The sequence below is a fragment of the Brevundimonas sp. P2_A6 genome (assembly GCF_056404975.1).
The window spans coordinates 342,615-396,735 of the sequence record NZ_JBFUCZ010000003.1 but is presented as its reverse complement, the minus strand read 5'-3'; the positions used below and the strand labels follow the sequence as shown (position 1 = coordinate 396,735).

The following is a 54,121-nucleotide window of genomic DNA, read 5'->3' as shown; positions in this document are numbered from 1 at the left end:
CATCAATGGCGGCGCCGGCCTGTTCTCGGGCGGCATTCCCGACGTTCTGCTGTCGAACAGCTTCTCGAACACCGGCGTCCTGACCTCGGGCATCCAGATCGAGCGCAACGCCGACGGCACCTTCCGTGAAACCACGGGCGTGGCCGGCTTCACCCAGGCGATCGGCGCTGCGGCGTTGAACGTCAACCTGGCGGACCCCCGCACCTTCTACTCCATCCCCACGGCCGTTCAGGGCCTGCAGGGTGGCGCGGTCGCCTCTCCGGTGGCCGAGGTCAATGCGCTGAGCCCCTCGTTCGAACTGCCGTCCGACTGGCGCTACTTCCTGAACGCCACGGTCGAGGCCCCCGAAGGCTGGGCATCGGGCTTCCTGCCGGAATTCGCGTCCCGTTCGGTCGATAACTGGCGCCTGAGCTTCGACGGCGTGTTCACGCAGGCCGACAAGTCGGTCGTCTTCCGCGACACCCGCTCGCAGATCCTGCGCGTCAACGGCGTGGCCCAGTTCACCCCGGACGGCCGCCTGCGTTACGACGGTCTGGGCGGCACCGCAGTCCAGCGCGCGGGCTTCGGCATCACCTCGACCAACCCGGGTTCGAACCGCGACATCGTGGCCTTCAACGGTAACGACGGCGAGTCCTACACCCTGGGCGTCAGCGCCTCGCGCAGCTTCGACAACGGCCTGGATGTCCTGGTCGGCTACGCCTATCAGCGCAGCAAGGATCAGGCGGCCAGCCTGCGGAACGGCACGACCGCCAGCGGCCTGTACGGCAACGGCGTCTCGCGTCTGGACCCGAACATCGAAGACTACGGCACGTCCTCGGAAGAGATCCAGAACCGCTGGAAGACGGAGATCAACTACCGCCACAACTTCTTCGGCGACTACGAGACCCGCTTCAATCTGTTCGGCGAAATCCGCGACGGTCGCCCGCTCAGCTTTACCATGTCGGACGCCACCTCGCCGCGCAGCCCGACCTTCGGTGTGAACCGTGGCGGTCAGCTGTTCTATGTGCCGGACTTCGCCAACGACGCGAACCCGAACGACCTGCAGGTCGGCAACATCTTCTTCGACAGCGCCACGACGCGCGATCGGGTCCGGTCGCTGGTCGACACCTTCGGCCTGCCGAACGGTCGCGTGCTGGAGAAGGGTGAGGGCTCCGACGACCAGCCGGAAGTCTATCAACTGGACCTGCAGTTCAGCCAGGAGCTGCCGGTCTACTTCCTGCCGGGTCGCCTGCGCTTCACCGCCGACATCCAGAACCTGGCCAACCTGCTCAACGACGAGTGGGGCATCATCGAGGAGTACGGCAGCCTGGAATCCCAGAACCTGGTCACCGCACAGTGCGCCGATGCGGCCGGTGTGGCGGCGACCGCGGGCAACCCGGTCTGCACCACCTACCGCTACTCGAACGCCAGCCCGACCGCGGACGTCATCAACCGTGACACCGCCGGCCGGTCGCTGTGGACCATCCAACTGGGTCTGCGCTACTCGTTCTAAGGCCGGTCGCCTGACGGCGATCACGACGACAGGAGGGCGGTCCGGCGACGGGCCGCCCTCTTTCGTTTTGGAGACCGGCTGTTGAACGAGGGGGCAGGGGTGTCTATCTGGCCCCCCTGCCCATCGTCTTCGGGTTCGCCGTCTGAAAGGGCTTCCACCTCCATGTCCAGGTCCCCGATCCCCGCCGAATGGTCGCCTCACCGGGCGATGTGGGTCGGCTGGCCCAGCCATGCGGACCTGTGGGAAGACAACCTCGAGCCGGCTCAGACCGAGGTCGAGGCGCTTGTGCGCGCACTCGCCGGGCCGGGTCGCGAGCAGGTCCGGCTCATGGTCGGCACGGACGAGGCGCTGGCGGGCGCCCAGGCGCGGTTCGACGGCGTGCAGAATGTCGAGGTCGTGCCCGGTCGGTTCGGCGACATCTGGCTGAGGGATACCGGACCGATCTTCGGTGCGGGCTCCACGCACGCGGCCGCCTTTCGCTTCAACGGCTGGGGCGGGAAATACGACCTGCCCTTTGACGACACGGTGGCGACCCAGATCGGCCAGGCCAGCGGCGTCGCCCTGGACCGCAACGCTTTCATCCTGGAGGGCGGGGCCCTGGATCACGACGGTGCGGGCACGATCCTGACCACGCGCCAGTGCCTGTTGAACCCCAACCGCAACCCGGATTGGTCTGAGGCGGCGGCCGAGGCGGCCCTGACCGAGGCCCTGGGCGCACGCAAGGTCGTCTGGCTGGACGACGGCCTGCTGAACGACCACACCGACGGTCACGTCGACAACCTGGCCCGGTTCGTCGCGCCGGGCGTCGTTGCCCTGCCCATGGCCTATGGCCGCAACGATCCGAACGACGACGTCTTCGATGCAGCAGCCGCCGCGATCGCGGCCGCTACTGATGCCGACGGCCGCCCGCTGAAGCTGCTGCGCCTCCCGTCCCCCGGCTTTGTCGGCGACGAGGATGAAAAGCCCGTCCCCGCCAGCCACATGAACTTCCTGATCGCCAACGGCGCGGTCATCGTCCCGACCTACGGCAACGACGCCGCCGCGCGCCTGGCCTGCGAAGGGCTCGCCACTGTCTTCCCCGACCGCGAGATCATCGCGCTGTCGTCCACCGCCATCCTGTCGGGCGGCGGATCCTTCCACTGCATCACCCAGCAGGAGCCCGCCTGATGGCCCGCACGATCAGCGTCGCCGCGCTCCAGTCCTCCTACGGCGAAGACATGGCCGCCAACATCGCCCGCACCGGCGATCTGGTGCGCGAGGCGGCGGGGAAGGGGGCTCAAGTCATCCTGCCCAGCGAGCTGTTCCAGGGACCGTATTTCTGCGTCTCACAGGAAGAGAAATGGTTCGGCACCGCCTATGCCTGGCGCGAGCACCCGGCCGTCATCGCGATGGCCGACGTCGCCAAGGACCTCGGCGTCGCCATCCCGGTCTCGATCTTCGAGCGCGAGGGGCCGCACTATTTCAACTCCATCGTCATGCTGGATGCCGATGGCTCGGCCTTGGGCGTCTATCGCAAAAGCCACATCCCCGACGGCCCCGGCTATCAGGAAAAATACTATTTCCGGCCCGGCGACACGGGTTTCAAGGTCTGGGACACGCGGTTCGGCCGTATCGGCGTCGGCATCTGCTGGGACCAGTGGTACCCCGAAACCGCCCGCGCCATGATGCTGATGGGGGCTGAAATCCTGATGTATCCGACCGCCATCGGGTCGGAGCCGCACGACAAGGAACTGGACACCGCCGATCCCTGGCGCCGCGCGATGCAGGGTCATGCCGTCTCCAATGTCGTGCCGGTCGTCGGATCGAACCGCACGGGCCGCGAGCATGTGACCGAGGCGGGCCAGCTGTTCTACGGCTCATCCTTCATCGCCGATCACAGGGGTGATCTGGTCGAGAGCTTCGGCCGGGACGACCAGGGCGTGCTGGTCCACACCTTCGACCTGGACTACATCGACCGCCACCGGGCGGCCTGGGGCTTCTTCCGCGACCGCCGGACCGACCTGTACGGCGCGCTGGCCGCGCCGCGTCCGGCCTAGAAGGGTCGCCAGCCGAACCGGATGACATTGTCCGCGACGACGTTCCGCTCGGCGTGGTCGCCGTCGTCCGCGCTCGATCCGAAGGACCAGCCGGTGTCCGCCCCGCAATAGCGCCGTCGCCCTTCGCGGGACCCCACCACCACGGCATTGGGCCACAGCCAGCGCACGCCGGTGAAGATGTTGCCGGTGATCACATTGTCCGACGGCGTTTGATGCCGGATGACGCCGTCCTCGCCACAGTTGCGATACAGGAAGACGCCACCCCGTCCGCCGAGCGCGAAGCTGTTCCCCTCGATCCGATTGCGCGCCGAGCCGTCGATCGCGATCTGCTCGCGAGCCGTGCGGATGCTGAAAGCGACGTTCGTGATGCTGGTCTCGGCGCTCTCTGCATCCAGATAGATGGCCGTCGACGCCGACCGGCCGATGAACTGGCCGCCACGCACACCCAGGCGGGTCACGCCCGGACCGACATAGAGTGGGATCGAGCCTGTCGCCGCGAAGGTCACATTGTCGAAGCCGATCCGCGACGGTGCTGCCGCCTGGGCCTCTGCGGTGTGGCCCTGCGTCCGCGACGACAGGCGCAGGTCATCGATGCGCCCGTTCGCACCCATGCCCCAGATGCGGACGTTGCCATTGATGGTGCAGTTGACGAAATGGACGCCCAGCGGTTGGCTCCAGGCCGTCGCTTCACGTCGTGACTGGATGGCGATCGTCGGCTGCAACGTCGTGGACGGCCGGTCTGGATCACCGATCGAGCCGCCGCGACAATCCATGCCAGTTCCGGACGCCTCTGCCCCTTCGATCAGCAAGGGGCGTTCCACCTTTGTGCCGGGCGGCAGAATGGCGAAACAGGTCAGGCGCAAGGGTGTGGCGTCCGAAGAAGCCGGCTGCAACAACGCCTGCATCTGGGCGCTCGTGCATGGCGGCGCGATCGGCGGCAGGTCGAGCAGGGCTGTCAGCAACTCGAGCATGGAAACCGCGAAGGCTTATGGAAGGGGCGCAGCCAGGGCCAGCCGCTCGGCCGCGCATGCGGGGCTGGTCAGGCCAGCGGCGCGCGCCCGGTCCAGATCGGCTCGGGCCGCGTCGAGGGCGGGCGCGAACCCTGGGTCGGCCGCCTCGGCCGCCACGACCGCGACACCCAGCGCCCGACCCGCCTCGACGTCGGACGGATAATGCATGGCGCAGACCAGTCGGCTGATTCCGATCTGGCGACCCATCTCGCGCGCCTCGACGGCCCGGTCCGGGGCCAGGGCGGCGATCACCTCGCCATAGGCGGCACCCACCGAGGCGCTGCCAGAGGGATAGGAGGCGCTGGCGCGTCCCGCCGCGGACACCACCTGACAGGACCGTCGATCGGGATCGACGCCGACGGGCCGGGGCCGGAAGGCGCGGGCCTTGCCGAGCTCCGCCGCTGCATTGGCGTCGATCAGCACGCGGTCCAGCAACGCGACCAGCGAAGGAGCCGCCTCGGCCGTCAGTCGTGCGCCGACGACGCAGTCGAAGTGGGAGGCGGCGATCACAGGGCGCAGTTCCGCGTGGCGCGTCGCCAGGGTCCAGCGGTCTGTATCCTCCAGCACGATCATTCGTTCGGAGGTGGCGGCGTCGGCCAGGGCTTCGGGCGATCCCTCGACGGGCGGGGGCGGCACGGCATCGACCAGGGCCTGTAGTGCGCTCGAACTCAGAAAACCGGCCGGCGCGGCGGCCGCCGTTCGCATCGCCGACGGGGCCTGGGCCGCGCAGGCGCTGGCCATCCCGCCGAACGCGACGGCAGCGGCGACGGCGAGCCGCTTCAACCGCCGGCGCTCCAGCTCAGCTGCACCGATGTCTGGCCGCCTTCCACAGGCGAGGCGACGACCTGAAGGTTTGCGCCCGCATCGGCCTTGGCCGCGCCATAGGACCGCGCCTCGCCCATGTTCATCGCCATCACCGACGACAGGCCCGCCGCCTCCGCGCGCGCGCGATAGAATTCGACGACCGCCGCCGGGTCCGCGTCGGTTCGGAAGGCGACCAGTCCACCGGGACCGGCCGGGCTGGTTGCGACGGTAGGGGGCGCTTCGATCTCGCCCCCGGGATAGAGAACGGCGAAGGTCGGTGCTCCTTCCACGATCGGCTGCGGTGCGGACGCATCGGGGGCGACCGACGGTGTCGATGGGCTCTCCGAAGCCACGGTCGTCGTCGGCACCGTCGCAGGCGTCGTCTCCGAAGAGGGGGGCGGATCTGCCGTCGTCCTGTCGCAGGCTGCCAGTCCGGCCGCGCCCGCCATCAGTGCGGCCGCTACAATACGCTTCATCCCGGATCGTCCTGCTCAGACTTTTTCGTTGGCCTTACCGTGGCCTATCGGTGCGGCGACAGCAAGGCGATCAGCCCTTGGCGGCGTCGGCCTGTTCGCCGCGTTTGCGCTCGGCCCGCCCTTCGCCGGCCATGGTCCGATCCACGGACGCCTGATCGGGGTCGTCGTCCGATCCGCTGGCCGCGCCGCCCTGCAAAGAGCCCGCGCGTGTGTCCGAGCCCACGCCGCTGCCGGACAGGGCCTCGACCAGGGCATCGGGCGTACGGCCCAGATCGGGCTGTTCGCCGACGTCCTCGGCCTCGATGCCTTCGGGCGTGGTGGGTTTCTGGTCGGTCATGGGCTCGTCTCCTTCGACCGTGACGGAAAGCCTCGCGCACGGCGGGGTTCCAAGTTGAGAAAAGATATATCTCAAGACCCTTGCTTTTTGATCATTAAGATATATCTTTGCCTCATGAAAATGAGAAAAGGACATCACATGTTTGGATTCAATGAAGACAGAGACGCCCGTCCCGGCCGCCATCGCTGCGGCCCGTCGGGTGAAGGGCGGGGCCGCCGTGGCCCCTGGGCGGCCATGGGCCGTGGGCCGGGCTCCGGCCGTGACGGCGAGGGACGGGGACCCGGTCAGGGGCGACGCATGTTCGGCCCCGGCGACCTGCGCCTGGTGCTGCTCGCCCTGATCGAGCAGGAGCCACGCCACGGCTACGACCTGATCAAGGCCATCGAGACGGCCTTCGGCGGCGGTTATGCTCCGTCCCCCGGCGTCGTCTATCCGACCCTGTCGCTGCTGGCCGACGAAGGCCTGATCGTGGGCGCCGAGGATGCGACCGGAAAGCGGGTCTTTTCGGTCACCGAGGCCGGCAAGACCTGGCTGGACGAAAACCGCACCGCCGTCGACGGTGTCATGCAGCGCATGGCCCTGGCGGCGAAATTGGTCTCGGGCGAACAGACGCCCGAGGTCGTGCGCGAAGCCTTCCACACCCTGCGCCACGCCGTGCAGATGAAGCCCGGCGGCTGGTCGGAGGTCGAGACGGCCAAGGTCGTCGAGGCCCTGATGAAGGCCGTGCGCGACATCAGCGAGGGGTAAAATCCTCCACCGCGCAGCGGGGGAGGGGGACCATCCGAAGGATGGTGGAGGGGGCGGAACCACGCACCGTGTCTGGGTCGCCCCTTCCACCGCTCCGCGGTCCCCCTCCCCCGTTTCGCTGCGCTACACGGGGGAGGATTGGGTGCCTACTTCCCGAACAGCTTGGCCCAGCGACGCTTGTCGCGGTTCTTCCAGGCCCCGCGGTGATAGGCGTCCGAGCCGATCAGCGGCACGACGGTCGTGGCCTCGGCGAACACCATCTGTTCGTGTGTGGTCTGGACCTTGCCCCACGACGCCGCCTCTTTCAGCGTCGAGGACGAACAGGCCCCGTCGCGGACGTCGGCGACCGTGATCTGGACCGCATAGCGGTGCATCTCGGCCTCGATGCCCAGGATCTCGGCGCAGACGACGGTGTCCTGGGCGAAGTTCTTGGGCACGCCGCCGCCGACCATGAACAGGCCGGTGACGCCCGCCGCGATCTTGATGTCGGTCAGTTCGCGGAAGTCCGCGACCGCGTCGATCATCAGATAGGGCTGGCCCGCCGCGATCCGCTCCTTCTGGTGCTTGACCAGCCCGAACCCGGCCGAGGAATCGACGAAGGCCGGGCAGAAGATCGGCACGCCTTCTTCATAGGCGGTCTGGATCAGGCTGCCGGGTTTCTTGGCGTTGCCCTCGCTCAGCCACTTGCCCATCTCCCAGATGAACTCGCGGCTGGAATAGGCGCGGGGCTCCAGGGCGTTGCAGATCTCCAGGATGGTGTGATCGCAGTTCTGGAGCTCCTCCTCGTCGATATAGGTGTCGTAGATCCGGTCGATGTAGTTGTCGCGCAGGACGTTGTCGTCCACCTCGCCGGCGGCCTGATAGTGCTTGAACCCCAGGGCTTCGAAGAAATCCATGTCGACGATCGAGGCGCCGGTGGCCACGATCGCGTCGATCATGCCGAACTTCACCATGTCGCGATACACATGCATGCAGCCGCCGGCCGAGGTCGAACCGGCCAGGATCAGCCACGGCGAGCAGTCCTTGTCCTCGATGGCCATCGAGAAGATGTCGGCGGCGCGGGCGGTGTCGCGCGAGCTGAAGCTCATCTTGCGCATGGCGTCGACGATGGGCCGCGCATCGAAGCTGGTGATGTCGATGTGCTCGACGACGTTCTGCAGCAGTTCGGCCTTGGTGTTGGTCTGAACGGGAGCGTTCATTGCAAGGGTTTCCCTTTGGTTTGAGCGCCCGTCGTCAATAGAAGCAGCGGCCCGGACGGAGCGACGGGCCGCTGCTGATTAGAACGTCTAGATGACGATTTTAACGCCGCGCCTTCTTGCGCTGACCGGCCTTGCCCTTGGGCCGCGACAGGCGAACGACCTTCCTGGCCTGCTCTTCCGCCGTGGTGCGCACGGTCGGGATGGAGCGGGGGGCCAAACCGTACAGCGACGCCATCGGGGCATCCTCGACCGCGGCGAGATCGTGCTCGCCATAGCCGTTGAAGCCCGTGGACATGGCCACGCCATAGGCACCCAGCATGCCGATCTCGATGAAGTCGCCCTCACGGATGTCGGCCGGCAGATAGAAGGGCCCCGGCATGTGGTCGATGGAATCGCAGGTCGGTCCATAGAACTGGAACGGCTTCAGATCGGCCGAGCTCTGACCATCCCGGACCAGCTTGGTCGGGAAGGGCCAGCGCGAGTGGGTCGCGTCGAACAGCGAGCCATAGGACCCGTCGTTCAGATAAAGGGCGTCGCCCTTCCTCAGATCGACGCGGGCAAGGATCGAGGACGACTCGGCGACCAGCGCCCGGCCCGGCTCGCACCACAGCTCGGTCGTTTCCGACACGGGCATCTCGGCGAAGCCGCGATGGATGGCCTCGGCGTATTCGCTCATGTCCGGCGGGACCATGCCCGGATAGACCGAGGGGAAGCCGCCGCCGATGTCGACGATGTCCACGATCACGCCCGCGCGCAGGATGGCGCGACCGACCTGGGCCATGGCGGCCTGATAGGCGGTCGGACGCATGCACTGCGACCCGACGTGGAAGCAGACGCCCATCAGCCCGTCTTTCACCGCCCGGCGCGTGGCCAGCAGCAGGGACGGGGCCTGATCGGTGGAGACGCCGAACTTGCCCGACAGCGAATAGGCCGCGCCGTCGGCCGAGACCGCCATGCGGACCAGCAGGTTCAGATCGTCCGCGCCGCCGGTGGCGTCGAGGATCTTCTGCAGCTCGTCCTCGCAGTCGAGCGAGAAGGTGCGGACGCCGTGGTCGAAGTACGCCTTGGTGATCGCCGACCGGCTTTTCACCGGGTGCATGAAGGCCAGGCGCGCGTCGGCGCTGACCGAGCGGACCAGCTCGATCTCGGCGAGGGATGCGACGTCGAATCCGGTCACGCCCGCGTCGACGAGGGTCTGGATGACCCACGCGGACGGATTGGCCTTCACGGCATAGAAGACGTCGGCCTTGAGATTATCCTGGAACCAGCGCGCCGCTACGGAAACCGAACGCGGCCGCACGAGTGCGACTGGACGTTCAGGGGACCGCTCGCGGACCAGGTCCAGGGGAAATGGATACGTGCGCAATTCACGTAAACCCCTGTAATTGTTAAACCCAGACCGGCGTTAGCAGCGCAACGTTAGACCTACGGGGTCCGCCGGAAGCGGCCATATGGGGTCACGCGACTGTCATGTAAAGCGGTTTTTTCATGTCCGGGCTCGCCGCGCTTCGGCGATGGTCCGGCCTCTGACGGTATCGTCCACGCCATGGCGGTGAACCTCCGGTCCCCTCTGCCGTTATGGCCAAGGTAGGACGGGGGCCACATCGATGAATCGCTGGTTGTTCTGGTGGCGACGGCTGAGGCGACAGCTGTGGGTCCGCGCCGGCCTGTACGCCGCGACCGCCGTGGCCGCCGCCCTGGTCGCGGGCGTCGCCGCGCCCTGGGTGCCCGCCCAGGTCGCCGACCGGCTGGGGGGCAACTCCATCGATGCCATCCTGACCATCCTCGCCTCCAGCCTGCTGGGCGTGGCGACCTTCTCGGTGGGGGCGATGGTCACGGCCTATACCGCCGTATCCCAGACCACGACGCCGCGCGCCGCCGCCCTGGTCACCAGCGACGTGGCCGTTCAGAAGGCGCTGGCGACCTTCGTGGGGGCGTTCCTGTACGCCATCGTCGCCGTCACCGCCGTCAACGCGCACTACTATGGCCAGCAGGGACGGGCGATCCTGTTCCTGTTCAGCCTGGGCGTGGTGTGTCTGGTGGCCTTTCGGCTGCTGGCCTGGATCAACCGGCTTTCGACCCTGGCGCGCGTCGGCCACATGATCGACCTGGCCGAGGATCAGGCCCGGGCGGCGCTGACGGGCGAGCGGGACGCCCCCTTCCTGGGCGGGCGTCCGGGACAGATCGAGGCCGCCTTCCTCGTCCTGGCTCCCAGGACGGGCTATGTCCAGAACGTCGATCCCGCCCTGCTTCAGGACGCGGCCGAACGACAGGACTGTCAGGTCCGGGTGATGGCCATGCCGGGCACCTTCGTGCGGACCGGCGACCCCCTGTTGGCGATCAGCCGACCGGACCGGGACGACACCGATCAGGGCGACTTCCGCTCCGCCTTCAGCATCGGCCGCCAGCGCTCTTTCGATCAGGATCCGCGCTTCGGGCTGATCGTCCTGGGCGAGATCGCGGCCCGCGCGCTGTCGCCGGGCGTCAACGATCCCGGCACGGCGATCCAGGTCATGGGCGCGGCGGTGCGGGCGCTGGACGAATGGGCGATGCTGACCCCGACAGAGATCCAGCCGGTTCGCCGCTCGCGCGTCTGGGCCCCGACCCTGGAGGCCGACGATCTGGTCGAGGACGTGTTCGGTCCCATCGCGCGGCATGGGTCCGACAACGCCGCGGTGGCCGAACGCCTGCAAAAAATGCTGGGCAAGCTGGCGACCGGCGACAGCCCGCTGGCCCACGCCGCGCGCCGCCAGTCGGCCGAAGCTCTGGCGCGGGCCCGGCAGGCCCTGACCCTGCCGGTCGATCTGGAGCGCGTGGAAGCGGCCGCCTTCAAAGGCTGATGCCTGCGGTGTTCCGGTCTCCCGCACCCGACCTGCGCCGGTCGTCGCGCTGGACGGCGGCGCAATGGCCGTGGCATTAAGACTTGCCGGACCGCGCCACTCGCGGCATTCGGCGCCTGTTCCACAGCCGCCGTCAGCGAGTTCATGAGTTCAGCCGCCGTAAGCCCCGCGCCCGGCCCCAACCCTGCTGGGTTGGTAATGGTTCGCGACGTGTCCAAGACATTCGGTGCCCGCAAGGCGCTGGACCGTGTCAGCGTGTCCGTCGCGGCGGGCGAAATGGTCGCCCTGATCGGTCCGTCGGGTTCGGGCAAGTCGACCCTGCTGCGCTCCATCACCGGCATGCAGTCGATCGACGCCGGGCCGGGCCAGATCGATGTCTTCGGCGTCTGCGTCCAGAAGAACGGCCGGATCACCGGGGCCGTCCGCGCCGCGCGCCAGAAGGTCGGCATGATCTTCCAGCAGTTCAACCTGGTCGGTCGGCTCAGCCTGTTCTCCAACGTCATGCTGGGCGCGCTGGGTCGCCTTCCGGCCTGGCAGGGCATCCTGGGTGCCTGGCCAGGCGCCGACAAGGACAAGGCCATGGCGGCGCTGCACCGCGTTGGCGTCTCCGACTATGCCGCCCAGCGCGCCAACACCCTGTCGGGCGGGCAGCAGCAGCGCGGGGCCATCGCCCGGGCCCTGGTCCAGGGCGCGAAAGGCATCCTGGCCGACGAACCCGTCGCCTCGCTCGACCCCGTCTCCGCCCGCAAGGTCATGGAACTGCTGGTCGAGCTGAACCAGCGCGACGGCCTGGGCGTCATCGTCACCCTGCACCAGGTCGATTACGCCATCCGCTACTGCGACCGCGTCATCGCCCTGAAGGCTGGAAAGATCGTCTATGACGGTCCCTCGACCGGTCTGGACACCCCCACACTCATCGACATCTACGGTCCCGAGTTCGAGGACGCGTTCTGGGAGACCAAGGCATGAGCCTCGCCCGCATCACTCGCCGCTTCGGTCTGATCGCCGCCTCGGCCGCCCTCGTGGCCCTGTCCGCCTGCGGCAACGGCGACGACGCCAAGTCCGGGGGCGCGCCCAAGGAAATCGACTTCGCCATCCTGTCGGCCGAGAGCCAGGCCTCGGCCGGTCCCCTGTGGCAGCCCCTGCTGGACGACATGTCCAAGGCCATCGGCGTGCCGGTGAAACCCTTCTTCGGCTCCAACTACACCGTCCTGGTCGAGGCCATGAAGGGCAACCAGACCCAGGTCGCCTGGCTGTCGGCCAAGCCCTCGGTCGAGGCCATCGACCGCGCCGACGCCGAGGTCATCGCCCGCACGGTCAACAAGGAGGGGGCCGACAGCTATCGCTCCACCCTGATCGTCAAGGCGGGTTCGGGCATCACCCTGGATCAGGTTCTGGCCTGCGGAAAGCGGTTCGATTTCGGCATCGGCGACGCCCAGTCCACCTCGGGCACGCTCGCCCCCATGGCCTTCCTCTTCAACGCCCACACCCCGCCGATCGACCCGGCCCAGTGCTTCAAGACGGTGCGTTCCGCCAACCACCAGGCGAACGCCTTCGCCGTGGCGACGGGCGTGGTCGATGTCGCCACCTCCAACACCGTCAACACCGTCTTCCTGACCCGCGAGAACCCTCAGATCGCGGCCCAGATCCAGGAAATCTGGCAGTCCCCCCCGATCCCGGAATCGGGCATCGTCCTGCGCTCCGACCTCGATCCCGCGATCAAGGAAAAGATCCGCAGCTTCTTCCTGACCTATGGCGTGGGCACGGGCGCAGAGGCCGATCGCCAGCGTCAGGTTCTGGCCGGTCTGGAATATTCCCAGTTCCGCGCCGCCGATAACTCGTACCTGAATCCGGTCCGCGAGATGATCGCCGACCAGCAGCTGTCGGAGGCCCGCAAGTCGGGTGACACGGCCGCCGCGTCCGCCGCCCAGGCCGAACTGCAGCGCCTCCGCAGCTTGCGAGAGGTCCAGCCTTGACCACCACGCCTGCCGGCACGATCCCGAAGGCGCCGTCGAAGTCCCTGGGGGCCTGGGTGCTCGACGTCCTCGTCTGGGGCGGCGTCGCGGCCGTCCTGATCTACAGCATTGAGGCTGTGAACCTGGCTGATCTGGGCAACCTCTTCAGCAATTCGGAAAACACCCGCAACTTCGCGTCTCAACTGCTTCAACCCGACTTCACGGACTGGAAGCTGTTCGTCGAAAAGATGTGGGAGACGATCCAGATCGCGCTCTGGGGCACATTCCTGGCCATTTTCCTCGCTGTGCCGATGGGACTTGCGGCGGCCCGCAATGTTGCGCCCGCTTGGGTGGTCATGCCCGTGCGCTTCGTCATGAACCTGCTGCGCTCGGTGCCCGACCTTGTCATCGGCATCCTTTTTGTCGTCGCGGTCGGTCTGGGACCGTTGCCCGGCGTCTTGGCGATTGCTGTCAACACGGCCGGTGTTCTGGCCAAGCTGTTTTCCGAGGCGGTCGAGTCGATCGACAAGGGGCCTGTCGAAGGCGTGCGCGCCACAGGTGGCACCGGTGTGCATGAAATCGTCTGGGGCATCATCCCACAGGTCGCGCCGCTGTGGACCTCGTTCGCCCTCTACCGGTTCGAATCCAACAGCCGCTCGGCGACGGTCCTCGGCCTGATCGGCGCGGGCGGGATTGGTCAGGTGCTGTTCGACCGCATCAACGGATTCGGCTTCCGCGACGTTTCGGCCATCGTCATCGTGGTGATCGTCGCGGTGACGCTGATCGACATGCTGTCACAGGCCATGCGCAAACGTCTGCTTTAAGCGTCGCAGATTCGTCGCCCCGAGAGACCGTGCTGATGCCGACCACCCTGTTTCCTCGCCTGTCCGCCGCTGCGACGGCCGCCATGGCCGTCCTGTCCATCGCGGCCTGTGGCCAGGGTCCGCAGACGGCGCGCGACGGCATCTGGGCGGCCGGGTCGTCGACCGTGTTTCCGTTCGCGACCCGCGTCGCCGAGAACTTTGCCAGGAACAACCCGGACGCCTCGCCCCCGCGCGTGGAATCGCTGGGCACCGGCGGTGGCATTCAGTCTTTCTGCAATGGCGTCGGCCCCAACACCCCCGACATCGCCAACGCCTCGCGTCCGATGAAGAAGTCCGAGTTCGACAAATGCGTCGCCAACGGCGTCACCGAGATCGTCGAACTGCGTATCGGCTATGACGGCATCGTCATCGCGACCTCGCGCACGGGCAACAGCTTCAACTTCGAACTCAACGACCTGTACGAAGGCCTGGCCAAGACCGTCCCCGGCCCCAATGGCACCTTTGTCCCGAACCCCGCCCGCACCTGGAACCAGGTCAATCCCGGCCTGCCGAACCAGCGCATCCAGGTCTACGGCCCGCCGCCGACCTCCGGCACGCGCGACGCCTTCCTGGAGCTGGGCATGACGCCGGGGGCCAAGCTGGTGCCCGCCGCCGCCGCCGTGGAGGCGCAGGACAAGGACCGGTTCGAAAGCCTGGCCCACACGGTGCGTGAGGACGGCGCCTGGATCGACGCGGGCGAGAACGACAACGCCATCCTGCAGACCCTGACCCGCACGCCGGGATCGCTGGGCGTGTTCGGCTTTTCGTTCCTCGAGCAGAACCTGGACACGGTGAAGGCCGAGACCATCGACGGCATCTATCCATCCGCCCAGACGATCGCGGACGGCACCTATCCACTGGCCCGCAGCCTATTCATCTATGTGAAGAAGGCCCACATCGGCGTGACGCCGGGCCTTCAGGAGTTCCTGATCGAGTTCACGTCCGAGGCCGCCGTGGGGCAGGGCGGCTATCTGCAGGATCGCGGCCTCGTGCCCCTGCCCGAGGCCGAACTGGTGGCCCAGCGCGGCATCGCCACGGCCCTGACTCCCATGGCCCGTCCCGCCAAATAGGTCGGCTTACGCCGCCGCCCGCCGCCGCACCCGCGCGATCCGCCTCAGCCGCCGCCAGAAGCGGCCCCGCTGCGGCTCCGGATAGGGCTCCAGGTTCTGCACGAACTGCTCGGCCGAGGCGCGCCAGCTGAAGGTCTCGGCATAGGCGCGGGTCACCTCGCGGTCGCACTCCAGCGCGGTCATGCAGGCGACCTTCAGGTCTTCGTCGATGGCCCCCGCGTTCGATCCGGGGATCAGGTCGATCGGCCCGTGCGCCGGATAGGCCGCGACCGGCGTGCCCGTGGCCATGGCCTCCAGGATCACCAGGCCGAAGGTGTCGGTCCAACTGGGGAAGACGAAGACGTCCGCATCGCGGAAACACCGTGCCAGCTCCTCGCCGAACCGCGCGCCCAAGAACTTCGCCTCGGGGTATCGCGCCTCCAGGTCGGCCCGCGCTGGTCCGTCGCCGACGACGATCTTGGTGCCGGGCAGATCGGTTTCCAGGAACGCCTCGATGTTCTTCTCGACCGCCACCCGTCCGACGTTCAGCCAGAACGGGCGCGGCCACGACTTGCCGCCCAGACTGTCAAAGATGCGCTCAAGGTCGGGCCGGAACTGCTCGGTATCCACGCCCCGCGTCCACGGCGAGATGTTCTTGAACCCGTGCTCTTCCAGCTCGGCCTTCAGCGTCGGGGTGGCCACCATCAGCCGTCCCGACGGCTTGTGGAACCACTTCATATAGGCATAGCCGACCTGCACCGGGACCGGGAACCGGGCCGAGATATATTCAGGGAATTTCGTGTGATAGCTGGTGGTGAAGGGCAGCTTCCACTCCACGCAGATGCGCCGCGTAGCGATGCCGATCGGCCCTTCGGTGGCGATGTGGACCGCTTCCGGCTCGATCGCCCGCAACCGCTCGCGGATTTCCTCTTCGGCCCCCAGGGCCAGTCTGATTTCCGGATAGGTCGGGGCCGGGATGGTCCGGAACTGGCTGGGCTCGATGACCTCGACCTCGTGGCCCATGGCGCGGCACTCGGCCACGGTGCGGGTCAGGGTGCGGACGACGCCGTTGACCTGGGGCTCCCAGGCGTCAGTGGCCAGAACGATGCGCATGGGTGGGCGGTGGCTCGTGCCGATGGACAAGGCGGCAACCTCTAGCGGCTCGCGCGACGGAAGGCGAGATGTCCCGCGCCCCCTCCCGCTCGCAAGCGGATGGGTCTATGTCGCCGGGCATGAACGCACACGTCACGCCTCCGGTGACCCTCTCTCAGGACTGGGACACCCTGGACCACGGCAAGTTCGCCGACGAACCGATCCGTATCCACGCCCTGCTGGCCACGCCGCCCCTCAGCGACCCCGACCGAACGGCCGTGGTGGCCGACGCGATCCGCCTGGTCGAGCACGCGCGCCGCAGCCAGAAAAGGCAGGGCGTCGTCGAAAGCTTCCTGCAGGAATTCAGCCTGGGCACCCGCGAGGGTCTGGCCCTGATGTGTCTGGCCGAGGCCCTGCTGCGCACGCCCGACGAGGACACCCGCGACCGCCTAATCGCCGAAAAGATCGGCTCGGCCGACTGGGCCAGCCACCTGGGTCAGTCCGACAGCCTGTTCGTCAACGCCTCCACCTGGGGCCTGATGCTGACCGGCCGTCTGGTCGATGCCGACGAACAGGCCAAGACCGACCTGCCGGGCTTCCTGACGCGCGTCGCCGGCCGCCTGGGCGAGCCGGTCATCCGCCAGGCCGTCGCCGCCGCCGTCCGCATCATGGGCGAACAATTCGTCGTCGGCCGCACCATCGAGGCGGCACTGAAGCGGTCGAACAAGGAAGGCTGGCTGTGCAGCTTCGACATGCTGGGCGAGGGCGCCCGCACCGCAGCCGACGCCGAGCGGTATGAGCGCATCTACGCCGACGCGATCACCGCCGTCGGCAAGACGGCCAAGGGGCAGGGACCGGAGGCCGGCCACGGTGTCTCGGTCAAGCTGTCGGCCCTGTCCCCGCGATACGAGGCCACCCACGAGGCCCGCGTCTGGACCGAACTCTATCCCCGCGTCCTGCGTCTGGCGAAAATCGCCGCCGCCGCCGACATCAACTTCACCATGGACGCGGAGGAGGCCGACCGCCTGGCGCTGTCGCTGAAACTGCTGGACCGGCTGGCGCACGAACCGTCGCTGGGCCACTGGACCGGGCTGGGTCTGGCCGTTCAGGCCTATCAGAAGCGGGGGCCAGAGGTCATCGCCCGCGTCGCCGACCTCGCCCGTACATCCGGCCGCCGCCTGATGGTCCGCCTGGTCAAGGGCGCCTATTGGGACACCGAGATCAAGCGCGCCCAGGTCATGGGTCGCAACGACTATCCGGTCTTCACGACCAAGGCCGCGACCGACCTGAACTACCTCGTCTGCGCCCGCGCCATGATCGAGGCCGCGCCGCATCTGTATTCCCAGTTCGCCACCCACAACGCCCACTCCCTGGCCGCCGTCCACCGCATGGCGACGGACGCGGGCGTCAGGATCGAGTTCCAGCGCCTGCACGGCATGGGCGAGGCCCTTTACGATGCCGCCGCCGAGACCTTCGGACCCATGACGGTGCGCGCCTACGCCCCCGTCGGCGGGCATGAAGACCTGCTGCCCTATCTGGTCCGCCGCCTGCTGGAGAACGGCGCCAACTCGTCGTTCGTCCACGCCCTGCTGGACGAGCGCGTGCCCGCCGCCGCCGTCGCTGCCGACCCCATCGCGGCGGTTCAGGCCTACCCCGATCGCCACGCGAAAATTCCGACCCCCAAGGACATGTATATGGACCGCCAGAACTCGCTGGGCCGCGACTATTCGCAAGCCGCCGACCGCGACGCCCACGCCGCCGCCCTGGCCCGCGTCGACGCCGAACGCTTCCTGTCCGGCCCCCTGATCGAGGGCGGTCTGGCGGCGGGCACGAACCCGCAGGACGTCACCAACCCCTACGACCGCACCCAGGTCATCGGCCGGGTATCGGAGGCGACCACCGAAGACATCGACCACGCCGTCGACATGGCCCAGCGCGCCCAGGTGGCCTGGGACCGCGCGGGCGGCACCCGCCGCGCGCCCGTGCTTCGCGCCATGGCCGATGCGCTGGAGGCCGACCTCGACCGCCTGGTCGCCCTGCTCAGCCGCGAGGCCGGAAAGACCCTGAACGACGGCGTGGCCGAGGTGAGGGAGGCCGCCGACTTCTGCCGCTACTACGCCATGCTGGCCGAACGCGACTTCGGCGGCCCAGTGACCCTGACCGGTCCGGTGGGGGAGACGAACCGGCTGGTCCTGCATGGACGCGGCGTGTTCGCCTGTATCTCGCCGTGGAACTTCCCGCTCGCCATCTTCACCGGCCAGATCGCCGCCGCCCTGGCCGCCGGCAACGCCGTCCTGGCCAAGCCCGCCGAACAGACCCCCCTGATCGCGGCCGAGGCCGTGCGCCTGTATCACAAGGCGGGTCTGGATCCCGACCTTCTGGCCCTCGTCCCCGGCCGGGGCGAGACGGTGGGCGCGACCCTGGTCAGCCACCCCGGCATCGACGGCGTCGCCTTCACCGGCGGCACCGATACGGCCGGCGCGATCAACCGCGCCATCGCCGCCCGGCCCGGCCCGATCATCCCCTTCATCGCCGAGACGGGTGGTCTGAACGGCATGTTCGTCGACACCACGGCCCTGCGCGAACAGGTCATCGACGACGTCATCGGCTCGGCCTTTGGCTCGGCCGGCCAGCGCTGCTCGGCCCTGCGCATCCTCTATGCGCCCAGGGATTCGGCCGACAGCCTGATCGAGGGGCTGAAGGGCGCCCTGGCCGCCCAGGTCCTGGGCGACCCCGCCGATCCGTCCACGGACATCGGCCCCGTCATCGACACCGAGAGCCGCCAGGCGCTGGAGGTTCACATCGTCCGCCTGTCTAAGGACGCGAAGATCCTCGCCCGCGCGACCCTGCCCGACGGCTCCGAACGCGGCGACCTGTTCGCCCCCACGATCGCCGAGATTCCGTCCCCGGACTATCTGGAACGCGAGGTCTTCGGCCCCATCCTGCACATCTACCGCTACGACCCCGCCGAGCTGAAAACCGTCGCGGGCAAGCTGGCCGCGCGCGGCTACGGCCTGACCCTGGGCGTCCACAGCCGCATCGAGGCCTTCGCCGAAGAGGTCACCGCCCTGGTCTCCGCCGGCAACGTCTACATCAACCGCGGCATCACCGGCGCGGTGGTCGGCGTCCAGCCTTTCGGGGGCGAAGGCCTGTCCGGCACCGGCCCGAAAGCCGGAGGCCCCAACAGCCTGATCCGCTATGCGTCGGAAAAGGCGATCTCGAACAACATCTCCGCCCAGGGCGGGGACCCGGCGCTGTTGAATTTGTAGGGGCTCACCTTGCTCTGAGCCCGAAAGCGGACGCGCCCAATGTCCGCTATGGGTGGGAAGCGGACATCACGGCAGATAGGCTAAATCGCATGGCCCGCATCGCACGCTCTACTGCTTCCCTTCGCTTCTTCGGCGACGAACTTAACCCTGACGACCTCACAAGAAGGCTGGCAGGACAGCCGACGAAATCGGCCCAAAAGGGCACCATACGAACTGGTCAGTCCGACCGCCAGTATGTCGAAAAAACCGGATCGTGGCGGTTGAAGGCTTCGGACGCCAAGCCCGGAGATCTCAACACCCAGATACAGGGGATTTTCGCCTCTCTGACGCCAGACCTAACGGTTTGGCTCGAACTTTCGGCACGCTTCCGGGCAGACATTTTCTGCGGGCTGTTCATGGACGAACGCAACGAGGGCTTAGAAATCACCCCCGAAACTCTCCGTGCTATGGGCGAACGCGGAGTGACGTTAAGTCTCGACATCTACGATCCCACTGACGCCTGAATGTCGCCAATGGGTGGTTAGCGCACGTTCGCTCGGGCGATGTTTGCGACCGTGAGCTTCCGGTCAGGCCGCGTGATCACCGCGCCCAAACCGTCGCGCTCACATAGCTCAGTGACTTCCGAAATGGCCGCGTCGTCATCATTGAAGACGAGTGTGCCCAGTTGGACTTTCCTGTCCCCGAAGTCCCATTCGATCTTGTATTTTGGCATGGCTGACACTCGGCAAGTGAGGCTAAGCCTACATAGCGACGGCTGCGCAGCAATATCCGCAACGAGTGGAAAGCGGACTCAGGGCACGTGGACTGACCAGACTTCGATTAGAGCTTCCTCATCACCCGCAAGTCGGGCGTGTAGGACCAGATCGCTGCTTGGCTCCTCGGTGGTCGTCAGATCAATCAAAAATTGCCAATTCGGATCGTCCCAGACGTAGATTGACCGTTCCCAAACCTCCTCGCTCAGCGGGGCGAGCGTGGCTCCGTAGGCGTTGATCTGCTCCGCGATGAAATCGGCGAGCCGCGCATCTATCGGCGCGACCCTTTCGAGACTGTGGTTCGAAGGCTGGAAATCCCCGGCTACCAGTGCGGCGACCAATTCGCGAAATCGAGGCCGAACCCCTTCCGGTATCGGGTGCTCTTTGTCGTCTCGTTCAAGCATGTGCCTGACGATGGAGGGGGAAGTCGAAGTCCGCAATGGGTCGGAAGCGGGAGGGGGCACCAGGCCGGATAGCGGACACCAAGGCGATCTCCTGCTAAGCCGCTACAATGTCGTTCGAAAATGTTTGGGTGCAGTTTCACCCTGGTGAACCCCCAATAGGCTGGATGCTCCGAAGTGCGGGAGCCGCAAACCGTCTGCGATTTCACTCGCTCCCTGCGTCCAAACGGTATGCCGACACAGACGAGGAACGCTCGCTGTTGTTGGCCCGCCAGAATGCGCTGGCTTTAGAGGTGCTAGGCGACCGACCATGCTGGCTCGTGCAGACCCACTGGGTATTGCAGGCAGGCGAACGGGACGTGGCTGACCAACACGATCCGTTCCGGGCAACGCGGGAGTGGAAACTCGCCTTCGCGTTCGAGATACTTGAAGACGACGGTGAAGAAGGATGTCCTTGGGGAGTTCATGCCGCCCAAGTCCGCTGGGCACCCGGCCGGTTCGACGACTTGCTTCTTTCCATCGCTGACGAGAGAGCAGGGCCGACTTTATGGATGGGCACGGACGGGGCGATCTTCGCCCCGTATGACGGTGGCGTCGATCTCTTCTTGCCAGACGCCGAAGCCGTTCAGCGGTTGGCAGCACAGCACTCCGATTGGCTGCCCACGCATCCGCTCAATCTATAGTCCAGAACGTCCGCTATGGGTCGTGATGCGACGGTCGCTGGGAGGCGAGAAGCGGACCTAGACGGCCTTCTTCTTGTTCGCCAGGGCAAGCCACAGGGTGAGCGCCACGCTCGCAAGGGTGATGCCGACCGCACCAACATGAAGGGCGTCCAAACCCTGCTTGGCATCGGTAGTGATGCGGAGGTAGAGGACCGCGAAGAACAGGCCCACCGCCACGCCAGCTAACACCGACCGAAGGCGATCTATAAACACCATGAGCCCCTCGCGATGACTAGCTGCAGGCAGTCTAGGTGCACGTATAGAATGTCTGCAATGGGTCGGAAGCGGACACTGGCCTTCCATGGCTGACGGCGTATTGTGTCGCGCTGTTCTGATGTGCGACGTAACGCTGAACTTCGCTACTCAATCCCCCGACCGATTCTGACGCACCCCTGTGCCATCCTCCGCGCATGGCCACGCCCTATCGCATCCGCAGCGCCGAGACCTGGGAGGCCGCGCGTCTCGCCTATCTCGACGGCTGCAGCGCCGAGGAGGTCTGCGAGCGGTTCGGGGTGGGGCTGTCGGCCTTGAGGAAGCGGGCCCGGTGCCAGGGCTGGCGGCGCAGGGATCATGGGGCGATCGATCCTTTCGCGGGCCTGGATGCCCCCACCGACGCGCGGGCCACGGCGGCCCTGATCCGACGGCGGATGTGCCGGGCGGTGATGCAGGGACGGCCGGTCGAGGCCCTGCGCTGGACGCGGCTCTACGCCCAGGCCTTGCACGATCTGCACGATGTCCACTGTGAAAATTTCGACGACGGCTCAGGAGCCCTTCCCCCATCCTTCATGGGGGAAAGCGGTCCGTCGCTGGCGCAGCCAGCCAGGACCGATGGGGGAAGTCTTGCCTTGCTTCTGCGCAGTGAAATTCCCCCATCCGTCCTGTTCGAGCTTCGCTCGAAGACGGACGGCTTTCCCCCGCAAAGCGCGGCGCAAGGGTTGGCTCTAGCCTGGCCAACCCCCCGCCCGGCTGAGCGCGCTCGGCGTCGGGCGACCGATCTTCTCGCCGATCCAGCGCGCGGTGCGAATCAGCGCGTCCAGGTCATAGCCGGTCGCATACCCGGCCCGCTCCAGCATATAGACCAGGTCCTCGGTCGCCACGTTTCCGGTGGCGCCGGGCGCGAAGGGGCAGCCGCCGATGCCGCCGACCGAGGCGTCCAGGACGTCGATCCCCGCCTCCACCGCCGCATAGGCATTGGCCACGCCGGTGTTTCGCGTGTCGTGGAAATGCAGGCGCAGGTTCGCCTCGGGCGCGACGGCGCGGGCGGCCTCGATCTTTCGGGTCACGCTCCACGGATCGCCCACCCCGATGGTATCGGCCAGCCCGATCTCGACGACACCCAGCGCCGCCAGCTCGCCCACCCGATCGGCCACCTGATCGACCGAGACCTCTCCGTCGAACGGACAGCCCCAGACGCACGACAGGGTCGCCGACAGGCGGGGCACCGGCGTGTCGGCCCCGTCGGAGTTGTGCCGCCGGGCGATGATGTCGCTCAGCATCGCGATCTGGGCCCGGCCATCCAGCCCCTGGTTCTTCAGCCCGAACCCATCGGTGACCGACAGGGACACATTGACCTCGTCCACCCCGGTGCCCAGCGCCCGATCGTATCCCTTGCCGTTCAGGACCAGGCCGATGCGGCTGTGACCGGGAGCTTGGGGCAGGGCGGCCATGACCTCCTCCGCCCCCGCCATCTGGGGCACCAGCCGGGGGTGGACGAAGCTGACCGCCTCGATCCGCCGCGCGCCCGCCGCCTCCAGCCGGGTGACCAGCTCGGCCCGCGTCGCGGGGTCCAGCACGGCCTTTTCGTTCTGCAGCCCGTCGCGGGGTCCGACCTCGACGATCTGGATCGGGCGGGGGCTCATGGCTGCGCCTCCGCAACGGCCGCGGGCGGCGCATAGACGGTCAGGCGTACGTCATCCCCGCTGGAATAGTTGTGGCCCGTCACCACCGCCACGGCCCGGCCCGGCACGCCTGTATCGGCGCTGGCGGCACGAAACGCCTCGGCGTCGCGGTCCTCGACGATGGCGGGCCGTCCCTCCGCCAGGGCCTTTGCCGCGCCGGCCGCATCGGTCAGCTGGGTGTCCCGCCCCGTCAGGAAGACGAAGCTCGGCTCATGGAAGGTGGTGATCGCCACCGGGCCGGGCACCAGTCCCTGATCCGGGGCCAGGCCGTTGGTCTCGAGCGCCGCCTCCAGCCGGGGGGCGATGGCCAGGGGGCGCAACTGACGGATCGTCCCCGCCAGCGCCGCATGGGCCACGACACCGAAGCCGACCGCGATCAGCAGGGCCGTGACGGCTGCCCGGTTCAGCAGCAGGAACCCGCCGATCAGCGCCGCCATGACCGCGCAGACGATGGTGATGGTCGCCCAGGTCTGGGCGGTGGAGGTCCCGAACGCGGTCAGGCCATAGACGGTGATGCCGCTGACGATCACCGCCGCGAACACCGCCAGCCCGGCTCCGGACCAGCGCGAGACAGTCCCGATCGGCCGGGTCAGGGCCGCGGCCATCAGAAGCGCGATCGCCCCGAAGGTCGGCAGCGTATAGTGGAACAGCTTGGTCGGCGTGGCCTCGAAGATCAGCCAGGCCGGCACCAGCCAGCAGACCAGAAACCGGATCGCCGGCTCCGCGCGACGGCTCCACCCCGTGGACAGGGCGGCGGGCAGCATCAGGGTGGCCGGAAACAGCAGCAGCGGCGACAGCAGCAGATAGTAGCCGGGCAGGGCGCCGTGGCTTTCCTGACCGCCCGCGACCTTGGACGCCATGTCGCCGATCAGGGCGTCGCGCCAGAAGCCGCCGTCCGTGGCGATGGTGACCGCGATGGCCCACGGCCCCACGATCAGCGCGACCAGCGGCACGCCCCAGCCCCAGCCCAGCCGCTTCAGCCACGCCCAGCTGCGGTCCCAGATCGACAGGGACAGGGCGGCCGGCACCACGACCAGCAGGCCGATCGGCCCCTTGATCAGGATGGACAGACCCACGCCCAGCCACAGCATCAGCTTGTAGGGGCGCTGCGTCGGATCGCCCCTGACCAGGGGCGCGACCTTCGACGCCATGTACAGCCGCGCCAGCCCGGCCATGGCCAGGGTGACGGAGCCGCACAGCATGGCGTCGGTCTTGGCGATCCCGGCCTCGGACGACAGCAGGAAGGTGGTGCCCAGAATGGCCCCCGCCAGGAAACCGGCCCTCGCCCCGAACAGGGCCGTCCCCATCCAGGCGCAGGCCCAGGCCGCCAGCATGGCCCCCAGGATCGACGGGATGCGATACGGCGCGATATCCCGGTTCTCGACCTTGGACGTCAGGGCGACGGCCGCCGCCTGCATCCAGTAGATGCCGACCGGCTTCTTCCAGCGCGGCTCGTCCTGGAAGCGGATGTCGACATAGTCGCCGCTCTCCAGCATCTGCGAGGTCGCCTGGGCATAGCGGCTCTCGTCGCGGTCCAGCGGCGGCAGCAGCAGCAGCGACGGCAGGCCGGCGACCAGCGCCAGCAGCGCCGCCAGCAGCGGTCCACGCCATCCGGCGATGTAGCGATCCAGGTCGGGTCGGGTCATGCGACGTTGCTAACACGAAGATGAACGGGGCGTCATGGCTCAAGCGGCGAGCGTGGACCGACCGATCGCTTTGACGCTACACAGCCGCATGAGCAGCGCCGCGACCCCCGACATCTCCGTCGTCGTCCCCGTCCACAACGAGGCGGGCGCGGCCGGGCCGCTGGCGCGCGAGATCGCGGCCGCCTTCGCGGGACGATCCTACGAGATGATCTTCGTCGATGACGCCAGCCGCGACACGACCCTGGCCGAGCTGCGGGCCCTGACCCCCGAACTGCCGACCCTGCGCGTCCTGGCCCACCAGACCAATGCGGGCCAGAGCCGGGCCGTGCGCACCGGCGTGCTGGCGGCGAGGGGGGCGATCGTCGTCACCCTGGACGGCGACGGCCAGAACCCGCCCGCCGATGCGCCCGCCCTGGTCGATGCCCTGATCGCCGCCCCGCCCCAGGTCGCCCTGGTGGGTGGCGTGCGTCAGAAACGGCAGGATTCGCAGGCCAAGCTGTGGGCGTCGCGCTGGGCCAACCGCATCCGCAAGAACCTGCTGGGCGACGACGCCGACGACACCGGCTGCGGGCTGAAGGCCTTCCGCCGCGACGTCTTCCTGCGGCTGCCCTACTTCGATCACATCCACCGCTACCTGCCGGCCCTGATGATCCGCGAGGGGTATGAGAACCGCTACCTGCCGATCAGCCATCGCCACCGCGAAACGGGTCAGTCGAAATACACCAACTGGGGACGGCTGCGGGCCTCCTTCACCGACCTGCTGGGCGTGATGTGGCTCAAGTCGCGGTCGCGGAAACCAGGACCCGTCACGGAATTCTAAGTTCGCCGATCAGGCGAGCCGGCATGGCCGCATCGAACGAAGCGGGCTATGTAGCGTTAACAAGCTCGGCTGTTGAACCGCGAAGGACCGACCCATGCTGATCGCCCTGCCTCTCTTGGCCATCCCGGTGGTGCTCTACAATCTGGTGGTCCTGTTCGGGGCCGGGAACGGAGGCCTCGCCGCCGCCGACGAGACCCTGCGTCAGGCGATGTTCTCGATCCCCATGACCTCGGGTGCCAGCTGGAACGTGGGCGTCGGCGACATGATCCTGTTCCTGTCGCTGATCCTGCTGTTCTTCGAACTGCTGAAGTCGACGTCGAGCCAGAAGGTCGCCATCGTCAATCACGCCCTGTCCATGGTCGTGTTCGTGGTCTGCCTGGTGGAGTTCCTGCTGGTCCGGGGCTTCGCCACCTCGACCTTCTTCCTGATCATCACGATGGTGATGCTGGATGTGCTGGCCGGGTTCATCGTCACCATCATCTCGGCCCGCAAGGACCTCGACTTCGGTGGCGGTCACTGAGGCCTAGATCAGCGCCGTGAAGATCAACGAGACGACGATCACGTCGAAGGCGCGGGCGGCGAAGGACAGGGTCATGGCGGGGTCCGAAAGGCGACAGGTCGCCTGACGGACTGCAAGGTCCGGGCCAGCCCGGCCGGTTTTCAGACGTCGGTCTTCTTGACCAGGCCCGAGGGCGGACGACGGTCCTTCTCGCCGGAATATTCGTTGCCCAGGTAGGTGGCGCGGGCCGCGTCCAGCACCGGCGGCCCGCCCTTCAGGCCCTTCCGCTGGCCCGTCTGTCCCATCAGCTGGGCAGAGAAGGCCGCCGCCGGATCGGCCGGGGCCGTCGCATCGGCAGGCCTTGCCGGGTGGGGTGCTTCGTCCATGACCTTGCCGACGGGCACCAGCTCGCGGCTGGTCGAACCCGCCCGCCGTTCCGCCTCGCGCCGCTGGGCCGCGCGTCGATCGCGCTCGCCCACCGGCCCGACGGGACGGACGCCGTCGTTCATGCCTTGTCGGAGCCCTTCGGAGCGGACGCGAGACGGTCGATCTGGGCCCGCATCTCGTCCATCTGGCGACGCATCTCGTCCAGCGGATTGCCGGCCGACGGTTCGGTCGGGGGTGGGGCAGCGGCCTCGCCGCCGGGACGCCCATAGGCGAAGGCCGGGAACATCCTCATGGCGTTCTCGAACATGGCCATGTTCTGCTTGACCGCCGCCTCCATCAGCCCGCCGCCCATCAGGCCGCTGGCGGGCGTGGCGCCGAACGCCTTGGTCATCTGGTCGCGGAACTGCTCCTGCTGGCGCGAGAAGCTTTCCAGCGACATCTCCAGATAGCTGGGCAGGACACCCTCCATCTGCCCGCCATAGAATCCGATCAGCTGACGCAGGAACTGGACGGGCAGCAAGGCCTGTCCCCGGCTTTCTTCCTCGAAGATGATCTGGGTCAGGATCTGGCGGGTCAGCTCCTCGTTCGTCTTGGCGTCGAACACGACGAAGTCGGTGCCCTCGCGCACCATGGTCGCCAGGTCTTCCAGCGTCACATAGGCCGAGGTCGAGGTGTTGTAGAGCCGTCGGTTGGCGTATTTCTTGATGACGACGACGTCGTCGCCCCTGCCATTATCCTTGGCCTTTTTGCCGGGGGTATTGCTGTCAGCCACGGGTACGCTTCCTCGCTGTTGCAGCGCCCGTTATCCCGCAGCGCGAAGCCCGACGCCAGTGGGCATGTGACGGTTCCGTATCAGGCCAGGTTCGGGGCCAGGACCACGCCGACCAGAACGGCCGCCCAGTGCACGCCCGCGCCCGCCACGACGAACCCATGCCAGATCGCCCGGCGATATTTGACCTTGGGCGAGATGAAGATCAGGACGCCCGACGTATAGATCAGCCCGCCCAGCACCAGCAGCGCCAGGGCGATGGGGTTGACCGTGTCGATCATCGGTTTCAGCGCGATCACGGCCAGCCAGCCGAACACGACATAGACGCCGCTCCAGAAGGCATCCGAGATGCGCGGCGCGACCAGCTTGGCCGCCACGCCGGCGAAAGCGATGGCCCAGACCACGATGGTGAAGCCGATGGCCCACCAGCCCTCGAACCGCTGGGTCGTGAACGGGGTATAGCTGCCCGCGATCATGAGAAAGATGGCCGCCTCGTCCAGACGCCGCAGGACCGGCCTCGCCTTGCCCGGACGCGTCAGGTTGTAGACGGTCGAGGCCGTCAGCATCGCCACCAGACACAGGGCATAGATGCCCGTCGCCGTCGCCGCGGCGACACCGCCATAGATGGCCGAAAGGACGGCCAGGACCAGGCCGCCGACCGCCGCCAGCGTCAGGCCCACGACGTGGACGACCAGATCGGCGGTGTGCTCGGCGCGCGACTGGTAGTGCTCCTCCAGATCGATCTGATCGGGGGTGCAGATGCGGGTGGCGTGGCGCTTCAGCATATTCAGCATGGATCACCAACTCGGCGGTTCTGCCTGTCGTTCCCTACATAGTGACGCTCGGGGATGACTTTCACCTGAACGAGGATCGCACAGGTGACGAATGCCGCGCGATGCGGCAGAAACGCCACGAAAACCTACCCCCGGCCTAACGGGCAGCCCGCCCGTCAAGGCCCGATCAAGGATCATCTCCCCATGACCGACGTCGTCATCGTCTCCGCCGCTCGCACGCCCGTCGGGTCCTTCCTTGGAGCCCTGTCGTCCCTGCCGGCCTCGAAACTGGGCGAGGTCGCCATCAAGGCGGCGCTGGAGCGCGCCGGCGTCGATCCGGCCGAGGTCGACGAGGTCATTCTGGGCCATGTGCTTCAGGCCGCCGCCGGTCAGGGACCCGCGCGCCAGGCGTCGATGGGGGCGGGCATCCCCAAGGAGACCCCGGCCTGGAGCCTGAATCAGATCTGCGGCTCCGGCCTGCGCGCCGTCGCGCTCGGCTACCAGCAGATCGCGATGGGCGACGCCAGGATCATCGTGGCCGGCGGCCAGGAGAGCATGAGCCAGGCCCCGCACGCCCAGCACCTGCGCACCGGCCACAAGATGGGCGACCTCGCGCTCACCGACACCATGATTAAGGACGGTCTGTGGGACGCCTTCAACGGCTATCACATGGGCCAGACGGCCGAGAACATCGCCGAGAAATATCAGATCAGCCGCGCCGATCAGGATGCCTTCGCCCTGGCCAGCCAGCACAAGGCCGAGGCCGCCCAGACGTCGGGCAAGTTCGACGAGGAAATCGTCCCCGTCGTGATCGCGGGCCGCAAGGGCGACGTCACCGTCGACAAGGACGAATACATCCGCCACGGCGCGACGCTGGAATCGATGGAGCGCCTGAAGCCCGCCTTTACCAGCGATGGGTCCGTCACCGCCGCCAATGCCTCGGGGCTCAACGACGGGGCGGCGGCCCTGGTCCTGATGTCGGCGGACGATGCCAAGGCGCGCGGGCTCGAACCCCTGGCCACCATCCGGTCCTGGGCCACGGCGGGCGTAGATCCGGCGATCATGGGAACCGGCCCGATCCCGGCGTCGAAGAAGGCGCTGGAAAAGGCGGGCTGGACCGTCGCCGACCTCGACCGCGTCGAATCCAACGAGGCCTTCGCCGCCCAGAGCCTGTGCGTGCTGAAGGAACTGGGCCTCGACCCGGCCAAGGTGAACGTCAACGGCGGCGCCATCGCCATCGGCCACCCGATCGGCGCCTCGGGCGCGCGCATCCTGACCACCCTGCTGCACGAGCTGAAGCGGTCGGGCGGAAAGAAGGGTCTGGCCACCCTGTGCATCGGCGGCGGCATGGGCGTGGCGATGTGCGTGGAGCGGACATAGTTCCCCTCTCCCAGAGGGAGAGGGCTTGAGGTTCGGAGAGCGCAGCGATCCGCAAACCGAAAGGGTGAGGGGTCAAGACCTCACCGGCTCACACCCGTCGTCGGGACGCCATGCGTCCCTTCTCCACCCCTCACCCTTTCGCGCCAGGACGACGGCTTAGCCGCCGTACGCTCAAGGCCTCTCCCTCTGGGAGAGGGAGGCCATAGGCGCTATGACCCCGCCGATGACGACAACGATCCTCTACGGCCGCCCGCCGCTGGTCTTCGACTCGCCCGGCGCCGCGACCCAGACCTCGCCCCTGATCCCCGGCTCGACCGCGCTGGAAAGCCTCGCCGATGGCTCGGTCGAGAGCGCCATGGTCTATGCCCCGCCCGGCGTGCTGGAGCGACGCTACACCCTGGCCCAGGTCATGCGCGCGCTGAAGGTCGGCGGGCGGCTCGACGTCATGGCCGCCAAGGACAAGGGCGGCTCGCGCCTCAAGAAGGAACTCGAGGCTTTCGGGCTCGACGTCGGCGAAAGCGCCAAGGCGCACCACCGGCGCTGCGTCGTCGTGAAGGCCGATGCTCTGACCGGCATCGATGCGGCCATCGCCGCCGGAGCCCTCCAGCGGGTCGAGGGGCTGGAGGCCTGGTCCCAGCCCGGCGTCTTCGCCTGGGACCGGATCGACGCCGGATCGGCCCAGCTGGCGCAGCATATGCCGCCTTTGAAAGGGTTAGGGGCCGATCTGGGCTGCGGTTACGGCGCCCTCGCCACGGTGGTCTTGCGATCCGAGGCCGTGACCGCGCTGCGCCTGATCGACCTGGACCGAAGGGCGATCGAGGCCGCCCAACGCAATGTGACCGACCCCCGAGCCACCTTCGAATGGGCCGATGTCCGCACGCTGGACGGCGCGGCCGATCTGGACTTCATCGTCTCCAACCCGCCCTTCCACGACGGCGGGGCCGAGGACCGACGCCTGGGCCAGGCCTTCATCAAGAAGGCCGCCGAGATGCTCAAGAAGGGCGGCACCCTGTGGCTCGTCGCCAACCGGCACCTGCCCTACGAGGCCGAACTGAAGACCGCCTTCCGCCGCGTGACCCCGATCACAGACGGCGGCGGCTACAAGCTGTTCGAAGCCGTCAAATGAAGACGCCCACCAGCCGCGTGGACAAGCTGTTGGGCTCCATGGGCTATGGCTCGCGGTCCGAGATCGCGCGTCTGGGCAAGGTGGGCGGCATCGTGCTGGACGGCGCGGACCTGACCGATGTGTCCAGGCGCATCGCCGTGACGCCGGACCTGCCGCACCGCATGCAGGTCGACGGTCGCCCGCTCGACCCGCCCGCGGGCCTGGTGCTGATCCTGAACAAGCCGCTGGGCATGACCTGTTCGCACAAGGAGGACGGCGATCTGGTCTATGACGTCCTGCCCGACCGCTGGCGTCGCCGCGATCCGGCGATCTCGACCATCGGGCGGCTGGACAAGCAGACCTCGGGCCTGCTGCTGCTGACCGACGACGGCGACCTGCTGCACCGGGTCATCTCGCCCAAGCGCCATGTCGCCAAGGTCTACCTGGCGACCCTGGCCCGGCCGCTGGCGGGCACCGAGGGCGACTTGTTCGCCGCCGGCGGCCTGGTGCTGGAAGGCGAGGACAAGCCCCTGGCCCCGGCCGCGCTGGAGGTCCTGTCGCCCACCGAAGCGCGATTGACGGTGACCGAGGGCCGCTATCACATGGTGCGGCGGATGTTCGCGGCGGTGGGCAACCACATCGAGGCCCTGCACCGTGAACGGGTCGGTGGCTTGGCGCTTCCGGACGATTTGGGCCCTGGCCATTGGCGGCTGGCGACGCAAGGCGAGATCGACGCGATCTTCGCCTGACGGAACCGCGTCACGCGGCCGGACTTATGGCTCCGCTTCCACGGAGTTCCCCATGACCGGCGCGACCCTGAAACGAGACCTGCGAACCGGCCGCTCGGTCTGGGCCGCCAGCCCCGGCCTGGGCGTGCCCGTCCACCCGCTGGAGCGCGCCATCAGCGTGGACGTCTGCATCGTCGGCGCCGGGATCAGCGCTGCCTTCATGGCGCGGGAACTCAGCCGCGACCATTCGGTGGCCGTGCTCGATCGCCGCCCGCCCTTGATGGGTTCGACCGTCGCATCCACCGCCATGCTGCAGTGGGAGATCGACCTGCCCCTGACCGCCCTGGCCGACAAGATCGGAGCGGCGAAGGCCGCCCAGGCCTATCGCCGCTCCCGCTCGGCCGTCGAGGACCTGAAGCGGATCGTGGCCGACGAACGCATCGTCTGCGGGCTGAAGGACAAGGGCTCGCTCTACATCGCGGGCGACGAGTACGGCCACCGCGCGCTGGAGGCCGAGGCCGAGGCCCGTGCCGCCCTGGGTCTGGACAGCCGTTACGTCGGCCCTGCGTCCCTGCGCGACACCTTCGGCATGGACCGAACCGGCGCGATCGTGTCCCAGGGCTCCGCCAGCGCCGACCCAGCCCGGCTGGCGGCGGGCCTGCTGCGCCGCGCGATCGCGGATGGCGCCCGTGTCTATTCGCCGGTCGAGGCTCTGGACGTGATCGGCGACCCGGACGGCGTCACCCTGACGACCTCGTCCGGCCATGCCGTGCGGGCGGAGAAGGTCATCTTCTGCTGCGGCTACGAATTCCCCAAGGGCGTACCGACCCCGGGAGCCAAGGTCATCTCGACTTGGGCCCTCGCGTCCAGGCCCCGTGCCCGCTGCCCCGCATGGCTGCGCGACATGCTGGTCTGGGAGGCGTCGGACCCCTACCTCTATTTCCGCATGGGCGGGGACGGTCGCCTGATCGTCGGCGGCGAGGACGAAGCCGATCCGGTCGCCCACGAGGACGAGGCGAAGCTGAAGCGCAAGTGCGAGACCATCTCGGCCAAGCTGCGTCGTCTGCTGCCCGCGATCGAGTTCGAGGTCGACTACACCTGGGCCGGAGCCTTCGGCGAAAGCGCCACCGGCCTGCCGTCCATCGGCCCGATCCAGGGCCTGGACCATGGCTGGGCCGTCATGGGTTTCGGCGGCAATGGCATCACCTATTCGGTCATCGCCTCCCAGATCGTGTCGGCGGAGGTGCGGGGCGGCAGCGACCCGGACGCGGGGCTGTATCGGCATTGATCTGGACGATGGCCATTCAGATGGCTATGTTTTGATGATGAGCGAATACTCAATGGCCCAGGCGAAGGATCAGCTTCCGCGCCTCATCAATCGGATGCTGGAGGGCGAGACCGTCACCATCACCCGGCGGGGTCGTCCTGTTGCTCACGTCGTCCCGATCGAGCCGGAACGTCCCGCCCCACAGCGTATCGATATTCAGGCGCTGCGGCGCTTGCGTGAGGCGGGTTCGACCGGAAAGACGCCCGTGATCGACACGGTACATGCCATGCGTGACGACTACCGCTATTGAACGTCGCCCTGGATACAAGCGTGCTCGTGGCAGCCTTTACCGAGGATGCCCATTCCAGTCAGGCTGAGGCCTGGCTCGATCGCGACGTTCCATTTCTGGTTTCTGACTGGGCTGCGGCGGAGTTCAGCGCGGCGATCCGGACCAAGGTCCGGCGTGGATATCTCAGGGTCGAACTGGTCCCCGAAATCGAAGCGATCTTCGATTCCTGGACGCGTGATCAAGGTGGCAGGCATTCCGTCCAGCCGGGCGATCACCTCTCGGCGCGGTTGCTGGTGGTACGGCATGACGGGCTGCGCGCTCCGGACGCGCTTCATCTCGCCATCGCCTTGAGGCTGAACGCAGCGATTGCCACGTTCGACCGGCGGCTCGACGAGGCATCGATCGCTGAAGGCTTGCCGGTCTTCGCCGCATGACCCGCGTCAAGATCTGCGGCCTGACCACCCCCGACACCCTGGACGCCGCCCTCGATCATGGCGCGGCCTTCGTGGGCGCGGTCTTCTTCGCCAGGAGCCCGCGCGACATCTCGCCCGAGGACGCCCGGCCGCTGTTCGAGCGGGCGCGGGGGCGGGCGGGGATCGTGGCGGTGACGGTCGATGCGGACGACGACCTGCTGAGCCGCATCGGTGCCCACTTAAGGCCCGACTTCGTCCAGCTGCACGGGCGCGAGACCGTGGCGCGCGCTCATCAGGTGCGGACCCTGACCGGCGCGGGGATCATCAAGGTCCTGTCGGTGTCGGCCCCCGCCGATCTCGATGCCGCCGACGGGTGGGAGGATCACGTCGATCACCTGATGTTCGATGCGAAGCCGCCTTCGGGTTCCGACCTGCCCGGCGGGGTCGGGGCAAGCTTCGACTGGGCCATGATGGGCGGCCGGGCCTTTCGCCACGACTGGTTCCTGGCCGGGGGTCTGACACCCGACAATGCGCCCCGGGCTGCGGCGATCAGTGGCGCACCCCTCCTCGATGTGTCCTCTGGCGTTGAAAGCAGCCCGGGTGTTAAGGACGCGGCCCGGATCGCGGCCTTTCTGAAGGCCGTGGCCTGATCATTTCGCCCGCCGCATTTTCGGCACGCCCTCGCGTGAAAGCTGACGCCCGTGAACGCCATCATCCCCAACGAATATGCGATGCCCGATGGCGAAGGCCGGTTCGGTCCCTATGGCGGCCGGTTCGTCGCCGAGACCCTGATGCCCTTGGTGCTGGAGCTGAACCACGCCTATGAGCGGTGCAAGGCCGACCCCACGTTTCAGGCCGAGCTGGACGACTATCTGACCCATTACGTCGGGCGGCCCAGCCCGCTGTATCTGGCCCAGCGCCTGACCGACCACTACGGCGCCGCCAACATCTGGTTCAAGCGCGACGAGCTGAACCACACGGGCGCGCACAAGATCAACAACTGCATGGGCCAGATCCTGCTGGCTATGCGGATGGGCAAGAAGCGCATCATCGCCGAGACGGGGGCCGGTCAGCACGGCGTGGCCACCGCCACCGTCTGCGCCCGCTTCGGCCTGCAATGCGTCGTCTACATGGGTGCTGCCGACGTGCAGCGTCAGTCGCCCAACGTCTTCCGCATGAAGCTGCTGGGGGCCGAGGTCATTCCGGTTACGTCCGGTCGCGGCACGCTTAAGGACGCCATGAACGAGGCGATGCGCGACTGGGTCACCAATGTCGAGGACACCTACTACTTGATCGGCACGGCGGCGGGTCCGCACCCCTATCCGGCCATGGTCCGCGACTTCCAGAGCGTGATCGGCAAGGAGACCAAGGTCCAGATGCAGGCCCGGCGCGGCAAGCTGCCCGACGCCGTGGTCGCGGCTATCGGCGGCGGCTCCAACGCCATCGGCCTGTTCCATCCCTTCATCGAGGACGCGGGCGTCCGCATGATCGGCATCGAGGCGGCCGGGCGCGGGCTGGACGGCCCCGACCACGCGGCCTCGCTTCAGGGCGGCCGCCCCGGCGTGCTGCACGGCAACCGCACCTATCTGCTCCAGGACGCCGACGGCCAGATCCTGGAGGGTCACTCCATCTCGGCCGGCCTCGACTATCCTGGCATCGGACCCGAGCACGCCTGGCTGAAGGACATGGGCCGCGCCGAATATCGCGCCGCCACCGATGCCGAAGCCCTGGAGGCTTTCCAGCTGTGTTCCAAGCTGGAGGGGATCATTCCCGCCCTGGAACCCAGCCATGCCCTGGCCCGCATCGGCGAGATCGCGGCCGAGATCGGCACCGGCGGCGACGTCGTCCTGAACATGTGCGGGCGCGGCGACAAGGACATCTTCGCGGTGGCCCAGCATCTGGGCGTGGAGCTTTAGACCATGATCGCAACTTTCCTTCTGGCGACGGCCCTGATGCAGACGGCGCCGGCCCTTCCGGTGGTCCTGCCCACCGTCGCCAATACGCAGGCCGACGCCACCTGCGGCGGTCGCACGGCCATGGTGGCCATCGCCACCTGCGTCGTCACAACCCAGGGCGCGGCCGAAGCCGCCATGGAGGCCTATAACGCGGACTTCGAGCGCCAGGGCTGGCTCGCCGCCGACGGCCGCGACAACCGCATCGTCTATGTCCGTCGCAAGGAGGGTGGCGGCTGCGACGCCTTCCAGGTCCTGGCCTATGCGGGTCAGAACACCGCCGACCCCGCCGGTCCAGCCTATCTGGCGTTCGCCGCCGTGCCGGGCGACGTGTGCGCGGCCCCTGCTGCTGCTCCAGTGACGCCCGCCCCATGACGACATCGCGTATCGATGCCCGTTTCGCCGCGCTGAAGGCCGAGGGTCGGGCCGGCTTTGTCGCCTATGTCATGGCCGGCGATCCCACGCGCGACGAGGCGCTGGCGATCCTGCGCGGCCTGCCCGCCGCCGGGGCCGACGTCATCGAACTGGGCTTTCCGTTCAGCGACCCGATGGCCGAGGGACCGCCGATCCAGCGCGCGGCGTTGCGAGGCCTCAAGGCCGGACTGACGCTGAAGGGCACGCTGGACCTGGCCCGCGCCTTCCGCGAGGGCGACGCCGACACCCCCCTGATCCTGATGGGCTATCTGAACCCGATCGAGAGCTATGGCTACGACGCCTTCGCCCGCGACGCGGCGGCCGCCGGGGTCGATGGCTGCATCGTCGTGGACTGCCCGCCTGAGGAGGCCGACCCCCTGACCGACGCCCTGGATGCGGCGCAGGTCTCGCTGATCCGTCTGGCCACGCCGACGTCGGACGACGCGCGGCTGGAGGTCATTGCCCGCCGCACCTCGGGCTTCGTCTATTACGTCTCCGTCGCCGGGGTGACAGGCGTGAAGGAGGCCCAGTCGGCGTCCGTCGCCCCCGCCGTCGAACGCGTCCGCCGCGCCTCGGGCCTGCCGGTCGCCGTCGGCTTTGGGGTCAAGACGCCCGAACGCGCCGCCGAAATCGCCCGCGTCGCCGACGCCGTCGTGGCCGGATCGGTGCTGGTCGACGAGGTCGCCGCCGCGCTCGAGGCGAACGAACCGGTCGCGGCTCGCGTTCTGTCCAAGGTGAAGGCCTTGGCCGACGCCGTGCGCGGTGCGCGCGTGGGCGAAACCGTCTAAGAGACCCGCATGGCCGACAAGACCCCTCCCAAACCCCCCGAGAAACGCGGCGGCTGGCTCAGCCGCTTCGCCCCCGGCGTCCGCAAGATCGTCAGCCGGCGCGAGACGCCCGACAACCTCTGGGTCAAGGATCCCGACAGCGGCGACATGCTGTATCGTCCGGACCTGGAGACGGCGCTGTGGGTCACGCCGTCCGGCCGCCACATGCGGATCAATGCGTCCCAGCGTCTGGGCTACACCTTTGACGACGGCGAATACGAGCCCATCGCCTCGCCCGAGGTGGCCGAGGACCCGCTGAAGTTCTCGGACGGCAAGCCCTATCGCGAACGGCTGATCGCGGCGCGCAAGGCCACGGGCCTGAAGGACGCCATGTCCATCGGCTTCGGCGACATCGGCGGCACGCCCGCCGTGGCGGTGGTTCAGGACTTCGCCTTCATGGGCGGGTCGCTGGGCATGGCGGCGGGCGAGGGCTTCATCGCCGCCGCCCACGCGGCCATCCAGCGCAACGTGCCCCTGGTCTGTTTCACCGCCGCGGGTGGGGCGCGCATGCAGGAGGGCGCGCTCAGCCTGATGCAGATGGCCCGCACCACCCTGGCCGTGCAGGAGCTGAAGGACGCGCAACTGCCCTATGTCGTCGTTCTGACCGATCCGACGACCGGGGGCGTCACCGCCTCCTATGCCATGCTGGGCGACGTTCATCTGGCCGAGCCGGGGGCCCTGATCGGCTTCGCGGGTCCGCGCGTTATCGAGACAACGATCCGCGAGAAGCTGCCGCCGGGCTTCCAGCGTTCCGAGTATCTGCAGGAGAAGGGTATGGTCGACCGCGTCGTCTCTCGCGCGGACCTGCCTGAGACCCTGGGCAAGGTCCTGTCGATGCTGATGGGCGGGCGGCGTCAGGCGGCCTGACGCCTCCGGAACGGCCAGTCGATCACCTCGCCGGCCCATAGCGCCCACCAGACGATGACCGGCTGAAACAGCAGCCTTGGCCCGTGATAGGCCCAGCCGAGGTGCGGCTGCGCCAGGCCAAGGTCGTTGATGGCGTGCTGGATGTTCGCCGGGAACACGCAGACCGCATACAGCGCCAGACCCATCCCCGCCGCGCGCCGCAGGCGCGGGATCATCAGTCCAACCGCGCCCGCCAGTTCGGCGACGCCTGTCAGGGCGATCACGACAGGTGCGAAAGGGACCCAGGCGGGGGTTATGCCCACGAAGGGCCCGGGCACCAGCAGATGCAGCGCTCCGGCCGCCAGGAAGGCGACGATCAGGATCAAACGGGCGACGACGCGACTTCGTGACATCGGGCGACCTTAGGCTCTCCCGTGCCGGGGCCTAGAGGGATAAGAAGGGGCCATGGATCCCGTCTCCGAACGCCTTCGCCTGCGCCATCCGCAAAAGATCGACCTGTCGCTGGACCGGATGCGGACCTTGTGCGCGGTTCTGGGGCAACCCCAGATGCACCTGCCCCCCGTGATCCACGTCGCCGGGACCAACGGCAAGGGCTCGACCATCGCCTTCATCCGCGCGATGGCGGAGGCGGCCGGCTTGAAGGTGCACACCTATACCTCGCCCCATCTGGTCCGCTTCAACGAACGGATCCGGCTATCCGGAGACCTCATCTCCGACGAACGGCTGTCGGCCATCCTGGACCGGATCGAAGCCGTGCGCGGGGTGGAGACGACCGTATTCGAGAGCACGACCGCGGCTGCCTTCGTCGCCATGTCCGAAGTCCCCGCCGACCTCGCTATCGTAGAGGTCGGACTGGGTGGATCGCTGGACGCGACCAACGTCATAGAGCGCCCGCTGCTGAGCGTGATCGCGCCCGTGGATTACGATCACGCGGAGTTCCTGGGCACGCGGATCGAAGGCATCGCGGGCGAGAAGGCGGGCATCCTGAAAGCCGGGGCGCGCGGCATCGTGGCACGCCAGCATGAGGCCGCCATGGCGGTGATCGAAGCCAGGGCCGGGTCGGTGCTGACGCCGCTGACCGTGATGGGCACGGACTTCGACGCCTGGTCCGAGCGAGGCGGCATGGTGTTTCAGGATCAGGAGCGGTTCCTGGATCTACCCGCCCCGGGCCTGCGCGGTCCGCATCAGATCGCCAACGCCGGCCTGGCCGTGGCGGTCGCGCTGGAGCTGGATCTGCCGGAGGCCGCGATCGCCGCAGGGGTTCAGGGAGCGACCTGGCCCGCGCGGATGCAGCGGCTGTCCGCTGGCCCCTATGGCGAGATGGCGCGGGCGGCGGAAGCCGAACTGTGGCTGGACGGCGGGCACAATCCCCATGCCGGGCGGGCGCTGGCCGAGGCGCTCGCTGAGCGCCAGGCCAAAGCCCCACGCCCCCTGGCGCTCATCGTCGGCATGCTGGCCAACAAGGACCACGCGGGCTTCTTCGAAGCTCTGAAAGGATCTGAAGCGCACGTCTTCACGATCGGCTTCGAGGGTGCGGCAGCCGATCCAGCGGCGCTTGCCGCGGTGGCGCGGGGGCACGGGCTCGGGGCCCAGAGCTCGTCCTCGGTCGAGGCGGCGCTCAGCCGGGCCTTGCGCCTGGGGGCGGGCCGCGTGGTGATCTGCGGCTCGCTGTATCTGGCCGGAGAGGTGCTGGGCGCGTCCCCGGAGACCTGGCCGGTCTAGCCCGTTCGCAACCCCGTGATCGTGCGGTTGGGCGCGATGTCTTCGGCCGAGGTGATCAGGTGGATCAGCGCCGGGCGATGCTTCGCGGCATCCCGGGCGGCCTGCAGGACGGCCGGGAAGGTCTCTGTCGTCTCGCAGCGGATGGCGAACGCCCCGAAGGCCTCGGCGTATTTGACGAAGTCGGGGTTCTTCAGGTCCGTGGCCATGACCCGGCGGGGATAGTGCCCCTCCTGGTGCATGCGGATGGTGCCGTAGGTTCCGTTGTCGACCACGATGACCAGGGTGTTGATGCCATGCTGGACGGCGGTGGCCAGTTCCTGACTGGTCATCAGGAAGTCGCCGTCGCCCGCGACGCAGATCACCTCGCGGTCCGGATGCAGGGACTTGGCGGCGACGGCGGCCGGATAGCCGTATCCCATCGCGCCTGACGTCGGGGCCAGCTGTGTGCGGCAGGCGCGGTGACGATAGAAGCGATGCAGCCAGGCCGCGAAGTTGCCGGCGCCGTTGGTGACCATGGCGGTGGCGGGCAGGACCTGACCCAGATGGGCCATGCATTCGCTCATGTTCACCGCGCCGGTGACCGGCACGGGTGTGGAGAAGGCCTGGTAGTGGGCATGGGCAGTCCGGGCCTGCTCGTGCCATGTCCGGCCCGGCTCGAGTGTCGCCAGGGCGTGGGCGGCCAGGCTGTTGTCGGCGGTGGCGCTGATCAAAGGCGTCCAGACCCGACCCAGTTCCTCCGCGCCAGGGTGGATGTGGACCAGGGTCCGGGCCGTGTGGTCGCGAGTGAACAGCGTGTAGCCCTGGGTCGGGTTCTCGCCCAGCCGCGCGCCGAGCGCGATCAGCAGGTCGGCTTCGCGGGCCCGCTTCATCAGCTCGGGATTGCAGCCGAGCCCGAGGTCGCCGGCATAGTTCGTCCGGTCGTTGGACAGGATGTCCTTCCTGCGGAACGACAGGGCGACGGGCAGGCCCAGCCGCTCGGCCCAGTCGCCGATGGCGGCGGCGGCGTCCTCGGTCCAGCCGGAGCCGCCCAGCACCAGCAGAGGACGTTCGGCCTTCGACAGGCGCTCACCCAGGTCGGCGAGGAAGGATGGGTCCAGTCCCGCCTTCGCCGGCGCTACGGCGCGGATCGGAGCGGGGCCGCCGGGCGAATGCAGGATGTCCTCGGGCAGGGCGATGACGACCGGCCCCATCCGTCCCTGCTGGGCCGTGGCGAAGGCGCGCTCGACGATCTCGACGGTGCGGTCCGGGCTCTCGATCTCGGTCGCCCATTTGGCCAGGCCGCCGAAGACCTCGCGGTAGTCGACCTCCTGAAAGGCCCCGCGCCCCCGGTCGCTCAGCGCGATCTGGCCGACGAACAGGATCATCGGGGTGGAGTCCTGATGGGCCGTGTGCACGCCGATGGAGGCATGGGTCGCGCCGGGTCCGCGCGTGACCATGCAGACGCCGGGGCGACCCGTCAGCTTGCCATAGGCCTCGGCCATGTTCGCGGCGCCGGCCTCGTGGCGACAGGTGACGACCTCGATCTCGGGGTGATCGACCAGGGCGTCCAGGACCGCCAGATAGCTTTCGCCGGGCACGCAGAAGACCCGAGTCACGCCGTTGATGGCTAGGGTCTCGACGAGGCGGCGGGCCGCAGTTCCGGCGGGTTGCTGGCGAATGTCTGTCATGCGGCGCGACCTAGCAGATCAGGGACGGTCTTGGCGATGGAACCTGCGGTGACGCTTGGCGTTTCAAAAGCTTCACCGTTTGGAGACCTCCCCATGAAGAAGATCATCGCCCTGACCGTCGTCGCCGCCGCCCTGGCCGTGTCGGCCTGCAACACGATTTCCGGCGTTGGCCGTGACGTCTCGGCGGCTGGCTCGGCCGTTTCGACGGGTGCCGAGCAAGCCAAGAACTAAGGCCGACCCAACCGAGGGGATGGGCGTCGCAGGACGCCCATCCCTTTTTTTTGAAGGCGACGTCCTATCGCGCTTCGGGCCGTCCGCCCTCGGCCCATTCCGGCGTGAAGTCGCCCTCGGCCAGTTCGGACAGCGGCTCGACCAACGATTGAATGGCGGCGGTCATGAAGTCGAAATTGATGTTGGCGATCGTGTCTTCCGGCGTGTGATAGGTCGGAATGGTCGCCCAGCCCGAGATGGTGTGGGCAACGATGCCCCGCTGGGCCAAGGCATAGTTGTCCGAGCGCTGGAAGAAATTCTGTTCCGGATACGGGTCAGGGCCGATCAGTGCGCCGCGCGCCTTCATTTCGGGCCCGAAGTTGGAACGCTCGAACCCCGTCATCATCATCACGCCGGCCGGAAGCTGAGGGTCTTGATCGGCGATCATCTCGATCTCGAGGTTGGCCTTCAGACGCTCCAGCGGGATCGGCGGATGGGCCACGAAATAGCGTGAGCCCAGCAAACCCGCCTCCTCCGACCCATAGGCCACGAACATCACGTTCATGCGGTGCGGGCCGGTGCCCGACAGGGCGCGCGCCAACTCGATCACCGCAACGGTGCCCGAGGCGTCGTCGTTGGCGCCATGCATGACGATCCCGTCGGACCGCAGGCCGAGGTGATCCAGGTGTGCAGAGACCATCAGGACCGGTCCATCCGGCTCGGTCCCCGCCAGCCAGCCGATGGCGTTGGTCGTTACGCCGTCCTCCACCGTCGTCGCTCCCGGATCGAAGGCCGCCGCGCCACCCGAGGCCTTGAACCGGTCATAGACGTCGGGAGCCACGACAATGACGACTGGCCCGCCACGCGCGGGCGTCTCGGCCAGCCGGATGATCGGGTCGCGGCTTCCGCTGTCGGACGTCGCCTGGGCCAGAGCCTCGGTCCGGCGCATCAGGATCAGTTGCGCCCCGCTGCCCATCGCCGCGCCAAACAGGGCGCGCACGCCCGGCCCCTCGGGTGGCGCGATCATCAGGGTCTCGGCGCCTGACGGCAGGGCCGAGGGATCCTCGGCTACGGTGATCAGGCCCGACGCGGCCGTCAGCCCACCGGTCAGGATGGCGAAGTCCGTCCCCTGACGGAGGGTCGTATCCCCCACCACCACGGTCGCTGCTCCAGAAGGCGTGATCTTGGTCACCGGCGCGCGCTGCAGATAGCCGTCCATGCCCGGCACAGGCGTCAGGCCGGTCAGGCGGAACTGGGCGGCGACATAGGCGGCGGCGATGGCCTCGTCCCGCGTCGCGCTGCCGCGTCCCTGAAGCTCGTCCCCGGCCAGGAAATTCATGTGCGCCTCGACCGCGTTGCGATCGACCGTCGTGGTCTGTTGCGCCAGCGCCGGTGCGGCCGTCAGGGCGATCAGGGAGACGGCGGCGAGGACGATGCGTTTCATGGCGGCTTCCTGACGGTGGCGATGCCCAGGCGTAGAAGCCCGGTCACGGTCGCGTCAAGCCGGTGGAGCGAACCGTGACGCTGCCTTAAGGGTCGGGACCATGAAGGATCACCCCGCCACCGCCTTGACCGGCTACCCTTCGATCAGCGACGCCGACAGCGTGGCGCGCGCAGCCGCCTTTCACGCCCGCATGTCCGAACGCCGTACGGTGCGTGAGTTCTCCGACAGGCCGGTGGACCGGTCGGTGGTCGAGCGCGCGATCCTGACCGCCGCGTCTGCACCATCTGGGGCCAATCACCAGCCGTGGTTCTTCAGCGTCATTGAAAGCGCCGAAGCGCGATCGCGCATCCGGCAGGCGGCTGAGGCCGAGGAGCGGGACTTCTATGCCACCAAGGCCCCCCAGGAATGGCTGGACGCCCTGGCACCGCTGGGCACCGACCCGGACAAGCGCTTTCTTGAGGTGGCCCCCGTGCTGATCGCCGTGTTCAGCCAGAAGCGGGGTGGACCGCGTCCGGGCGACGCCAAGAAGAACTACTATGTGCCCGAAAGCGTCGGCATCGCCACGGGGTTTCTGATCGCGGCTCTGCATCACGCCGGCCTTGCGACCCTGACCCACACGCCCGCGCCGATGAGTTTCCTGGGCCAGATCTGTGGGCGACCGGACAGCGAAAAGCCGTTCCTGCTGCTGGTCGCGGGTCATCCCGCCGAGGGTGCGACCGTGCCGCTGGCCGCGCTGGACAAGAAGCCGCTGGACGCCGTCGCCGCCTGGATTTAACGCCGGACGATCCCAGCCTGAGAGTCATCGACATGAAGCGCATCGCCCTTCTCGCCACCGCCGCCCTGTTCGTCGCCGTGGGCGCGGGCCTCACGGCCAGCCAGGTCGACGCCTGGGGATCGACCGGGCACAGGACGATCGGTGTCGCCGCCGTGCGCGCCCTGCCGGCCGAACTGCCGGCGTTCCTGCGCACGCCGGGCGCGGCGGCCGAGGTCGGCGAGCTGTCGCGCGAACCCGACCGGACCAAGGGCGCGGGCCAGCCGCACGACCGCGAGCGCGACACCGCCCACTTCGTCGATCTGGACGACGATGGCCATGTGATGAACGGCCGGGGTCCGACCCTGTCCGAACTGCCCGAACTGAAGAGCGAATACGACGCCCAGCTGCTGGCGGCGGGTATCGAGGTCAACGACGCAGGTTACCTGCCCTATGCGATCATGGACGGCTTCCAGCAGCTGGCCCGCGACTTCGCCACCTGGCGGGTGCTGAACGCGGCGGAGGGGCGCGAACTCGATCCCGCCAAGCGCGCCTGGTACCGCGAGGACCGGCTGCGGCGCGAGGCGTTGATCCTGCGCGACATGGGATATCTGTCCCACTATGTCGGCGACGGCTCGCAGCCGCATCACCTGTCGATCCACTACAACGGCTGGGGCGATTATCCGAACCCGGAAGGCTTCACCAACTCACGCCAGACCCATGGCGCGTTCGAGGGGGCGTTCGTGCGAGGGAACGTCCGGCTGGATGCGGTCGAGGCCGCGATGCCGGCGGCGAACCTGGACGGATTCGACCTGCGAGCGCGGGTGGCGACCTATCTGAACGGGACCCTGGCCCAGGTCGTGCCCTTCTATCGGCTGGAAAAGACCGGCGCCTTCGCAGCGGATGCGGCGGGCGATGTTCTGGCACCGGGTGTCACCTTCGCCGATGCGCGGATCGCGGCGGGGGCGGCGGAGCTGCGCGACCTGACCATTCTGGCCTGGCGTCATGCGGGGACCCAGTCGATCGGCTGGCCCGCCGTGAAGGTCGCCGACGTCGAGGCGGGCACGGCCGATCCCTGGCTGGCCATGATCGGCGAGGACTGATCGGCCTTGTCCGACCCGACGCCCCCCGTCGTCATCCTGGATCGGTCGCAGATGGCCGAGAACATCGGCGCGGTGGCGCGGGTGATGGCCAACTTCGGGCTGGACCGGCTGCGGCTCGTCTCGCCTCGCGACGGCTGGCCCCAGGACCGGGCCTGGCCGCTGGCTTCGGGGGCCGACTGGGTGCTGGACGGGGTGCAGGTGTTCGACAGCGTCGCGGACGCCATGGCCAACCTCAACACCGTGTTCGCCACCACGGCCCGCCCGCGCGAGACGCGCCAGCCCGTCCGCACCCCGCGCGAGGCCTCCCGGGTCCTTTATGACGACGCCGCGTCCGGGCTGAAGATCGGCCTGCTGTTCGGCAGCGAGCGGGCCGGGCTGGAGACCGAGGACATCGCCCTGTGCCAGGGCATCGTCACCATCCCCATCGACCCCCGCCACCAGAGCCTGAACCTGGCCCAGGCCGTGTCCATCAACGCGTATGAATGGCGCACGATGGTTCTGGACGCACCGCCGCCGAACTTCCGGGAAGGCGACCCACCCGCTCCGGCCGAGCTCGCCGTAGGCATGTACGAGCATCTGGAGCGCGAACTGGACGCCGCCGGCTTCTTCCATCCGCCCGAGAAATTCCGCTCCATGAGCCAGAACCTGCGGGTCATGCTGGGCCGCGCGGCCTTCACCGAACAGGAGGTCGCGACCTTTCGCGGGGTGATCCACGCCCTGTCGAAGGGGAGAGGGAGGGTGCTGGAGCGGCTGGCGCGCAAAGCGGCGGACAAGGGCTGAGCGCCGCGATGCTGGACCGGGCCTATTCCATCTCCGATCTGCGTACCCGGGCCCGGCGTCGCCTGCCGCGACCGATCTTCGACTACATCGACGGCGGCGCGGACGATGAGCGGGCGCTGGCCAACAACGCCGGAGCCTTTGCGCGATACGACATCGTCCCCGACGTGCTGACCGACGTGTCCACGATCCGCACGACCTCGACCTTGTTCGGGCAGCCCGTCGCCTGGCCGCTGATGCTGGCGCCGACCGGCCTGACCCGAATGTTCCATCCGGGCGCCGAGGCGGCCGTGGCGAGGGCGGCGGCGCGGCACGGCGTCGCCTATGCCCTGTCGACGATGGGCACGACCCGGATCGAGGACTGGGTCGCGGACTTCACCGGACCGCGGGTATTCCAGATCTACGTCTTCAAGGATCGCGGACTGACCGCCGAGTTCGTCGGGCGGTGCAAGGCCGCCGGTGTCCACGGACTGGCGCTGACGGTCGATACGCCGGTGGCCGGCAACCGTGAGCGGGACCATCGCAACGGCCTGTCGCTGCCGCCCCGGCTGACACTGAACAGCATGGCCAGCTTCGCCTGTCACCCAATGTGGTCGCTGTCGGCCCTGGGTGGCCGCAAGTTCGACCTGGCCAATGTCAGTCATCGGGTCGATGCGCTCGCAGGCCGGTCGATGAGTCTGTTCGACTATATCGGCGCGCAGTTCGATCGCTCGCTGACCTGGAAGGACGTGGAGTGGCTGGCCTCTGTCTGGGGCGGGCCGCTTTCGATCAAGGGGGTGATGACGCCCGAGGACGCACGCCACTCCATCGACAGCGGGGCCAGTGGCGTCATGTTATCCAATCACGGCGGTCGCCAGCTGGACGAGGCCCCGGCTCCGGTCGATCAGATCGCGTCGGTGCGCGAGGCCCTGGGCGATGGGCCCGAAATCATCTGCGACGGCGGCGTCCGGCGCGGATCCGATGTGGTCAAGGCGCTGGCGCTTGGGGCAGATGGCGTGTCGGTCGGGCGACCGTATCTGTACGGGCTGGCGGCGGGTGGCGAGGCGGGGGTGGACCGTGCCCTGACCCTGCTGCGCGCCGAGTTCGAGCGGACGTTGACGCTGGCGGGCATCAACGACGTTGCCGCCATCCAGTCCCGCCATATAAGGCCATCGAAGTTTCCGTCCCCGTCCGCCAGGAGCCACTCATGAAGACCCGCGCCGCCGTCGCCTTCGAGGCCAAACGTCCGCTGGAGATCGTCGAGGTCGATCTGGAAGGCCCGCGCGCGGGAGAGGTGCTGGTCGAGATCAAGGCGACGGGCATCTGTCACACCGACGCCTACACGCTGGACGGGCTGGATTCGGAGGGCATCTTCCCGAGCATCCTGGGCCACGAGGGCGCGGGCGTTGTGGTCGAGGTCGGGCCGGGCGTGACGTCCGTCGCCGTCGGCGATCACGTGATCCCGCTGTACACGCCCGAATGCCGCCAGTGTAAGTCGTGCCTCAGCCGCAAGACCAACCTGTGCACCGCTATCCGCGCCACCCAGGGCAAGGGGCTGATGCCCGATGGCACCAGCCGCTTCAGCTACAAGGGACAGGCGATCGCCCACTACATGGGCTGCTCGACCTTCTCGAACTATACGGTGCTGCCAGAGATCGCTCTGGCCAAGATCCGCAAGGACGCGCCGTTCGAAAGCGCCTGCTACGTCGGTTGCGGCGTGACGACGGGCGTGGGCGCGGTGGTCAACACGGCCAAGGTCGAGCCGGGCGCCAATGCCGTGGTCTTCGGTCTGGGCGGCATCGGGCTGAACGTCATCCAGGGACTGAAGATGGTCGGGGCCGACATGATCGTCGGCGTCGACATCAATGACACGAAAGAGGAATGGGGCCGCCGGTTCGGCATGACCCATTTCGTGAACCCGAAGACCGTCTCCGACGTCGTCGGCCATCTGGTTGAACTGACCGGCGGCGGGGCCGACTACACCTTTGACTGCACCGGCAACACCACCGTGATGCGTCAGGCGCTGGAAGCCTGCCATCGTGGCTGGGGCGAGAGCATCGTCATCGGCGTGGCCGAGGCGGGCAAGGAGATCGCCACCCGCCCGTTCCAGCTGGTCACCGGCCGCGTCTGGCGGGGTTCGGCCTTCGGCGGCGCGCGCGGCCGCACCGACACGCCCCGCATCGTCGACTGGTACATGGACGGCAAGATCGAGATTGACCCGATGATCACCCATACGTTGCCGCTGGAGCGGATCAACGAGGCTTTCGACCTGATGCACGCGGGCGAAAGCATCCGCAGCGTCGTGGTATTCTAGAGTTCAATCAGAAACGGGAGGAACGACCATGTTCACGCATATGACCGTCGGGGCCAACGACCTCGATGCATCGCGCAAGTTCTACGATGCGGCGCTGGGGGCTCTGGGCATTCCGGCATCGACCGGGCCGGACGAGAAGGGCCGCTACTGGTGGCGCACGCCGCGCGGGGCCTTCGCCATCACCAAGCCGATCGACGGCGAGGACGCGTGCCACGCCAACGGCGGCACGATCGGTTTCGCGGCCGGCGACCTGGATGCGGTCAAGGCCTTCCACGACGCCGGCGTCGCGGCCGGAGGCACGTCGGTCGAGGACCCGCCCGGCCCGCGCCAGGGTCCGTTCGGCACGCTGAACCTGGCCTATCTGCGCGATCCGTCCGGCAACAAGATCTGCGCCCTGAACCGGGAGGGGTGATGCAGGTTTTGAAGACCCACGCCGTCCACGGCGGCACGCTGCGCTATCTGAAGCACGACAGCGCGGCGACCGGCACGTCCATGACCCTGTCGGTCTTCGTGCCGCCCGGCGAGGGGCCATTCCCGGTGCTTATCTGGCTGTCGGGCCTGACCTGCACCGAGGACAACTTCACGACCAAGGCCGGAGCTTACCGCGCCGCTGCCGAGCATGGGGTCGTCATCGTCGCCCCCGATACCTCGCCACGCGGTGAGGGGGTGGCCGACGATCCGGCATACGATCTGGGCCAGGGCGCGGGCTTCTATGTCGATGCGACGCAAGCGCCCTGGTCCCCCCATTTCCGGATGGAGACCTATGTCACCCAGGATCTGATCGCCCTGATCGACGCCGAGTTTCCGACGGCGGGCGTTCGCGGCATCAGCGGCCATTCGATGGGCGGCCACGGGGCTCTGACCCTGGCCCTGCGCCACCCGGACCTGTTCACCTCTGTCTCGGCCTTCGCCCCGATCTGTTCGCCGACGCGCTGTCCCTGGGGCGAGAAGGCGTTCAGCGCCTATCTCGGCCCCGACCGGGACGCGTGGGCGAAGCATGACGCCGCCCGTCTGATCGAGGCCGGGGCCGCGAAAGGCCGTTTCGCCGACATCCTGGTCGACCAGGGCGATGCCGACAGCTTCCTGGTCGACCAACTGAAGCCCGAACTGCTGCAGGCGGCGGCCGACACGGCGGGGCAAAAGGTCACCCTGCGGATGCAGCCGGGCTACGACCATTCCTACTTCTTCATGGCCAGTTTCATCGCCGAGCATGTGGCCTTCCATGCCGAAAGGCTTAAGGGCTGAACGATGAGCGATGAAGCCGACCATGAGCCGATGTTCGGTGCCCTGTGCACCGAATTGGGCATCTGCCTGCATGCCAAGGGCCAGGCCAAGGTCGTCGCCGCCCTGCCCTCCGGTCTGGATGCGGCGGTCAAGGCCGTGTTCGCCGCCGAGGGGATCGATTTCCTGAACGCGCCCGGCAGCCTGAAGCGGGACGTGCGCGACTGTCTGAAGGCCCATCTGCCTGCGGCATGAACGAAATCGGCCGCGAACCGCTTGGGTCCTGACGCCGACGGCCTACATGTCGTCCAGCTTCCACCCCAACCGCCAAGGAGCCATCTCATGGCCTTCACCCTGCCGCCTCTGCCCTATGCCTATGACGCGCTGGAGCCCGCCATCGACTCCGAGACGATGACGTTCCACCACGACAAGCACCATCAGGCCTATGTCGACAAACTGAACGAGGCGGTGGCCGCCGATGCGTCGCTGGCCGACCATTCGATCGAGGATCTGCTGAAGGGCGTGTCGAAGCTGCCCAAGGCCGTGCGCAACAACGGCGGCGGTCACTGGAACCACAGCCTGTTCTGGGAGCTGATGGCCCCGGTCGGTCAGGGCGGCGAGCCCTCGGCCGAGCTGGCCGCCGCGATCGATCGCGACCTGGGCGGGCTGGAAAAGTTCAAGACCGACTTCAACGCGGCCGGCGCAGGCCAGTTCGGTTCCGGCTGGGCCTGGCTGATCGTTCAGGACGGTGTGCTGAAGATCACCTCGACCCCCAACCAGGACAATCCGCTGATGGACGTGGCCGATGAAAAGGGCGCGGTCGTGCTGGGCGCGGACGTCTGGGAACACGCCTACTACCTGAAATACCAGAATCGTCGTCCGGACTATCTGAAGGCCTTCTGGACCGTCGTGAACTGGAACAAGGCGAACGAACTCTACGCCGCCGCGACGGCCTGAGGCCGCGAAGGGCGGGCCGTCGAGGAAACTTCATGGCCCGCCCATCTGGCATAGCCGCGCTTGCGCCCTATCTCAGCGTGGCTGTTCGTTTCAACGCGCTGAGGTTTCCATGATCCCCCATTTCAAGATCGCCGCCGCCGGGCTGGTACTGTCTGCGGTCCTGACCGCCGGGGCCTGTTCCAGGTCCGAAGACACCAAGGCTCCGGCCGTCGTCGCGACGGCCGCGCCCGTCGTCAACGGCGACGTGGCGCGCTTCAAGGTCGGCTCGATCGAGGCGATTTCCCTGCGTGACGGAACTCTGACCGTTCCCAATGACAACAAGGTTCTTGGAGTGGGCCGCTCGCCCGAGGAGGTCGCGGCCCAGCTGAGTGCCGCCGGAGCACCGACCGACAGCATTAGTCTGTCGCTGCAGCCGCTGCTGGTTCGGACGGGAGAGCGTCTGGTCCTGATCGACACCGGCGTCGGCGCGGGCATGGGCGGCGTGGGCGGAAAGCTGCAGGACAGTCTGAAGGCCGCAGGCGTCGATCCGGCCGACATCACCGAAATCCTGATCTCGCACAGCCACGGCGACCACGTCGGCGGCCTGGTCGGGGCGGACGGCAAGCTGCTGTTCCCCAACGCCGTCATCCGCATGTCGTCCAACGAGTGGGACTTCATGCAGGCCAACCCGGAACTGAAATCGGTCTCTGAAGCCATCCTGCCCAAGGTCCAGGTGTTCCGTTTCGGCGAGGAAGTGGCGCCGGGCATCACGGCCATCGACATTCCCGGCCACACGCCGGGCCACTCGGCGTTCGAGATCGCCTCGGGCAACGACAAGCTGCTCTACATCGGCGACGCGATGCACTCCTCGATCATCTCGGTTCAGAAGCCGGACTGGCAGATCCAGTTCGACAACGACGCGCCCGTTGCGACTGCCAGCCGCGTGGCGCTGGACCAGCGCGCCGCCGCCGAGGGCCTGCGTCTTTACGGCTACCACTTCGCCTATCCGGGCGTGGGCCGCATCGAGAAGACCGGCGACACCTATCGCTGGGTGCCGGAAGCCGCGCCGGCCAACTGAGGCGCTCAGCCTTGACCTGAGGGGGGCGGGCCGTCATAAGGCCCGCTTTCCCGCGCCCGGCCCCGGTCGGTGCGCGTGAAATGCACTACGGACGATGCGTGGACCGCCGTTGAGATCGCCCTTCCATTCGGGGAAGGGCCGGGCCGCATCATTTTGAAGAGACCCAGATGTCCAAGCGCCACAGCGCCAAGTATAAAATCGACCGTGCCATGGGTGAAAACCTGTGGGGCCGCGCCAAGAGCCCGGTGAACAAGCGGTCCTACGGCCCCGGCCAGCACGGCCAGCGCCGCAAGTCCAAGGTTTCCGACTTCGGCCTGCAGCTGAAGGCCAAGCAGAAGCTCAAGGGCTACTACGCCAACCTGACGGAAAAGCAGTTCCGCAAGACCTATGACGAGGCCGCCCGCCGGAAGGGCAACACGTCGGAGACCCTGATCGGTCTGCTGGAAGCCCGTCTGGACGCCACCGTCTATCGCGCCAAGTTCGTGCCGACCCCCTGGGCCGCGCGCCAGTTCGTCAACCACGGCCACGTGACCGTCAACGGCAAGAAGGTGAACATCGCCTCCTACACGCTGAAGCCGGGCGACGTCGTCGAGGTCAAGGAAAAGTCCCGCAACATGGCGCTGGTGCTCGAAGCCCAGCAGTCCGGCGAGCGCGACATCCCCGACTATCTGGAACTGGGCGACCGCGGCTTCTCGGTCCGTTTCGTCCGCTTCCCCGAACTGGCCGACGTGCCGTTCGCGGTGAAGATGGAGCCGAACCTGGTCGTGGAATATTACAGCTCGTAAGAGGCGGCGCTAACGCTCGGCCTCCGGTTCGATCTTTGATCGCCCGCCGACATCGTGAACGGAAAGGCCCGGAGACACTCCGGGCCTTTTTCGTTTTCAGCGTTCGTGCAAGGCTCCGATCGCGAACAGGATCGAGCCGATGATGTCTTCTGCCTTTGGACTCTTCCTCTTGGGGATGGTGTCCCAGGATGCCGCCTCGTCCGCGCTGGTTCAAGCGGAACAGGCCCAGACCAATGCCTACGCCTTCGCCCGGCCCAATCCTGGAATCCACTTCTCACCGACCGGTGGCGCGAGCTATGCCATGAGTCAGGGATGCATTCCTCACATCATGACGGGTCGACCCGCGACGGATTTCTTCACGACCGCCGCCATTCGTCGGGGACCCCGGATACAGGGACAGTACACAGTCACCAACCGCGTCACCCTGCGAGAAGACGCGATCGGCAGCTGCACGGTCGTTGTCACCGCAGGCGATCCGGAAGGTCTTCGTACCGAGATGCTGAACGTGTTCGACCGGATCACGGCTGTGCGGATCGTGCAAAGCGACAGCGGCGCAGGCTCGGCGGACTCCAACGGAAGTTTCCGGCAGGAGCTTCACTGCATCACGCTGAACGGACAGCCGCTCTACCTGCTGATGTCATCGTCCTCGGAACGGAATCGGCCCCGGCTGATGGCCAGTCTTGGCCGGGACACCGATGGGGAATGCGTCCGCCGCATCACACGCTGATCCTTCGTGCCGAGAGCCGGGGCCGTGGATTTGACTTGCGCCGCGACGTAAAGCACGCTTTCCATACGCATCTGACAGGGAGGGTGTCATGGATCGGAGACAGGTGCTGGCCGCAGGCGTGGCCATGGGGTCGTTGCCGGGGCTGAGCTGGGCGCAGGCGGCCGAGACTGCCTGGGTCAAGCAGACGACCGAGCCGTACCGGGGCAAGCAGGACGACGTGGTCTTCGTCGACGCCCTGACCGGCTGGTACGGCAATGGCGCGGGCAAGCTGTTCAAGACGACCGACGGCGGCCAGACCTGGACCCAGATCCTGGACCGGCCCGGCACCTTCGTGCGGGCGCTGGGCTTCGTGGACGCGAACCTGGGGTTCCTGGGCAATATCGGGCCGGACTATTTCCCCGGCGTGACGGATGCCCAGCCGCTGTACCGGACCCGCGATGGCGGAGCGTCGTGGCAACCGGTGCCGATCCACGGCCCGGCCGTGACCGGCATCTGCGCCATCGATGTGCACAAAGCCTCCTTCATCAACGCCGGCGTGCTGGATCACAGGGTGACCATCCGGGCGGGCGGGCGGGTCGGTGGGCCGGCGCTGCTGGCGACGTCTCGCGATGGGGGTGAGACCTGGACCTCTGAGGACCTGTCGGCGCTGACGGCGATGATCCTGGACGTGCATTTCGTCGATGAGCGGATCGGCTTCATCTGCGGGGCGTCGGACACCAATGTCGAACAGTCGCATGCGGTGATCCTGCGCACCGGCGACGGGGGGCGCAACTGGTCGCGGGTGTATGAAGGGACCCGGCCGTTCGAGCTGACCTGGAAGATGAGCTTCCCCAGCGAAACGACCGGCTATGTCACCGTGCAGAGCTACAATCCCGATCCGGCGGTGACCCAGCGGGTGTTCGCCAAGACGACGGACGGGGGGCTGACATGGTCGGAGATGCCGCTGGTCGACAGTGCGGCGGTTCGTGAGTTCGGCGTCGGCTTCGTGAACGAGCGCTACGGCTGGATCGGTGCCGTGCCGAACGGGTTCGAGAGCCGGGACGGGGGCGCGACCTGGGCGGCGGTGCAAATGGGCAATGCGGTGAACAAGATCCGGATCGTGCCGAACGGGTCGGGCGTCGCGGTCTTCGCCATCGGGGTCGAACTGCACCGTCTGGACCTGCCGGACTGAGGCGCTCGCCCGGTCGGAGAAAATCAGGTGCGAAAGGGGCCGAATTGGGCGATGATGCGGCATACTGGCTGAACAGGACCCGGGACATGGCTCCCTTCCGATCTCTCGCTGCCGCCGCCCTGCTCGTGCTGGCCACGTCCGGCTGCGCGATGTTTCGACAGGATGCGCCAGTTCAGACGGCGGCCATGCCCGGTCAGCTTGAGCCGATCCATGCGGCGGCGATCACCAACGATCTGGCGGTCTTCTGGGTCAGTTCCAACGGTTGTACCGACAAGGATGATCTGACGCCGGTCGTGGACCGCATGCGGGACGGCTCGACGATCACGCTTCGCCGCATCGACGAAGACCGTTGCGACCATCCGCTGGCCGACGGTGTAGAGTTGCAGTGGTCGTTCGAGGAACTGGGTCTGGCCCCCGGCACCCGGGTGTCGGTCAACAATCCTTATCAGCTGCCGCCGACGACCTGATCTAGCGGCGCTCGAAGGTCGGCAGCATGGTCGCCGGGATGCGGGTCGGTCGCATCGTCCGCGCCTCGACCAGGCACCATTCCGAAAGCCCTTGCGCGCATAGGCGGCCCTCGCCGTCCTCGATCCGGACATAGCGGGCGAAGCGCGGACCGTGGGGGTCGCCGACCCAGGTCCGGGCGGTGGCGGTCGCGTCGGGCTGCAAGGCGCGCAGATAGTCGATCTCGTGCCTCAGGGCGACCCAGGACCATTTCGCCCGAGTCTCCGCATCGAAGCGGGCGTTCCAGTGGGCCGTGCCGGCGTCCTGCAGCCAGCCGACATAGACGACGTTGTTGACGTGGCCGTTGTCGTCGATGTGCTCGGGCCGGATGTCGAGCGGAAGTTCGAAGACCTCGCGATCCACGCGCGGCTCGAGGACGGGCCGGGCCAAGGCTCAGGCCTCGCCGAGCGGCACGCCCTTTTCGACCATCAGGGCGGTCAGTTCCCCGGCCTGGAACATTTCCTTGACGATGTCGGAGCCGCCGACGAACTCGCCCTTCACATACAGCTGGGGGATGGTGGGCCAGTCGGTGAAGGTCTTGATGCCGTCGCGCAGGCCATCGTCCTGCAGCACATCAACGCCGACGAAGGAGGCGCCGATGTGATCCAGGATCTGGACCGCATGGGCCGAGAAGCCGCAGCGCGGGCTGTCGGG

General features: G+C 67.8%; 61 protein-coding genes (2 of these 61 only partly in view). 41 read left to right on the top strand and 20 right to left on the bottom strand.

The window, feature by feature from the left end:
• The 3 genes from AC1DW4_RS10895 to aguB form a co-directional block, all read left to right on the top strand.
• Positions 1-1,492, top strand: partial view of a TonB-dependent receptor gene (locus AC1DW4_RS10895; RefSeq protein ID WP_477017282.1) — the final stretch only. It extends 1,928 nt beyond the left edge of the window; only the last 1,492 of its 3,420 coding nucleotides appear in the window; its start codon lies beyond the left edge, outside the window; it ends in the stop codon at positions 1,490-1,492.
• 162 nt (positions 1,493-1,654) lie between these two features.
• Positions 1,655-2,659, top strand: a complete 1,005-nt coding sequence (locus tag AC1DW4_RS10890; RefSeq protein WP_477017281.1) for an agmatine deiminase family protein — start codon at positions 1,655-1,657, stop codon at positions 2,657-2,659.
• On the top strand, positions 2,659-3,528 hold the full coding sequence (aguB, locus tag AC1DW4_RS10885; RefSeq protein WP_477017280.1) for an N-carbamoylputrescine amidase: 870 nt from the start codon (positions 2,659-2,661) through the stop codon (positions 3,526-3,528). The genes AC1DW4_RS10890 and aguB overlap by 1 nt, the downstream gene beginning before the upstream one ends.
• Here the strand turns inward: aguB and AC1DW4_RS10880 are convergent.
• The 4 genes from AC1DW4_RS10880 to AC1DW4_RS10865 all read right to left on the bottom strand — a co-directional run bounded on the left by AC1DW4_RS10880 (position 3,525) and on the right by AC1DW4_RS10865 (position 6,155).
• Entirely contained in the window at positions 3,525-4,499 is a 975-nt protein-coding gene (locus tag AC1DW4_RS10880; protein ID WP_477017279.1) for a right-handed parallel beta-helix repeat-containing protein, read from the bottom strand. The two genes, aguB and AC1DW4_RS10880, sit on opposite strands and share 4 nt — an antisense overlap.
• Before the next feature lie 15 nt (positions 4,500-4,514).
• On the bottom strand, positions 4,515-5,321 hold the full coding sequence (locus tag AC1DW4_RS10875; RefSeq protein WP_477017278.1) for a phosphatase PAP2 family protein: 807 nt from the start codon (positions 5,319-5,321) through the stop codon (positions 4,515-4,517).
• Positions 5,318-5,818, bottom strand: coding sequence for a hypothetical protein (locus AC1DW4_RS10870; RefSeq protein WP_477017277.1), 501 nt, complete (start codon positions 5,816-5,818; stop codon positions 5,318-5,320). Before AC1DW4_RS10870 ends, AC1DW4_RS10875 begins: the two co-directional genes overlap by 4 nt.
• Before the next feature lie 70 nt (positions 5,819-5,888).
• Positions 5,889-6,155 carry a ribonuclease gene (locus AC1DW4_RS10865; protein WP_477017276.1) on the bottom strand — a complete coding sequence of 89 codons (267 nt, stop codon included), beginning with the start codon at positions 6,153-6,155 and terminating at the stop codon, positions 5,889-5,891.
• Between the two features lie 297 nt (positions 6,156-6,452).
• On the opposite strand from AC1DW4_RS10865, the gene AC1DW4_RS10860 reads away from it, so the two are divergent.
• Positions 6,453-6,902 carry a PadR family transcriptional regulator gene (locus tag AC1DW4_RS10860; RefSeq protein WP_477017275.1) on the top strand — a complete coding sequence of 150 codons (450 nt, stop codon included), beginning with the start codon at positions 6,453-6,455 and terminating at the stop codon, positions 6,900-6,902.
• Between the two features lie 146 nt (positions 6,903-7,048).
• Here AC1DW4_RS10860 and AC1DW4_RS10855 read toward each other — a convergent pair whose 3' ends face one another.
• Together AC1DW4_RS10855 and AC1DW4_RS10850 are read right to left on the bottom strand one after the other, a co-directional pair.
• Positions 7,049-8,101, bottom strand: a complete 1,053-nt coding sequence (locus tag AC1DW4_RS10855) for a 1,9-bis(guanidino)-5-aza-nonane synthase (RefSeq protein ID WP_477017274.1) — start codon at positions 8,099-8,101, stop codon at positions 7,049-7,051.
• Between the two features lie 100 nt (positions 8,102-8,201).
• On the bottom strand, positions 8,202-9,467 hold the full coding sequence (locus tag AC1DW4_RS10850; protein WP_477017273.1) for a type III PLP-dependent enzyme: 1,266 nt from the start codon (positions 9,465-9,467) through the stop codon (positions 8,202-8,204).
• Between the two features lie 241 nt (positions 9,468-9,708).
• On the opposite strand from AC1DW4_RS10850, the gene AC1DW4_RS10845 reads away from it, so the two are divergent.
• The 5 genes from AC1DW4_RS10845 (at position 9,709) to AC1DW4_RS10825 (ending at position 14,829) form a co-directional block, all read left to right on the top strand.
• The gene (locus AC1DW4_RS10845; RefSeq protein ID WP_477017272.1) at positions 9,709-10,941 is read left to right on the top strand and encodes a DUF2254 domain-containing protein; all 1,233 of its coding nucleotides are present in this window, start codon (positions 9,709-9,711) and stop codon (positions 10,939-10,941) included.
• Positions 10,942-11,085: 144 nt separating this feature from the next.
• On the top strand, positions 11,086-11,910 hold the full coding sequence (phnC, locus tag AC1DW4_RS10840; RefSeq protein ID WP_477017271.1) for a phosphonate ABC transporter ATP-binding protein: 825 nt from the start codon (positions 11,086-11,088) through the stop codon (positions 11,908-11,910).
• A complete protein-coding gene (phnD, locus tag AC1DW4_RS10835; RefSeq protein WP_477017270.1) occupies positions 11,907-12,917 on the top strand; it encodes a phosphate/phosphite/phosphonate ABC transporter substrate-binding protein in 1,011 nt (336 codons plus the stop codon). The genes phnC and phnD overlap by 4 nt, the downstream gene beginning before the upstream one ends.
• A 56-nt stretch (positions 12,918-12,973) precedes the next feature.
• The gene (gene phnE, locus AC1DW4_RS10830) at positions 12,974-13,720 is read left to right on the top strand and encodes a phosphonate ABC transporter, permease protein PhnE (RefSeq protein ID WP_477017269.1); all 747 of its coding nucleotides are present in this window, start codon (positions 12,974-12,976) and stop codon (positions 13,718-13,720) included.
• Positions 13,721-13,755: 35 nt separating this feature from the next.
• The gene (locus tag AC1DW4_RS10825) at positions 13,756-14,829 is read left to right on the top strand and encodes a substrate-binding domain-containing protein (RefSeq protein WP_477017268.1); all 1,074 of its coding nucleotides are present in this window, start codon (positions 13,756-13,758) and stop codon (positions 14,827-14,829) included.
• Positions 14,830-14,835: 6 nt separating this feature from the next.
• Here the strand turns inward: AC1DW4_RS10825 and AC1DW4_RS10820 are convergent, their stop codons facing one another.
• Positions 14,836-15,921 (bottom strand): glycosyltransferase family 4 protein, encoded by a 1,086-nt coding sequence (locus AC1DW4_RS10820; protein WP_477017295.1) that lies wholly within the window; start codon positions 15,919-15,921, stop codon positions 14,836-14,838.
• 119 nt (positions 15,922-16,040) lie between these two features.
• Between AC1DW4_RS10820 and putA the strand changes: the two genes are divergently transcribed.
• Positions 16,041-19,169, top strand: coding sequence for a bifunctional proline dehydrogenase/L-glutamate gamma-semialdehyde dehydrogenase PutA (gene putA / locus AC1DW4_RS10815; protein ID WP_477017267.1), 3,129 nt, complete (start codon positions 16,041-16,043; stop codon positions 19,167-19,169).
• Between the two features lie 89 nt (positions 19,170-19,258).
• Positions 19,259-19,672 (top strand): DUF4279 domain-containing protein, encoded by a 414-nt coding sequence (locus AC1DW4_RS10810; protein WP_477017266.1) that lies wholly within the window; start codon positions 19,259-19,261, stop codon positions 19,670-19,672.
• Positions 19,673-19,689: 17 nt separating this feature from the next.
• On the opposite strand, the gene AC1DW4_RS10805 is transcribed toward AC1DW4_RS10810, so the two are convergent.
• Positions 19,690-19,881, bottom strand: coding sequence for a hypothetical protein (locus tag AC1DW4_RS10805; protein ID WP_477017265.1), 192 nt, complete (start codon positions 19,879-19,881; stop codon positions 19,690-19,692).
• A 78-nt stretch (positions 19,882-19,959) separates the two neighbouring features.
• On the bottom strand, positions 19,960-20,262 hold the full coding sequence (locus AC1DW4_RS10800; protein WP_477017264.1) for a DUF7668 domain-containing protein: 303 nt from the start codon (positions 20,260-20,262) through the stop codon (positions 19,960-19,962).
• A 170-nt stretch (positions 20,263-20,432) separates the two neighbouring features.
• Between AC1DW4_RS10800 and AC1DW4_RS10795 the strand changes: the two genes are divergently transcribed.
• Positions 20,433-21,005, top strand: coding sequence for a DUF3885 domain-containing protein (locus AC1DW4_RS10795; protein WP_477017263.1), 573 nt, complete (start codon positions 20,433-20,435; stop codon positions 21,003-21,005).
• 57 nt (positions 21,006-21,062) lie between these two features.
• Here AC1DW4_RS10795 and AC1DW4_RS10790 read toward each other — a convergent pair whose 3' ends face one another.
• From AC1DW4_RS10790 to AC1DW4_RS10780, 3 genes are all read right to left on the bottom strand, one after another.
• Positions 21,063-21,221 carry a hypothetical protein gene (locus tag AC1DW4_RS10790; protein ID WP_477017262.1) on the bottom strand — a complete coding sequence of 53 codons (159 nt, stop codon included), beginning with the start codon at positions 21,219-21,221 and terminating at the stop codon, positions 21,063-21,065.
• A gap of 764 nt (positions 21,222-21,985) precedes the next feature.
• Positions 21,986-22,903, bottom strand: coding sequence for a hydroxymethylglutaryl-CoA lyase (locus AC1DW4_RS10785; protein ID WP_477017261.1), 918 nt, complete (start codon positions 22,901-22,903; stop codon positions 21,986-21,988).
• On the bottom strand, positions 22,900-24,588 hold the full coding sequence (locus tag AC1DW4_RS10780) for an ArnT family glycosyltransferase (RefSeq protein ID WP_477017260.1): 1,689 nt from the start codon (positions 24,586-24,588) through the stop codon (positions 22,900-22,902). The genes AC1DW4_RS10785 and AC1DW4_RS10780 overlap by 4 nt, the downstream gene beginning before the upstream one ends.
• 88 nt (positions 24,589-24,676) lie before the next feature.
• On the opposite strand from AC1DW4_RS10780, the gene AC1DW4_RS10775 reads away from it, so the two are divergent.
• A complete protein-coding gene (locus AC1DW4_RS10775) occupies positions 24,677-25,408 on the top strand; it encodes a glycosyltransferase family 2 protein (RefSeq protein WP_477017259.1) in 732 nt (243 codons plus the stop codon).
• Between the two features lie 94 nt (positions 25,409-25,502).
• Complete coding sequence (locus AC1DW4_RS10770) at positions 25,503-25,928, top strand: hypothetical protein (RefSeq protein ID WP_477017258.1); 426 nt, start codon at positions 25,503-25,505, stop codon at positions 25,926-25,928.
• 140 nt (positions 25,929-26,068) lie between these two features.
• Here the strand turns inward: AC1DW4_RS10770 and AC1DW4_RS10765 are convergent, their stop codons facing one another.
• From AC1DW4_RS10765 to trhA, 3 genes are all read right to left on the bottom strand, one after another.
• The gene (locus AC1DW4_RS10765) at positions 26,069-26,416 is read right to left on the bottom strand and encodes a hypothetical protein (protein WP_477017257.1); all 348 of its coding nucleotides are present in this window, start codon (positions 26,414-26,416) and stop codon (positions 26,069-26,071) included.
• Positions 26,413-27,066: a polyhydroxyalkanoate synthesis repressor PhaR gene (gene phaR / locus AC1DW4_RS10760; protein WP_477017256.1), complete on the bottom strand. Its 654-nt coding sequence runs from the start codon at positions 27,064-27,066 to the stop codon at positions 26,413-26,415. Before phaR ends, AC1DW4_RS10765 begins: the two co-directional genes overlap by 4 nt.
• Before the next feature lie 80 nt (positions 27,067-27,146).
• Positions 27,147-27,857, bottom strand: coding sequence for a PAQR family membrane homeostasis protein TrhA (gene trhA / locus AC1DW4_RS10755; protein WP_477017255.1), 711 nt, complete (start codon positions 27,855-27,857; stop codon positions 27,147-27,149).
• Positions 27,858-28,040: 183 nt separating this feature from the next.
• Here trhA and AC1DW4_RS10750 point away from each other — a divergent pair, with 183 nt between their 5' ends.
• The 11 genes from AC1DW4_RS10750 to accD all read left to right on the top strand — a co-directional run bounded on the left by AC1DW4_RS10750 (position 28,041) and on the right by accD (position 37,078).
• Positions 28,041-29,216, top strand: a complete 1,176-nt coding sequence (locus tag AC1DW4_RS10750) for an acetyl-CoA C-acetyltransferase (protein ID WP_477017254.1) — start codon at positions 28,041-28,043, stop codon at positions 29,214-29,216.
• 223 nt (positions 29,217-29,439) lie between these two features.
• Positions 29,440-30,342, top strand: a complete 903-nt coding sequence (locus tag AC1DW4_RS10745; protein ID WP_477017253.1) for a class I SAM-dependent methyltransferase — start codon at positions 29,440-29,442, stop codon at positions 30,340-30,342.
• Positions 30,339-31,070: a pseudouridine synthase gene (locus AC1DW4_RS10740; RefSeq protein ID WP_477017252.1), complete on the top strand. Its 732-nt coding sequence runs from the start codon at positions 30,339-30,341 to the stop codon at positions 31,068-31,070. The genes AC1DW4_RS10745 and AC1DW4_RS10740 overlap by 4 nt, the downstream gene beginning before the upstream one ends.
• Before the next feature lie 52 nt (positions 31,071-31,122).
• A complete protein-coding gene (locus tag AC1DW4_RS10735; RefSeq protein ID WP_477017251.1) occupies positions 31,123-32,337 on the top strand; it encodes an NAD(P)/FAD-dependent oxidoreductase in 1,215 nt (404 codons plus the stop codon).
• The gene (locus AC1DW4_RS10730) at positions 32,246-32,626 is read left to right on the top strand and encodes a type II toxin-antitoxin system Phd/YefM family antitoxin (protein WP_477017250.1); all 381 of its coding nucleotides are present in this window, start codon (positions 32,246-32,248) and stop codon (positions 32,624-32,626) included. The genes AC1DW4_RS10735 and AC1DW4_RS10730 overlap by 92 nt, the downstream gene beginning before the upstream one ends.
• A complete protein-coding gene (locus AC1DW4_RS10725) occupies positions 32,623-33,039 on the top strand; it encodes a type II toxin-antitoxin system VapC family toxin (RefSeq protein ID WP_477017249.1) in 417 nt (138 codons plus the stop codon). Before AC1DW4_RS10730 ends, AC1DW4_RS10725 begins: the two co-directional genes overlap by 4 nt.
• Positions 33,036-33,668 (top strand): phosphoribosylanthranilate isomerase, encoded by a 633-nt coding sequence (locus AC1DW4_RS10720; RefSeq protein ID WP_477017248.1) that lies wholly within the window; start codon positions 33,036-33,038, stop codon positions 33,666-33,668. The genes AC1DW4_RS10725 and AC1DW4_RS10720 overlap by 4 nt, the downstream gene beginning before the upstream one ends.
• Positions 33,669-33,749: 81 nt before the next feature.
• Entirely contained in the window at positions 33,750-34,934 is a 1,185-nt protein-coding gene (trpB, locus tag AC1DW4_RS10715) for a tryptophan synthase subunit beta (protein ID WP_477017294.1), read from the top strand.
• 3 nt (positions 34,935-34,937) lie between these two features.
• Positions 34,938-35,345 (top strand): hypothetical protein, encoded by a 408-nt coding sequence (locus AC1DW4_RS10710; RefSeq protein WP_477017247.1) that lies wholly within the window; start codon positions 34,938-34,940, stop codon positions 35,343-35,345.
• Positions 35,342-36,172 (top strand): tryptophan synthase subunit alpha, encoded by an 831-nt coding sequence (gene trpA, locus AC1DW4_RS10705; RefSeq protein ID WP_477017246.1) that lies wholly within the window; start codon positions 35,342-35,344, stop codon positions 36,170-36,172. Before AC1DW4_RS10710 ends, trpA begins: the two co-directional genes overlap by 4 nt.
• A 9-nt stretch (positions 36,173-36,181) precedes the next feature.
• Positions 36,182-37,078, top strand: coding sequence for an acetyl-CoA carboxylase, carboxyltransferase subunit beta (accD, locus tag AC1DW4_RS10700; protein ID WP_477017245.1), 897 nt, complete (start codon positions 36,182-36,184; stop codon positions 37,076-37,078).
• On the opposite strand, the gene AC1DW4_RS10695 is transcribed toward accD, so the two are convergent.
• Complete coding sequence (locus AC1DW4_RS10695; RefSeq protein WP_477017244.1) at positions 37,066-37,470, bottom strand: DoxX family protein; 405 nt, start codon at positions 37,468-37,470, stop codon at positions 37,066-37,068. The genes accD and AC1DW4_RS10695 overlap by 13 nt on opposite strands.
• Before the next feature lie 52 nt (positions 37,471-37,522).
• On the opposite strand from AC1DW4_RS10695, the gene AC1DW4_RS10690 reads away from it, so the two are divergent.
• Positions 37,523-38,800 (top strand): bifunctional folylpolyglutamate synthase/dihydrofolate synthase, encoded by a 1,278-nt coding sequence (locus AC1DW4_RS10690; RefSeq protein WP_477017243.1) that lies wholly within the window; start codon positions 37,523-37,525, stop codon positions 38,798-38,800.
• Here AC1DW4_RS10690 and AC1DW4_RS10685 read toward each other — a convergent pair.
• Entirely contained in the window at positions 38,797-40,467 is a 1,671-nt protein-coding gene (locus AC1DW4_RS10685; RefSeq protein WP_477017242.1) for a thiamine pyrophosphate-binding protein, read from the bottom strand. The genes AC1DW4_RS10690 and AC1DW4_RS10685 overlap by 4 nt on opposite strands.
• Positions 40,468-40,560: 93 nt before the next feature.
• On the opposite strand from AC1DW4_RS10685, the gene AC1DW4_RS10680 reads away from it, so the two are divergent.
• Positions 40,561-40,698 (top strand): entericidin A/B family lipoprotein, encoded by a 138-nt coding sequence (locus tag AC1DW4_RS10680; RefSeq protein WP_477017241.1) that lies wholly within the window; start codon positions 40,561-40,563, stop codon positions 40,696-40,698.
• A 64-nt stretch (positions 40,699-40,762) separates the two neighbouring features.
• Here the strand turns inward: AC1DW4_RS10680 and AC1DW4_RS10675 are convergent, their stop codons facing one another.
• On the bottom strand, positions 40,763-42,121 hold the full coding sequence (locus AC1DW4_RS10675) for a M28 family metallopeptidase (protein ID WP_477017240.1): 1,359 nt from the start codon (positions 42,119-42,121) through the stop codon (positions 40,763-40,765).
• A 100-nt stretch (positions 42,122-42,221) separates the two neighbouring features.
• Here AC1DW4_RS10675 and AC1DW4_RS10670 point away from each other — a divergent pair, with 100 nt between their 5' ends.
• The 14 genes from AC1DW4_RS10670 to AC1DW4_RS10605 all read left to right on the top strand — a co-directional run bounded on the left by AC1DW4_RS10670 (position 42,222) and on the right by AC1DW4_RS10605 (position 53,430).
• Positions 42,222-42,896, top strand: a complete 675-nt coding sequence (locus AC1DW4_RS10670; RefSeq protein ID WP_477017239.1) for a nitroreductase family protein — start codon at positions 42,222-42,224, stop codon at positions 42,894-42,896.
• A 32-nt stretch (positions 42,897-42,928) separates the two neighbouring features.
• Entirely contained in the window at positions 42,929-43,975 is a 1,047-nt protein-coding gene (locus tag AC1DW4_RS10665) for a S1/P1 Nuclease (RefSeq protein WP_477017238.1), read from the top strand.
• 6 nt (positions 43,976-43,981) lie between these two features.
• Positions 43,982-44,755, top strand: coding sequence for an RNA methyltransferase (locus tag AC1DW4_RS10660; RefSeq protein ID WP_477017237.1), 774 nt, complete (start codon positions 43,982-43,984; stop codon positions 44,753-44,755).
• Between the two features lie 8 nt (positions 44,756-44,763).
• Positions 44,764-45,942 (top strand): alpha-hydroxy acid oxidase, encoded by a 1,179-nt coding sequence (locus AC1DW4_RS10655; protein ID WP_477017236.1) that lies wholly within the window; start codon positions 44,764-44,766, stop codon positions 45,940-45,942.
• Positions 45,939-47,045 carry an S-(hydroxymethyl)glutathione dehydrogenase/class III alcohol dehydrogenase gene (locus AC1DW4_RS10650; RefSeq protein ID WP_477017235.1) on the top strand — a complete coding sequence of 369 codons (1,107 nt, stop codon included), beginning with the start codon at positions 45,939-45,941 and terminating at the stop codon, positions 47,043-47,045. The genes AC1DW4_RS10655 and AC1DW4_RS10650 overlap by 4 nt, the downstream gene beginning before the upstream one ends.
• Positions 47,046-47,073: 28 nt before the next feature.
• Positions 47,074-47,457, top strand: a complete 384-nt coding sequence (locus AC1DW4_RS10645) for a VOC family protein (RefSeq protein WP_477017234.1) — start codon at positions 47,074-47,076, stop codon at positions 47,455-47,457.
• Positions 47,457-48,290, top strand: coding sequence for an S-formylglutathione hydrolase (fghA, locus tag AC1DW4_RS10640; protein WP_477017233.1), 834 nt, complete (start codon positions 47,457-47,459; stop codon positions 48,288-48,290). Before AC1DW4_RS10645 ends, fghA begins: the two co-directional genes overlap by 1 nt.
• Before the next feature lie 3 nt (positions 48,291-48,293).
• Positions 48,294-48,521 carry a hypothetical protein gene (locus tag AC1DW4_RS10635; RefSeq protein ID WP_477017232.1) on the top strand — a complete coding sequence of 76 codons (228 nt, stop codon included), beginning with the start codon at positions 48,294-48,296 and terminating at the stop codon, positions 48,519-48,521.
• Between the two features lie 87 nt (positions 48,522-48,608).
• The gene (locus AC1DW4_RS10630; RefSeq protein WP_477017231.1) at positions 48,609-49,223 is read left to right on the top strand and encodes a superoxide dismutase; all 615 of its coding nucleotides are present in this window, start codon (positions 48,609-48,611) and stop codon (positions 49,221-49,223) included.
• 109 nt (positions 49,224-49,332) lie between these two features.
• Positions 49,333-50,280 (top strand): MBL fold metallo-hydrolase, encoded by a 948-nt coding sequence (locus tag AC1DW4_RS10625; RefSeq protein ID WP_477017230.1) that lies wholly within the window; start codon positions 49,333-49,335, stop codon positions 50,278-50,280.
• Positions 50,281-50,447: 167 nt separating this feature from the next.
• The gene (rpsD, locus tag AC1DW4_RS10620; RefSeq protein ID WP_013270528.1) at positions 50,448-51,065 is read left to right on the top strand and encodes a 30S ribosomal protein S4; all 618 of its coding nucleotides are present in this window, start codon (positions 50,448-50,450) and stop codon (positions 51,063-51,065) included.
• A gap of 139 nt (positions 51,066-51,204) precedes the next feature.
• Positions 51,205-51,792 (top strand): hypothetical protein, encoded by a 588-nt coding sequence (locus AC1DW4_RS10615; protein WP_477017229.1) that lies wholly within the window; start codon positions 51,205-51,207, stop codon positions 51,790-51,792.
• Between the two features lie 88 nt (positions 51,793-51,880).
• A complete protein-coding gene (locus AC1DW4_RS10610; protein WP_477017228.1) occupies positions 51,881-52,963 on the top strand; it encodes a WD40/YVTN/BNR-like repeat-containing protein in 1,083 nt (360 codons plus the stop codon).
• Positions 52,964-53,049: 86 nt separating this feature from the next.
• Entirely contained in the window at positions 53,050-53,430 is a 381-nt protein-coding gene (locus AC1DW4_RS10605) for a hypothetical protein (RefSeq protein ID WP_477017227.1), read from the top strand.
• A 1-nt stretch (position 53,431) separates the two neighbouring features.
• Here the strand turns inward: AC1DW4_RS10605 and AC1DW4_RS10600 are convergent, their stop codons facing one another.
• Entirely contained in the window at positions 53,432-53,857 is a 426-nt protein-coding gene (locus tag AC1DW4_RS10600) for an acyl-CoA thioesterase (protein WP_477017226.1), read from the bottom strand.
• A gap of 3 nt (positions 53,858-53,860) precedes the next feature.
• Positions 53,861-54,121, bottom strand: the 3' portion of a protein-coding gene (gene grxD, locus AC1DW4_RS10595; protein WP_477017225.1) for a Grx4 family monothiol glutaredoxin. The gene runs 105 nt beyond the window's last position; 261 of the gene's 366 nt are visible here — the last part of the coding sequence; its start codon lies beyond the right edge, outside the window; it ends in the stop codon at positions 53,861-53,863.

Excerpts from the sequence above, each read along its gene's own strand:
- AC1DW4_RS10890 (WP_477017281.1), top strand. The coding sequence starts at position 1,655 with ATGTCCAGGTCCCCGATCCCCGCCGAATGGTCGCCTCACCGGGCGATG.
- aguB (WP_477017280.1), top strand. The coding sequence starts at position 2,659 with ATGGCCCGCACGATCAGCGTCGCCGCGCTCCAGTCCTCCTACGGCGAA.
- AC1DW4_RS10880 (WP_477017279.1), bottom strand. The coding sequence starts at position 4,499 with ATGCTCGAGTTGCTGACAGCCCTGCTCGACCTGCCGCCGATCGCGCCG.
- AC1DW4_RS10870 (WP_477017277.1), bottom strand. The coding sequence starts at position 5,818 with ATGAAGCGTATTGTAGCGGCCGCACTGATGGCGGGCGCGGCCGGACTG.
- AC1DW4_RS10865 (WP_477017276.1), bottom strand. The coding sequence starts at position 6,155 with ATGACCGACCAGAAACCCACCACGCCCGAAGGCATCGAGGCCGAGGAC.
- AC1DW4_RS10860 (WP_477017275.1), top strand. The coding sequence starts at position 6,453 with ATGTTCGGCCCCGGCGACCTGCGCCTGGTGCTGCTCGCCCTGATCGAG.
- AC1DW4_RS10855 (WP_477017274.1), bottom strand. The coding sequence starts at position 8,101 with ATGAACGCTCCCGTTCAGACCAACACCAAGGCCGAACTGCTGCAGAAC.
- AC1DW4_RS10845 (WP_477017272.1), top strand. The coding sequence starts at position 9,709 with ATGAATCGCTGGTTGTTCTGGTGGCGACGGCTGAGGCGACAGCTGTGG.
- phnC (WP_477017271.1), top strand. The coding sequence starts at position 11,086 with ATGAGTTCAGCCGCCGTAAGCCCCGCGCCCGGCCCCAACCCTGCTGGG.
- phnD (WP_477017270.1), top strand. The coding sequence starts at position 11,907 with ATGAGCCTCGCCCGCATCACTCGCCGCTTCGGTCTGATCGCCGCCTCG.
- AC1DW4_RS10825 (WP_477017268.1), top strand. The coding sequence starts at position 13,756 with ATGCCGACCACCCTGTTTCCTCGCCTGTCCGCCGCTGCGACGGCCGCC.
- AC1DW4_RS10820 (WP_477017295.1), bottom strand. The coding sequence starts at position 15,921 with ATGCGCATCGTTCTGGCCACTGACGCCTGGGAGCCCCAGGTCAACGGC.
- putA (WP_477017267.1), top strand. The coding sequence starts at position 16,041 with ATGAACGCACACGTCACGCCTCCGGTGACCCTCTCTCAGGACTGGGAC.
- AC1DW4_RS10810 (WP_477017266.1), top strand. The coding sequence starts at position 19,259 with ATGGCCCGCATCGCACGCTCTACTGCTTCCCTTCGCTTCTTCGGCGAC.
- AC1DW4_RS10805 (WP_477017265.1), bottom strand. The coding sequence starts at position 19,881 with ATGCCAAAATACAAGATCGAATGGGACTTCGGGGACAGGAAAGTCCAA.
- AC1DW4_RS10795 (WP_477017263.1), top strand. The coding sequence starts at position 20,433 with ATGTCGTTCGAAAATGTTTGGGTGCAGTTTCACCCTGGTGAACCCCCA.
- AC1DW4_RS10785 (WP_477017261.1), bottom strand. The coding sequence starts at position 22,903 with ATGAGCCCCCGCCCGATCCAGATCGTCGAGGTCGGACCCCGCGACGGG.
- AC1DW4_RS10780 (WP_477017260.1), bottom strand. The coding sequence starts at position 24,588 with ATGACCCGACCCGACCTGGATCGCTACATCGCCGGATGGCGTGGACCG.
- AC1DW4_RS10775 (WP_477017259.1), top strand. The coding sequence starts at position 24,677 with ATGAGCAGCGCCGCGACCCCCGACATCTCCGTCGTCGTCCCCGTCCAC.
- AC1DW4_RS10770 (WP_477017258.1), top strand. The coding sequence starts at position 25,503 with ATGCTGATCGCCCTGCCTCTCTTGGCCATCCCGGTGGTGCTCTACAAT.
- AC1DW4_RS10765 (WP_477017257.1), bottom strand. The coding sequence starts at position 26,416 with ATGAACGACGGCGTCCGTCCCGTCGGGCCGGTGGGCGAGCGCGATCGA.
- trhA (WP_477017255.1), bottom strand. The coding sequence starts at position 27,857 with ATGCTGAATATGCTGAAGCGCCACGCCACCCGCATCTGCACCCCCGAT.
- AC1DW4_RS10750 (WP_477017254.1), top strand. The coding sequence starts at position 28,041 with ATGACCGACGTCGTCATCGTCTCCGCCGCTCGCACGCCCGTCGGGTCC.
- AC1DW4_RS10745 (WP_477017253.1), top strand. The coding sequence starts at position 29,440 with ATGACGACAACGATCCTCTACGGCCGCCCGCCGCTGGTCTTCGACTCG.
- AC1DW4_RS10740 (WP_477017252.1), top strand. The coding sequence starts at position 30,339 with ATGAAGACGCCCACCAGCCGCGTGGACAAGCTGTTGGGCTCCATGGGC.
- AC1DW4_RS10735 (WP_477017251.1), top strand. The coding sequence starts at position 31,123 with ATGACCGGCGCGACCCTGAAACGAGACCTGCGAACCGGCCGCTCGGTC.
- AC1DW4_RS10730 (WP_477017250.1), top strand. The coding sequence starts at position 32,246 with ATGGCATCACCTATTCGGTCATCGCCTCCCAGATCGTGTCGGCGGAGG.
- AC1DW4_RS10720 (WP_477017248.1), top strand. The coding sequence starts at position 33,036 with ATGACCCGCGTCAAGATCTGCGGCCTGACCACCCCCGACACCCTGGAC.
- trpB (WP_477017294.1), top strand. The coding sequence starts at position 33,750 with ATGCCCGATGGCGAAGGCCGGTTCGGTCCCTATGGCGGCCGGTTCGTC.
- AC1DW4_RS10710 (WP_477017247.1), top strand. The coding sequence starts at position 34,938 with ATGATCGCAACTTTCCTTCTGGCGACGGCCCTGATGCAGACGGCGCCG.
- trpA (WP_477017246.1), top strand. The coding sequence starts at position 35,342 with ATGACGACATCGCGTATCGATGCCCGTTTCGCCGCGCTGAAGGCCGAG.
- accD (WP_477017245.1), top strand. The coding sequence starts at position 36,182 with ATGGCCGACAAGACCCCTCCCAAACCCCCCGAGAAACGCGGCGGCTGG.
- AC1DW4_RS10695 (WP_477017244.1), bottom strand. The coding sequence starts at position 37,470 with ATGTCACGAAGTCGCGTCGTCGCCCGTTTGATCCTGATCGTCGCCTTC.
- AC1DW4_RS10690 (WP_477017243.1), top strand. The coding sequence starts at position 37,523 with ATGGATCCCGTCTCCGAACGCCTTCGCCTGCGCCATCCGCAAAAGATC.
- AC1DW4_RS10685 (WP_477017242.1), bottom strand. The coding sequence starts at position 40,467 with ATGACAGACATTCGCCAGCAACCCGCCGGAACTGCGGCCCGCCGCCTC.
- AC1DW4_RS10680 (WP_477017241.1), top strand. The coding sequence starts at position 40,561 with ATGAAGAAGATCATCGCCCTGACCGTCGTCGCCGCCGCCCTGGCCGTG.
- AC1DW4_RS10675 (WP_477017240.1), bottom strand. The coding sequence starts at position 42,121 with ATGAAACGCATCGTCCTCGCCGCCGTCTCCCTGATCGCCCTGACGGCC.
- AC1DW4_RS10670 (WP_477017239.1), top strand. The coding sequence starts at position 42,222 with ATGAAGGATCACCCCGCCACCGCCTTGACCGGCTACCCTTCGATCAGC.
- AC1DW4_RS10665 (WP_477017238.1), top strand. The coding sequence starts at position 42,929 with ATGAAGCGCATCGCCCTTCTCGCCACCGCCGCCCTGTTCGTCGCCGTG.
- AC1DW4_RS10655 (WP_477017236.1), top strand. The coding sequence starts at position 44,764 with ATGCTGGACCGGGCCTATTCCATCTCCGATCTGCGTACCCGGGCCCGG.
- AC1DW4_RS10650 (WP_477017235.1), top strand. The coding sequence starts at position 45,939 with ATGAAGACCCGCGCCGCCGTCGCCTTCGAGGCCAAACGTCCGCTGGAG.
- AC1DW4_RS10645 (WP_477017234.1), top strand. The coding sequence starts at position 47,074 with ATGTTCACGCATATGACCGTCGGGGCCAACGACCTCGATGCATCGCGC.
- fghA (WP_477017233.1), top strand. The coding sequence starts at position 47,457 with ATGCAGGTTTTGAAGACCCACGCCGTCCACGGCGGCACGCTGCGCTAT.
- AC1DW4_RS10635 (WP_477017232.1), top strand. The coding sequence starts at position 48,294 with ATGAGCGATGAAGCCGACCATGAGCCGATGTTCGGTGCCCTGTGCACC.
- AC1DW4_RS10630 (WP_477017231.1), top strand. The coding sequence starts at position 48,609 with ATGGCCTTCACCCTGCCGCCTCTGCCCTATGCCTATGACGCGCTGGAG.
- AC1DW4_RS10625 (WP_477017230.1), top strand. The coding sequence starts at position 49,333 with ATGATCCCCCATTTCAAGATCGCCGCCGCCGGGCTGGTACTGTCTGCG.
- rpsD (WP_013270528.1), top strand. The coding sequence starts at position 50,448 with ATGTCCAAGCGCCACAGCGCCAAGTATAAAATCGACCGTGCCATGGGT.
- AC1DW4_RS10615 (WP_477017229.1), top strand. The coding sequence starts at position 51,205 with ATGATGTCTTCTGCCTTTGGACTCTTCCTCTTGGGGATGGTGTCCCAG.
- AC1DW4_RS10610 (WP_477017228.1), top strand. The coding sequence starts at position 51,881 with ATGGATCGGAGACAGGTGCTGGCCGCAGGCGTGGCCATGGGGTCGTTG.
- AC1DW4_RS10605 (WP_477017227.1), top strand. The coding sequence starts at position 53,050 with ATGGCTCCCTTCCGATCTCTCGCTGCCGCCGCCCTGCTCGTGCTGGCC.